Here is a 57,671-nt window from a genome sequence, read left to right as displayed (position 1 = left end):
ACATGTGCAACGACAGTTGCACGGTAGAGGTAGGCATTTTTGGACATGGTGACATTTACATCAATGGCATCACCAAAATACTTATCCAAAGTAGCGGAAAGATTGTCTTCTATATGAGTGCGCAGCGCGTCGCCAACGTCGAGCTGCTTGCCTTTAACGGAAAGCTGCATGTGAACAAATTCTCTGAATTGTTAAGGGGGTTAGCGTAATGGCCATATGTGCCAGTCAAGCCCCGCTATCTGGGGCGGCACCATAGTGACGTCGTTTATCGGAGTCAAGGATAGTAGGTTGAACCATGTTTTCCTCCCGTAGTGATACACGACATAGGTAGTATACATAGTCTTTTGGAATAAGTCGATTTTGTTACGTGAAAAAATTTAAAAAGAGAGCTTTTTTTCGCGTCTTCTTTGTACCGATGAAGGGATTCCCAAGGCTTCGCGATATTTTGCGACAGTACGTCGCGCAATGTCGATTCCTTCTGCCTTAAGTTTGGTCACCAGGGCATCATCGGACAGAATTTTCTTTGGATCTTCTTGATCTATAAGGTTCTTGATGCGGTCTCGAACGGCTTCTGATGAATGGGCGTCACCGTCCCCTCCGCTAATAGAAGAGGTGAAAAAATACTTCATTTCAAAGGTGCCGCGCGGTGTGACCATATATTTGTTAGAGGTCACACGACTGACCGTTGATTCATGCATTTCAATGACTTCGGCAATATCCTTCAGAGTAAGAGGCTTTAGGGCCTGTACTCCTTTTTGGAAAAAACCATCCTGTTGACGTACAATTTCTGTTGCGACTTTGAGGACGGTTGTTGCACGTTGATGTAAAGCTTTGATGAGCCAGTTTGCCGATTGCAACTGTTCAGAGATGTACGACTTATCTTCCTTAGTTCGTGCCAGATCTGAAACAGTTCCGTGGTATTTATTATTGATTAGAACTTTCGGCAATGCATCGTTATTGAGCTCTATACGCCACCCGCCAGCATTATCAGATTTAATAATAACCTCTGGGATTACAGTCTCTACATCACTGGTATCAAAGGTCGCGGCTGGTCGTGGATTAAGAGCGCGAATTTCCGCGATCATGTCCGTTATGTCTTCTTCGTCGACTCCACAGACTTCTTTTAAAGCTTTTAGATCGCGTTTCGCGAGTAGCTCTAAATTATCGAGCAATGCTTGTATTGCAGGGTCTAGACGGTTTTTTTCGGCTAATTGAATGGCGAGACATTCACCGAGATCACGTGCGCAGATGCCTGCGGGGTCAAATGACTGCAGGGTTTTGAGTACAGATGCAACCAGGTCCAAGGGGCACCCTAATTGATCTGCAATTTCATCGAGCGGGGCTTTCATATAGCCAGCTTCATCAACATGATCGATGAGGTGAACACCAATCAAGCGTTCTGTTGGTTCGTCGACTTCCATTTGTAACTGTTCGCGAAGATGGTCACGAAGAGTAATCGTGTCGCGTAATCGATTTTCCAGCGAATATTCTGCGTCATCAAAGCGGGTGTTTCCCCCTGCACCCCAGCTGGAAAATGCTGTATCCTGGTCATTCCACTGATTGTCCGGACTGCTGTCGTAATAATTATCGTAATCGTTATCGAGGGGTGTCTGGTTATTGTCAGGCAAAGTATCTGCGTTTGATAATTCTAACGAGTCCGGTTGCTGGTTTTCATTCTCTGACGGGGCTGCGGCTGCAGAGTGCAGGTCATTAGTATCAGTATCGACAAGAGTGGAATTTTGGGTGCCGTCATCCCGGTCCAAAAGAGGGTTTTGTTCGATCTCTTGTTGGACGTAGTCAGCGAGCTCTATGTTGGACAGTTGCAGTAGCTTGATTGCTTGCTGTAACTGCGGGGTCATGACGAGGCTTTGACTTTGCCTCAGCTCTAATCTTTGCGAAATTGCCATAGGTATAACCCTTAAAGGCTAAACCTTTCTCCTAGGTAAACGCGACGCACATCATCATTATTTACAATTTCACTCGGCGTGCCTTCCATCAGCACCATGCCATCGTGAATAATGTAAGCTCTATCAACAATATCAAGGGTTTCTCGAACATTGTGGTCTGTGATCAAAACCCCGATACCACGATCTTTGAGGTGCATAACCAGATCGCGGATGTCACCGACAGCAATCGGATCAATACCAGCGAGTGGTTCATCCAGCAAAATAAAACTCGGATCAGAAGCAAGGGCACGGGCGATCTCGACACGTCTTCTCTCACCACCAGACAAGGCGATTGCAGGTGTATTCCGCAGATGGGTGATTGAAAATTCAGCAAGCAGACTGTCCAGTTTTGCTTCTCTCTTGCTGCGGACCGATTCAACAACTTCAAGCACGCCGCGAATATTTTGCTCAACGGTCAGGCCCCTGAAAATAGAAGCTTCTTGTGGAAGATAGCCAATGCCCATGCGCGATCTACGGTACATAGGAAGGTCGGTAATGTCTTGATTGTCCAGGGTAACCCAGCCTGAATCAGGGGAAAGCAAGCCTGTGATAATATAGAAGCTTGTGGTTTTACCAGCACCGTTTGGGCCAAGAAGACCAACAACTTCACCCCGTTGAACGCGCATGGTCACAGCACGAAGAACCGGGCGTTTTTTGAAGCTTTTGCCAATATTGGTTGCCATCAGGCCCTGATTGTCAGCGACAAGTGATGGTTTGGTGCCGCTTTCTGTCTGGGCAGGGGGGTGCTTTTCGGTCATGGTTTTTTCTTTTTACTGGATGGCAGAATGAGGCCTTGAACAGGTTTACCGCTTTTGCTGACAAGCTTACTGACACCGGTTGCCAGATTGAACTGTGCTTCATCCCCATTCATTTGGTTTTCACCCTGTGTGATTTTTACATTTCCGATGAGATTGGCAAGTTCTCGTTTAACAAAATATATGCCTTTATCACCAGTAGCATACTCTGTTTTAGTTGCAACCCGAACATCGCCATGTGCGTCAATACGCTCTATCTCTAGCTGGTTATCGGCATCGCGAACGAAGTGAGCTGTTAGGACGTTGCCATGGACGCGTTTATCTTCGCGAACGGCAATTGCATTGCCACGGGCTACGGCAAGCTGTTTTGCTTCCCAGTATTCAAGGCTGTCACGGGCTGTAATAGTGTCTGCGCCACTGACCATGCGCAGGTTTTGTCCGGTAAGAACCATTACCTGTTTGTCTATGTCATAAACACCGTTGTCGCCATAAGCTGTTTCGCCTGGAGAAACAATTTTAACGTTTCCAACAGCATCGACGCGGTAGATTTCGGTTCCACCTTCAGCGCCTTCGCGGTAATGTGCAATGAGTTGATCGCCAAAAACTTCAAGCTCACCCTGCGCAGCACGGGCATTTCCGCTTGCGACGTATTGATTCAGATCTCTGCGCCATTCAATACCTTCGTCGGCATTAATTTCAAGGGGAACGTTGCTTTCGCCCAAGCCTTCTGTCAGGCCTTGACTTAATGCGAGCTTGCTTTGTGTTGTTGCTATGCTGAAAACCAAAGCCAGAATTGCGAATAAACGGGTCATTGTTTCAGGGCCTCCTGAGCCCCAGGAAGGATGATCAGCTTGCTTTTGCCTGTAAAGGTTATGCGTTTGCCACGATCCGTGATGATAAAGCCCTCGGCATTTATTGTGCCAGCTGGCCCGTGGCCTTGCACTGGTAGCTGCCCATAAGCAGATCCTGCTTTTGCGTCAAACATTGCTTCTTCAGTTACGATCTCAAAGCCTTGGTCCTGAAAAATGTTTACCTGTCCGTTCAGATTCAGATATTTTGCATCCCTGTCATACAAGCCTGTTTGTGCCGAAAGGGCAAGCCATGTGCCGTCTTCAAGTGTGATATCTGCCTTGGGGAGAGTTAGGAAAATTTCGTTTTCACGTTCACTGGATTGTTCCGCAAGGTCGGCAATAATTGTGTAGGGCTGATTCTTCTCATCAAGTCCCAGATACTTGGGATTCAGGGCACTTAATGTGTCTGGAGTACTTGATTCCAGAATGCTGTTACCAATAGCGGTTCCTTCGGTAATGACTTGTTCTTCCAATTGAGGCCAGACAACAACCAGAAGAATCAGGACAACAGCAAAGAAGGGGAGCGTTACTTTCGCGATACTGACAAAAACACTGTACGCGTTGCCACCGGAAAAACGAGGCGGCTTTACAGGTGTCGCAAGTTCCGTTTCGTTTGTGGAAGCAGAGTTATTATCTTTGTTGGATCTGGCAGGTGAGCTCATCCGGTTCAAGACCTCAGGCGATTCCTGCGCGGAGGCAGTCGTGAATATGGATTATGCCAACGGGCATTTCGTCCTCGGTGACAAAGAGACTTGTGATTGAGCTTTCGTTCATTTGCCCCAGTGCTTCTGCGGCAAGAGCCGAAGGGCGAATGGTTCTTGGGGCTGGCGTCATAACGCTTTCTGCCGTCATTGATAATATATCCGTATCCATATGCCGCCTTAAATCGCCATCAGTAATAATACCTGTAAGCTGGCCATCAATATTTGTAACGCCGATACATCCAAAAGAGCGTTGCGTCATGATCAGAATGGTTTCTGTCATAGAGGTGCTTCCTGCGCAGAGGGGAAGCTCACTACTATGCATAATGTCCGATACTCTCAGAAGCTGATTCCCAAGTGCTCCACCGGGGTGAAATACTTTGAAGTCCTGTGGCTGAAAATTCTTTTGTTCCATAAGGGCAACGGCGAGTGCGTCGCCCAATGCAAGGGACATGGTTGTTGACGTTGTCGGTGCGAGACCATGGGGGCATGCTTCAGGCAGTGATGGTAATATAAGGGCAACGTCTGCGGCTTCGGCCAAAGTAGAAGTCTTTCGGCTGGTCATTGCAATAAGCGGAATGCCAAAGCGCCTTGTATAGGTGATCAGGTCACTTAGTTCTGATGTGTTCCCTGAATTCGACATGGCGAGCACAGCGTCATTGCGGGTGATCATGCCGAGGTCGCCGTGACTGGCTTCGCCTGGATGAACGCAGTAAGCGGGGGTTCCCGTTGAGGCCAGTGTTGCAGCAATTTTTTTGGCGATGTGGCCGCTTTTCCCCATGCCGGATATAATGACACGTCCTGTCACATTGGCCAGAATGTTCAAGGCTTCGGTAAAGCTGCCGTTAAGTTCAGTGCTTAATTGTTGAAGGCCCTTGGCCTCTAAATCAAGAACCCGACGCGCCGTTTCAATTGCTTGTGTCGCGTTGGTTGGTGTTGTTGTCATGTCCGGCTCGGAATTATGAACTACATTGGCCATTTATTTAGACTTAATATCCCATTTCCTGGATTTATATCCCGGATAAAATGCAAACTGGCACCAATGGTGCATGCCATGCACAATTGGTACACCTTATTTGCTGTGAAGTAAAACCGGCACTTTAAAAAAGTGCCGGGATTTAAGCTCGGATACTTGGTCAGAAAACCTAGTCACCTATGTAGATCGTAAAATGGGCATTAATAATGGCGTCAAGATGGCGCGTGTTCATGAATGCGCGAAAATGTCTGTTTCATCCCACCCGGCAATATCCAATTTTGCTCTCCAAGGCAGAAAGTCAAAGCATGCCTTTGCCATTTCGCTGCGACCTTCTCTGGCAAGTCGTTCATCCAGAATTTTTACCATACGGTGAAGATACAGGACGTCAGAAGCTGCATAGCGAAGCTGATCTTCGCTTAAATCAGGGGAGCCCCAGTCAGAGGACTGTTGCTGTTTTGAAATATCGACACTTAAGAGCTCTTTGCACAGTTCTTTCAGTCCATGGCGATCAGTGTAGGTTCTGATCAGCTTGGAAGCAATCTTTGTACAGTAGACAGGGTTACAGGTGACGCCGAGGTATCGTTCGATTGCAGCCAGATCAAATCGAGCAAAGTGGAAGATCTTTGTAACATCTTGATTCGTGAAAAGGGCTCTCAGGTTTGGGGCGTCAAAGTTTCCATCTTTGAACTGGACCAGGTGGCAGACACCATCACCTGCCGAGAGTTGGATAAGGCAAAGACGATCTCGGGAGAGATTGAGGCCCATGGTTTCTGAATCAACGGCCACGGACGTGCCGAAATCTATGTCGTCTGGCAGGTCTGTTTGGTGTAGGTGAATTTTTACATCGCTCACAATGTGGCTCCTGATCTATATTGTGCCTAATGGTTAGGCTGTAACAAGGTGGTTGGTCTGACAATAAGACGTATAGTCTAGTAATAAAACGTCGACTTTGTGTTAATCTCGGCATTCTCGCTGCAAAGTTTCTTCTGTCAAGCGTGATTGCTGGTTTCTGTTGCTGTCGCGAAATGCGTCGTCCTAATACCAAATCTCTGTTCAGATAAGGGTGGAAAATGAATTCTTCAAAGATTGTAACTGTTTTCGGTGGCACAGGTTTTGTCGGTCGGTATGTCGTGGCGCGGTTGGCAAAAGCTGGTTGGCACGTACGTATCGCCGTTCGTGATCGTACGCAGTCATCTTTTTTGTCTTGTTGCGGTGATGTCGGAAGTGTGACTTCTGTTTATGTTGATGTGACCAATAAGGACGCCTTGGCACAGGTAATATCGGGTTCTGCCGCTGTTGTTAACCTGATCGGTATTTTGTTTGAAGGTGGAAGGCAGCGTTTCGACAATTTGCATTCTGTCTTGCCGGGCATGCTAGCCGAGATTTCGCAAAAAAATGAAGTTTCGGCTTTTGTGCAAATTTCAGCAATTGGCGCAGATGTTTCGTCCCCCTCTGCCTATGGGCGCAGTAAAGGTGAGGGAGAAGCTGCTGTTTTGAAGTCTTTCCCGTCTGCGAGTGTTTTGCGGCCAAGTATTGTTTTTGGGCCGGAGGATGATTTTTTTAATCGTTTTGCCCGCATGGCTGCTGTGAGTCCCTTTTTGCCGCTGGTGGGTGGGGGTGTCGCCAAGTTCCAGCCTGTCTATGTTGGTGATGTGGCGGAAGCCGTTTTCAGGAGTGTTGAGCGGCCTGAAGAATACGGGGGGAAGATATACGAACTTGGCGGTCCCAGGGTTCTCTCTTTCCGAGATTGTCTGGATCTTTTGCAAAAGTATACCGGGTGTTCTCGATCTTATCTTGCTTTGCCGTTTCCTGTTGCATATGTGCAGGCTCTTTTTATGGAGCTCCTGCCTCAACCACCTTTGACACGGGATCAATTAAAGATGCTCAAGAAGGATAATGTAGTTGCAAGTACAGCTCTTGGATTTGATGAGTTTAATATTTCCCCTGTCGATGTTGAGGTTGTCTTGCCGACATATTTAAAAATGTATTCGAGAGAGTGATAGTTATTTAGTCTCAAATCGGAACTATATTTTTATAGTTAAGGCGTAGGTTTTGTTTTTTGGCCTGCGTTCTGTCGTGTGATTTGACAAATAGGTCAAATATAGTTACCTATATTGACTATTGATCATTGCGATGAATTACGGGTGCGGCCCAGACTCCAATGAAGTAGCCAGCAAGCTTCTGTAAATAAAAATAAAATAGTTGCCCGATTAGGAGAGAGACAATGTCTGAAAAGATGCTGAAGTTTGTTCAGCAAGGCAGGGAGATGCCTGAAAAGAGACCTGCGGATCAGCGGAACGAAGATTTTCGTGAAATTTACGATTCTTTCTCGGAAGCTGCAGCGCAAATTCAGGCGAGCCGTTGTTCACAATGTGGTGTGCCCTTTTGTCAAATTCATTGTCCCGTCTCTAACAACATCCCGGACTGGTTGATGCTGACGGCCAATGGTCGTTTGGAAGAAGCCTATGAAGTCTCTCAGGCGACAAATAATTTTCCAGAAATCTGTGGACGTATTTGCCCGCAAGACAGATTGTGCGAAGGGTCGTGTGTTATCCAGCAATCCGGGCATGAAACCGTTACGATTGGTGCGGTAGAGAAGTATATAACCGATACCGCATGGGAAAAGGGTTGGGTTCAACCTGTAAAGCCTGTGCGCGAACGCGCTGCAAGTGTTGGTATAATTGGTGCTGGTCCGGGTGGCCTTGCGGCTGCTGAGCAGCTTCGACGCAAGGGGTATCAAGTTCATGTTTATGATCGTTATGATCGGGCCGGTGGTTTGCTGTCCTATGGTATTCCCGGGTTTAAGCTGGAAAAATATGTTGTTGATCGCCGGATCAAGCTGTTGGAAGACGCTGGAATAGTTTTCCATCTTGGCATTGATATTGGTGGTTCAACCTCTTTTGCAGAAATTCGTGACAAGTATGATGCTCTTTTGATTGCAACGGGTGTGTATCAGGCGCGGGATCTTCGTCTGCCGGGAAGCGAGCTTGGTAATATTCTGCCTGCGCTTTACTATCTGACAGAAGCAAACCGGAACGATCTTGGCATGAAATCCGATCACATGAGTGACGGTTTGAACGCGAAGGATAAGGATGTTGTTGTTATTGGCGGTGGTGATACGGCCATGGACTGCGTCCGAACAGCTGTTCGTCAGGGGGCAAAATCAGTCAAATGTCTTTATCGACGCGATAAAGAAAATATGCCGGGCTCAGAGCGTGAAGTGAGGAATGCTGAAGAAGAGGGTGTCGAGTTTGTGTGGCTGTCATCACCGGATGCCTTCGTTGGTGACGAAAACGTTCGCGAAGTTCTTGTGTCAAAAGTGCACCTAGGGATGCCGGATTCATCGGGCCGACAGGTGCCTCAGATCGTGCCTGATTCTCGCGAAGCTATTCCTGCTGATCTGGTGATCAAGGCGCTTGGGTTTTCGCCGGAGAATCTGCCCCAGCTATTTAATGAGCAAGGGTTGGAAGTTAGCAGCTATGGTACGTTAAGGGTCGATAATACGACCATGATGACGGCACTGGATGGTGTTTTTGCCGCGGGTGATATTGTGCGTGGTGCGTCATTGGTGGTCTGGGCGATCAAGGATGCCCGTGATGCCGCTGAACAAATACATAGTTATATCGAGCGCAGAAAAACTGCCGCCGCCTGAGGAGAGAGCAAATGGAACATAACGAAAAAACTCTGAACCCGATTGCTCAATGGGAGCAAAAGGCGGCGCATTTCCAGAAACATGGTTTGTACAATCCGGAAGATGAGCATTCGTCCTGTGGGGTTGGTTTGGTCGCGGCCATCGATGGAAAACCACGGCGTTCTGTTGTCGAGGCGGGTGTTGAGGCGTTGAAGGCTGTGTGGCACCGTGGTGCTGTGGATGCTGATGGGAAGACGGGTGATGGTTGCGGCATTCACGTCGAAATTCCAAAAAGCTTCTTTCAGGAACAGATCGAGCATCTTGGACATCATCTCAAAAATGACGATCTTGCCATTGGTATGGTTTTTTTGCCACGGACAGATTTTGGATCACAAGAGCGTTGTCGCGTCATTGTTGAGCGTGAAATCCTGAACTTTGGCTATTCGATTTATGGCTGGCGACAGGTTCCGGTTAATACGGCGATTTGTGGAGAAAAAGCGAGCCTGAGTCGTCCTGAAATTGAACAGATCATGATCGCCAACAGCAAGGGTGTTGATGCCGAGCGGTTTGAAACAGATCTTTATATTATTCGGCGCCGGATCGAAGCCGCGGTAGAGCGGGATTCGATCAAGGATTTCTATATCTGTTCTCTCAGTTGCCGTTCAATCATCTATAAGGGCATGGTTCTGGCCGAAAATCTGGCTGATTTTTACCCGGATTTGCTGGATGAGCGTTTTGTTTCAAGCTTTGCGATCTTCCATCAGCGTTTTTCTACCAATACCTTTCCGACATGGCATTTGGCCCAGCCTTTCCGTGTTATTGCCCATAACGGTGAAATCAATACGCTGCGGGGGAATGTCAATTGGATGAAATCTCATGAATGCCGCATTGATCACCCGAAATTTGGGTCACATGTTGAAGACCTGAAGCCAGTGATTCAGCCGGGCAGTTCTGATTCTGCCGCTTTGGATGCGGTGTTTGAGCTGATGATTAGGTCGGATCGTACTCTTCCTATGGCCAAGACACTTCTTGTGCCTGAATCATGGAGTAAAAACGACGCTGTGCCTCAGCATCACAAAGAGCTTTATGCCTATTGTAACGCGGTGATGGAACCTTGGGACGGTCCTGCCGCGGTGTGCGGATTTTCCGGGCCATGGGCATTGGCCGGAACTGACCGGAATGGCTTACGTCCGATGCGGTATGCCATCACCCGTGATGGTCTGCTTTTTGCCGGATCAGAAACCGGTATGGTGCATATTGATGTTGAACGGGTCATCGAGAAGGGGCGGCTTGGTCCCGGGCAAATGATTGCGGTCAACTTTGAAGAAGGTAAAATTTACAAAGATAAAGAAATCAAGGATCGTTTGGCCGCCCAACAGCCCTATGGGGATTGGCTGAAAAACATTCTTGTGATCGATGATCTGGTTAAGAGGCACAAGTACAGCCGAGAGCCTCTTTCAAAAGACGAACTGCGTCGACGCCAGTTGGATTTTGGGCTGACCATCGAAGATATGGAGCTTATTCTGCATCCAATGGTCGAAACGGCGAAAGAGGCTATGGGGTCAATGGGGGATGATACTCCCTTGGCAGTCTTGTCCGATAATGTGCGACCAATGCACCACTTCTTTCGCCAGAACTTTAGCCAGGTAACAAATCCGCCGATTGATAGTTTGCGTGAAAAGCAGGTCATGTCCCTGATCACCCGTATTGGCAATCTGGGCAATGTTCTGGACGAAGAAGAAGGTCAGGTGACAATCCTTCAGCTTGATTCACCTGTTCTGACAAACTCGGAATTTGTCGCGTTATCCAAGCACATGGGGCGTACAGTTGGGGTGGTTGACTGTACCTTTGAGGCGAACGGCAAGCCTGGTGCGCTTCGACATGCTCTGCGTCGAATTCGCAGGGAAGCAGAAGAGTTGGTGCGCGAAGGCTTTGAGCATGTTGTGCTGACAGATGAAGCGCAGTCCGCTGAGCGGGTTTCCATTCCAATGATCCTGGCAACCGGTGCTGTTCATACGCATTTGGTTGAACATAAACTTCGGTCATTCTGTTCTATCAACGTGCGCAGTGCTGAATGTCTGGATGTTCATTATTTCGCAGTTTTGATCGGTGTTGGTGCGACAACGGTCAATGCTTATCTAACTGAAGAAGCTATCGCAGATCGTCACCGCCGTGGTTTGTTCGGCGATCTATCGTTTGATGATTGTATGGAACGATATACGAAAGCTGTTGATGATGGCTTGCTCAAGATCATGGGTAAGATGGGAATCTCTGTCATTTCCTCTTATCGTGGTGGCTATAATTTTGAAGCTCTTGGCTTGTCCCGTACGCTGGTCGATGAATTTTTCCCTGGTATGCCAAGCCGGATTTCCGGGATCGGAATGACCGGTCTGGAAGAAAAAGCCCTCGAACTCCACGAAAAAGCGTGGGAATCTGATTCCACGGCTCTGCCGATTGGTGGCTTTTATCGCTATCGTGCTGGCGGTGAAGAGCATGCATGGGAAGGGCAGTTAATCCATACGATGCAGACAGCTGTCACCAAGGGGTCTTATTCGCTCTTTAAAAAATATACCAAGGGGCTGGAAAGTCGCCGACCAATTAACCTGAGAGATCTTCTGGATTTCAAGCGGGCGACAGATGGCGGCCTTGATGTTGAAGATACGGAATCTATCACATCCCTGCGAAAGCGCTTTATCACGCCTGCGATGTCTTTGGGGGCGTTAAGCCCGGAAGCGCACGGAACGCTTAATATTGCGATGAACCGGATTGGCGCGAAGTCTGATTCAGGTGAAGGTGGTGAAGTGCCTGAGCGCTATGTGCCGCATCCAAACGGTGATAATGAAAACTCGGCTATTAAACAGGTGGCATCGGGCCGTTTTGGCGTAACAGCAGAATATTTGAACAAATGTCGTGAAATCGAGATCAAAGTTGCCCAGGGTGCGAAACCGGGTGAAGGTGGCCAGCTTCCGGGCTTTAAGGTCACAAAGCTGATCGCGCGTTTGCGTCATTCGACGCCTGGGGTCACGTTGATTTCGCCACCGCCGCATCACGATATCTATTCTATCGAGGATTTGGCGCAGCTTATCTATGACCTCAAGCAGATCAATCCCAAAGCCAAGGTATGTGTGAAGCTTGTTGCCCGGTCCGGTATCGGAACGATTGCCGCGGGTGTGGCCAAGGCCAAGGCCGATATTATTCTCATTTCCGGTAACGTTGGCGGGACTGGTGCGTCGCCGCAAACATCGGTCAAGTTTGCAGGCGTGCCATGGGAAATCGGTTTGAGTGAGGTTCAGCAGGTTCTCACCCTTAACGGGTTGCGGAACAATGTGACGCTTCGCACAGATGGTGGTTTGAAAACCGGACGCGATATCGTGATTGCCGCTCTGCTGGGGGCGGAAGAATACGGCGTGGGAACGGCGTCGCTGGTTGCGATGGGCTGCATTATGGTGCGCCAATGTCATTCCAACACCTGCCCTGTCGGGGTTTGTACGCAAGATGATGATCTGCGGGCGAAGTTTGATGGTACACCTGAAAAGGTCGTGAACCTCTTTAGCTTTATTGCCGAAGAAGTGCGCGAGATCCTTGCGTCACTTGGCTATAAAACACTGAATGAAATTATTGGTCGAACTGATTTGCTGAAACAGGTCAGTCGTGGTGCGCCACATCTTGATGATCTGGATCTCAATCCCTTACTTGCTTTGGCTGATAGCGGAACGTCAGAGCGTTATTGCACACTTGAAGGTCGTAATGCAGTACCTGATACGCTTGATGCCCAGATTATCAAAGATGCAAACCCCTTCTTTGAGGTGGGTGAAAAGATGCAGCTACAATACAACGTGCGCAACACGCACCGTGCTGTTGGAACACGTTTGGCTTCAAAAATTACAACTCGTTTTGGGATGAAAGAATTACAGCCGGGGCATATAACTGTTCGGTTGCGTGGTTCTGCCGGACAGTCGTTGGGTGCCTTTGCTGTTCAGGGTATGAAGCTGGAGGTCTTTGGTGATGCCAATGATTATGTTGGCAAGGGGCTTTCCGGTGGCGAGATCGTGGTGCGGCCTTTGGCGTCGAGCAAGCTTGCCACCCAACACAATACGATTATCGGGAATACGGTTCTCTATGGCGCGACGGCAGGTAAGCTGTTTGCCGCAGGGCAGGCAGGTGAACGGTTTGCCGTGCGCAATTCGGGTGCTCAGGTTGTGGTAGAGGGCTGTGGCTCAAACGGCTGTGAATATATGACGGGCGGAACGGCTGTCATTCTTGGGAATGTGGGCATGAACTTTGCTGCCGGAATGTCCGGCGGAATGGCCTTTGTGTATGACCCGAGCGGTATCCTGCCAAGTCGTATCAATGACGAGAGCGTTATCTATCAACGAATTGAGACAGATCACTGGGAACAGGTGCTGCTGGGCTTGGTGAAGGAGCACCATGCAGAGACACAATCAGTTTATACCGAGCGCCTGTTGAATGACTGGGCGCAAATCAAAGGTGATTTCTGGCAGGTGGTTCCAAAGGAAATGCTGGCGTTGCTTGAGCACCCTGTAACTGATTCTGCCGAACTTAAATCGGCTTAAGATCTTAAATGTAGTAGATAAATCAAGGGGCTGTGTTTATCGCAGCTCCTTGTTTTTTATCTGCTATAAGGTGTAGAGAGTTTTAGGTTAGATAGTTTTCCAGCAATGATGCTAAAGCATCTGGTAAGTCGTTTGGCGAGAGGCATTTTAGCGAGTGAGAAGTGTCAGTGTTATAAAAGCCCTGCTCTTTATTAAAGCGGAGCTTCCCTTCTTTAAATTCCCTTGTTTGAAAGCCATTTTCTTCGCCCATGGAGACAAAGGTAAGCTTTTGAACCGACTGGTCTCTGTCGATCAAAATCCAGTGAAAGATCTCTGATTTTGTCGCCGTAGCGGACAAACCCAAGCGTTTGATTTCAATGATATTTATATCTTTACTGGAGAAATAAAAAAGAGTCTGAAAAAGTGGCGTATCCAAATTGGTCCGTCCTGAATTATTAGGCCTGAATTATAAGCTGGCGTGTTTTTGGTCGGCGAGTAATGGAAAATGCTCGTGAAAAGCGGCTTCGCCACGGCGCGAGAATTGAACAACTCGCACATCTTCGAGGCGTTTTGCCCAACCTTTTTCATAGATATGATCGAGTAAAGCTGTACCAAGCGATCCTGCGAGGTGGCTTCTGCGTGCGCTCCAGTCCAAACAGGATTTGCATAGGGGACGCTTGGCTTTTTGCAAGGGATCGAGATCAATGCCGAGAGCTTTTATAAAATCACGTCCAGAATCAGTTATGACAACCTCATTCCTGTCTTCGAGAAGAAACCCTCTGCCCACCAAACTGTCAAACATCTGAACACCGAATTCACCGGCAAGATGATTGTAGCAGACACGTGCTTTCCGCATTTCCGGGGCTTTCGGGCCAGTGCGGGTTCGGATGTGTCCCTTTTTCGCAGCTAAACCCATCATGGTTTCGAGTAGTGTTGCCACGTCTTCATCAGCGAGATTGAAGTAGCGATGGCGGCCCTGCTTGCGTTGACGGATCAGGCCACCAGCCTCAAGTTTTTTGAGATGGGCACTGGTCGTCTGTAGGGTTATGCCTGCTTCATTGGCAAGTTCACTGGCCGTAAGGGCTTTTCCACTAATTAAAGCAGAGAGCATGTTTGCACGGGTGGGGTCCCCGATAAGGGAGCCGATAAGGGTGATGTCTGGACCTTCTTTCATGCTTCGATATTAGGCGAACTATGTATTGGTGTAAAGAATACGCTTTAAAATGACAATTTTAGTAGGTGCGTCATTTTTTCGACAAAATTAAAGTAGATTTATAATTTTTTATTTAAAAACAATGTGTTTTATTCTTTACTATTCTGTGTCAGATCTTTTGCCTAAACTTGTTTTACGTGGTTTTCTCATTCGCTCAGTAGGGTTATAGTCCAGAAAATGAGAAAGCTTCACCATCTTCCACTCGATTCTGGTTGCCGCAAAATTCGTATGTTGCTGCGAGAGAAAAAGCTCGAGTTTGAATTGCATGCAGAGAAAGTCTGGGAACGCCGGGAAGCGTTTTTGGCGCTTAATCCGGCTGGTGAAGTGCCTGTGCTTGTTGAAGATGACGGAACAAGCATAACAGGCGGTGCACAGGTAATTTCGGAATATCTGGAAGAAGCTTATCCCGATCAGAGTCTGTTGGGTGATAACCCTTTGTGTCGTGCTGAGGTCAGGCGTTTGATTTCATGGTTTGATGATAAATTCAGGCGTGAAGTCACCGCTAATCTGGTTGAAGAGAAGATGCTAAAGCGTTTTCTGGGGCTGGGAGAACCAAACTCTCAGGCCATACGGGCCGGGCATGCGAATATTCACTATCATCTGGAATACATTAGTTGGCTGACAGACCGAAGAACATGGTTGGCCGGGGATGACTTCTCACTGGCAGATATCACAGCTGCATCACATATCTCGTCCCTTGATTATATCGGGGATGTTCCCTGGAAAGAGCATCAGGGGGCCAAAGACTGGTATGCGCGTGTGAAATCGCGCCCTTGTATGCGCGGGGTTTTGACCGATTTGATACCGGGGGTGCCACCGCCCAAACACTATGCAGATCTGGATTTCTAGGTAGCTACAGAAATCCAGATTTCAAAAATTACTCGACAGTTACATCAAGCTTCTCGAGGTTTAGTTGTGCCGCGTCTGCAGCAGGGGTCCCCAAAGCAATATTGACGATTCTGAGCCAATCTTCTCGTGCGCCGTTATTATCCCCCGCGAGGCGTTTTAATATCCCACGTTCAAGCAAGGCTTCCAGATTATCGGGCTCCAGATCCAGAGCAAGGGTGATATCTTGCAGGGCTTCTACATCGTTGCCCAGAAAACGTTTTGCTGTTCCGCGCAAGGCGAGAATATCCGCGCGTTCCGGCTCCAGACTGTGGGCAACTTCAAGATCAATCAAGGCTTCGTCAAACCGACCGAGTTCAGCCAGAATTTCGGCGCGATCGATGTAGTATTCCGTGCCATCTGGGAAGAGGGTAATTGCCGTACTTTGCACAGCAAAGGCACGTTCCAGATCGCCATGGTCATACCAGGCGCGCCCGGCTTGGTGAAGCAGCTGTGAACGGAGTTCAACATTGTCTGTTTTCATAACATTCGCCAGCTTTTCCAGGCGTGTCGCCGCTGCGTCGTATATCTTTAGGGCGTAGAGCGCCTGTGTTGCACAGTGTTCGGCCGGGAAGCCTCCACCTTGCGATGCCCAGGACAGGGCGGATTCAAACGCGGCATCAGGGCGGCGTTCAACCAGCTTTATACAGGCGATATACTGTTCTTCGTGATTGATCGGCTCTTTGCGTCCGGCTGCTTCACTCGATATAGAGAAGCCAGCAGCTATCGGCAGCATAAGAAGAGATGCGAAGAGTTTGTTTTTTTGTGTCATAGGCGCATTTGGACCATAAATGAATTACTTTGCAAGCTTTGCTTTTCAGTTTGTTACGGGACCCTATATAAGAAATTAGGCAATTTCGAGATTGAGGAAGCTATGTCACATCATTCTAAGCATTTGTTCTGTTTTGGCCTGGGGTTTTCCGCCCTGGTTTTTGCCAGAAGGATGATGGCTCTTGGCTGGAAGGTATCGGGCACAATCCGGCCAGATTCGGATAAAGATCAGGGCAAGAAAGAGCGGCTGGAGAGCGAAGGTATTGTTGTGCACAACTTTGATCGCTCTGTGCCTCTGGCCGAAGCCTCGACTGTGCTGTGTGATGTAACCCATATTCTTTCGTCCGTTCCGCCGGGCAAGGAAGGGGACTGTGTTCTGCAGTTACATGCCACAGAAATTACCGCGTGTGAAAAACTCGAATGGGTTGGGTATCTCTCTACGACGGGGGTTTATGGAAATCGTGATGGCGGTGTTGTCTTTGAAGATGACCCGTTAAGCCCGTCAAGCCCGCGAAGCAAGCAACGTGCGCAGGCTGAAAAAGAGTGGCTGGCACTTGTCGATGCACACGATATCCCTGTGCATATTTTCAGGTTGGCAGGCATATACGGCCCGGGGCGCAACCCGTTGGATTCCCTTAAATCCGGCAGGGTAAAGCAACGCATAGATAAGCCGGGGCATATTTTCAGTCGAATTCATGTCGAAGACATTGCAAACGTTCTAGAGGCATCTGTTAATCATCCCCGAGCTGGACGCATTTACAATGTATGTGACAACGCGCCGGAAGAACCGTCTAAAGTCACTACCTATGCCAGTCAGTTACTGGGCATTGATCCGCCTCCGCTTGTTTCATTTGATGATGCGGAAATGAGTCCTATGGCAAAGACCTTTTGGCTGGATAACAAGCGGGTAGATAATAGCCGGATAATAAACGAGCTAGGTGTTAAACTTGATTACCCCGACTATCAATCTGGATTAAAAAGCCTGCTTTAGAGGCAGCGTGATCAGGTTTGCATCTGGTCTTCAAGACTGCGTGTTCTGTCGGTAATGACGTCTCCTGTATGTGCTGTCGTGACGGGTTCAACCAACATGATCCAGCACTCTTCTTTGGCGACAGGATTATGCATAACGCCTTTGGGGACAACGTGCATGTCGCCTTCGTTAAGCTCTATGGTTTTGTCCTCATACTGCATGAGGAGTTGCCCCTTGATAATGTAAAACAATTCGTCTTCGTTATCATGCTTGTGCCAGACAAGTTCATTTTTGATCTTGGCAATTTTCACAAACTGATCATTAACTCGAGCGAGCACTTTGGGTGACCAGTGGGCCGTAACCTGGTCAAGAGCGCCGGGCAAGTTTACAACATTTCTATCTGACATATTAGGTGAGTTTCCTTGATTGCTTAATCAGGGGAGATTAAGAAAATGATTTCCAATAAGACGTGGTCAGAGAAGCCATTTGAAAAGGCCAAAGGCTATCATGCCGATGACAATGGTCGTCAGCAGATCCTTGCGAATCAAACCGACGACCACAGCAACGCAGGCTGCGAGCAGGGACGCATTCTGCAGATTGAATTCGATGTTATCGCCATTGGGCATTAAAACGGCAGGGACAATGATGGCTGTGAGAACGGCAGGTGGAACAAAATCCAGGGCGATTTTTGCCCAGCCCGGAAAGGTAAAGTGACCTGCTGAAGCAAGAAGCACATATCGTATCCCGAAAGTCACAATGGCCATGCCAGCGATCATAAGGGCTTCGGTCATTGTTTTTTACTCCGGCTTAAGAGGTGATAGGACAGGCCAACAGCCAAGGCGCTGAGGGCAGAGATCATCAAACCGAGTTTATGCGGCATATCGGCTGTTCCCAATGACATGGCGCCTGCAACAAGAACACAGGCCAGCATTGGACGGGTTGTGAGGTAGGGAAGAACCATCCCGATAAAGGTTGCGGACATGGCAAAGTCCAGACCCCAGTTTCCGATGTCGGGAAAAAGTTCGCCGAGGGTAATGCCGATGACAGTACAGAGTATCCAGTTGCCATACATCGCCGAGAAAGATCCAAGGTAGAACCATTGGACATACCTTTTGCGCCAGATGTTGTCAGATTTACGGATTTTGTCTGCAATTGTTGCAAAACTTTCGTCAGTCAGGCCAAAGGCAATCAAGGCTCGCCAAGGCCCGGACAGATGTTTTACATCGTCCACCAATGCCGCTGAATAGAGTAGGTGACGCAGATTCACGATGAAGGTTGTTGCTATGATCATGAGCGGTCCGGTTCCGGCCGCAAGCAACCCCAGCGCAATAAACTGGGATGAACCGGCAAACACAAAAATTGACATCGCGACTGCCCCAAGAGGGGAAAGCCCGCTTTGTTCTGCAAGTGTACCAAAGATTATGCCGAAGGGAATGGCGCCGACAATCATGGGAATGGTTGCGCGAGATCCGGCAAAGACTTCTCTGAGAATCTCTTTCCGCGAGAGTTTTTGATCGTCGACTGTTGCTATGTCACTGGTATTTATCGGCTGTGTGCCCATAGATATTGTCGCACAGTTGTCAGTATTGGGTGCGTTACTCATTATTCATACTCATAGTGTTACAGTCATATAGATATCAGAGCGTCTGTATTTTGATTTTCCATTTGGGTGCGGAACTTCACAGAAACCCAGTTTTCTATAAAGTTTTTGGGCATTAACCAGCTTGCGATTACTTTCCAGAAATACCTGTTTTGCACCAAGGCGTCGTGCTTCATTCAATGCGGCAACCACTAGGCGACGTCCTATGCCTCTGGATTGGGCCGCAGGGGTGACCCCTACCTTCGAAACTTCGTAGAGATCGTCTGTTACCCGGGCGAGAGCACAAGTCCCGACCGGAGCACCACCGCAAAGGCCGAAGAATATTGTGCCGCCACGGGAAAGATAATAGCCGCCGGGATTGTCCAGAGACTCTTTATCCCATTCCTCTTGAAGGTTGAGGAAGTAGTAATCCAGCCATTCTTTGTTCAGTTCTTTGAATGAGCCTGCATATTGTGGATCCCAATTGATGATCTCGATGTCTCCGGACAGATAGGGGTCTGCCAAATTATTGAGAACTCTTTGGTTGAGCGGTGTTTCACCATTAAGTTTTTCGAGGTTTAGAAGCTGATTAAGCAGATTATTCGGTTCTGTATCGGCTAACATACTGTCCAGTGAGCGTTTAATCTCGTCCCAAACGGGAATAAGTTTTGGTAAAGCGTGTTTTGCCTGATCTGACAGGGTCAGTAACTGTGTGCGTTCATCTTTGGGGGAGGGTTTTTTCTCTATCCAGCCTTCTTCAATCATTTTCCGTGCCATTTTACTGATTGCGGGGTGGCTGACGCCTGTGGCGATAGCGCAGTCAGACACAGAAACCGCACCCTCTTTGTACAGAAGGTAAAAGAGCGGAAAATAACCAGCCTGAATGGTTAGGCCGGTTTTCTCGTAGATTATGTTGACCTCATTAAAAAGCGTATCGCTCAGGCGTTTGAGGCGACTTGCTAGTGTAAGGCTTCCGAGTGAGGCGAGAAAATTCATAATAAACCTATTACGTAACTGGTTACATATTATTTTATCAAATAGACCCGTTTTGGAAAAGAAGAAAAAGCAGCCGGGATTAAATCGGCTGCTTTCGATTGAGAGCAAAAAAGGTTAGGTGTCTGGCTTAACGACTGATCTCTTTAACAATTTTCTTAAGTCGTTGTATATCTTGTGGTTCAGAAAGGCGATGATCACCAGTTTTTACCAGAACGACTTCCATGTCATCAGTTTCAAGCGACTCGACAATTCTGGGGACAATATTCCAGGGTACATCGACGTCCTTCATGCCTTGAATCAGACGGACGGGGCAAGTGATGGGCTGCGTCCTGTCCAGCAAGAGGTGTTGTCGGCCTTCTTCGATGAGTTTCAGGGTAATGGCATAGGGCTCGTCACCATATTCACTTGGTTCGTAATAAACCCCTTCGCTTAACAGCGTATCTTTGATTTCTTGTGAAAAGGTGTCCCACATTAGGTCCTGGGTGAAGTCAGGGGCGGCAGCGATACCGACAAGACCTTTGATTCTTTCTGGTCTTTTCAGGGCGGTATTAAGCATGATCCAGCCCCCCATGGATGACCCGACCAATATCTGGGGGCCACTTGTCAGTTCGTCGATAACGGCAATGGCATCTTCGGTCCATTGCCCGATTGTGCCATCTGTGAACTTGCCAGACGATTGCCCATGCCCCATATAATCGAAACGGACAAAATTTTGCTTACTGGATTTCGCAAACTCTTCCAGCGCAGTAGCTTTCGAACCCGTCATGTCGGACATATAGCCACCCAGAAAGACGATTCCCGGTAAATCCTTATCGCCTTCTGTCTTTATATAGGCTATATGCTGCCCATTAGGGCGTTCGAGAAATTCTGGAATTTGTGAAGTGAACTCTGTATCACTATTGGGCGCTGTATCATTATTGGACATGAACTAAATAGGACTCCTTGTAGTACCGACACATGACGGATGCTTCTCACCTTAACACTTTGATATCTGAAGCCGCTACCCCAGAGCTTCCTTCTCTTGTGAAATCTGATGGTACACCGATGACGGTGCTTCAGGTCGTACCTGCTATGGATTCAGGTGGTGTCGAGCGCGGCACGCTGGATATGGCAAAGGCCATTATCGAAGCGGGCGGCAAGGCTATCGTCGCGTCCCGTGGCGGACAGCTGGTCGCGCGCCTGAAGATTGCCGGGGCAGAGCATGTCGAACTTCCGGTACATTCCAAGAATCCGTGGACGATGTGGCGAAACACTGGGCGTCTTGTTCGCCTGATAAAAGACAGAGGTGTTGATTTGGTGCACGCCAGATCTCGTGCGCCCGCGCGTCCGGCGCACAGGGCTGCCCGCAAGGTCGGGGTGCCTTTCGTGACAACGGTCCACGCGCCATACAATATCAACAATGGTCTTAAGCGATATTACAATTCGATTATGACCAAGGGTGATGTTGTCATCTCTATATCAGAGTTTGTCGCAGACTATATCCGTAAGAACTATCAGGTAGATGAAAGCAAAATTCGCATTGTTCACAGAGGCATGGATACCGATAGCTTTTCGCCGCATGCTGTCAGTGCCGAGCGCGTTATTCAGCTATCGACGCAATGGCGTTTGCCTGATGGGGTTCCGCTTATCATGCTGCCCGGCCGTTTGACGCGCTGGAAAGGTCAGAAAGTTCTTCTCGAAGCGCTCACGCACCTTCGCGATATTGATCTATGTTGCGCACTGGTCGGGTCTGATCAGGGGCGGACAGCTTATCGTGATGAGTTGGAAAAGATGATTATGGATAATGATCTTTTGAGTCGCGCTTTCATCATGGACGACTGCAATGACATGCCTTCTGCCTATATGCTGTCTGATGTTGTCGTTTCTGCCTCTACTGATCCCGAAGGTTTTGGCCGGGTTGTGTCGGAAGGGCAGGCCATGGGGCGCCCCGTTGTGGCAAGTGATCACGGTGGTGCAAAGGAGCAGCTGGTTCCAAACGAGACTGGTTTCCTGTTTGAAAACGGTGATGCTGAAAGCTGTGCGCGTGCAATTCGCCGGGCATTGAGCCTGAATGCGAGAGAGCGAGAAATCCTCTCACTCAAGGGGCAGGAACGGGTTCAGAAATTTTTCACGAAAAAACTGATGTGTGCCAAGACAGTCGGTATTTATCGTGAACTTATTTCTGAGAAGGCAATCACCGGGTAAGGTTAAACAGGGTAAAACTAAGCGGAGCAAAGCTAAATTATCCCCGGCTTCAGTTGTCTCTGGAAAAGTTTTCTATTGCATTCTGATAGGCGAATAGTGCCGGGTTTCCACCTGTGTGTATAAACAGAACCTTTGACCCCAGGGGGATGGCATTTGTACGAACCTGATCAATCAGGCCTGCCATGGTTCTGGCCGTATAGACCGGGTCGAGAAGGATCGCTTCCAGCTGCGCCGCCTTTTCAATAGCTTCTTTTACTTGATGGTTCATTTTGCCGTAACCCGGCGCCAGCACTTTGTCTGATAGGATAATGTCCTGATCACTTATCAGGTCGGGACGGGATATCATTTGTGCCAGTTCGCTTGATCTTTGTTTGATACGATCAATTTGGCTTTTTTTACCCCGCCTGACACAGATACCGATGATCGGAATATCCCAACCGATAGCGCGGGCACCAACAAGGAAGCCAGCGTGTGTCAGGCCGCTGCCGGATGGAATGACAATATAGTCAGGTTTATCGCCGGATGTGATGGTTTGGGCGTAAGTCTCTGCCGCGGCCCTGATATAGCCAAGACCACCATAAGGCAGTGAGCCTAATCCGAGATGAATAACATAGGGACGTCGACCATGGTTTTTGAGTTCTTTTGCACGCTCATCCAGTGCCTTATCTGCGCCAGCTTCGTCCTCTCCCTCGGGGAAATAGCTGATTTCTGCACCGAGCAGGTTGTTTAAAAAGATGTTGCCGGATTTTCGATAGAGCTGATCATGGCTCGGAACCCGTTCTTCAAGCTGAACGTGGGCTTGCCAGCCGAGTTTGGCCGCTGCTGCGGCGGTGAGGCGGACAAAGTTTGACTGTAGAGCGCCGGTGATCAGGACTGTATCAGCATTCGCTTCGACACCTGGCCCAAGGTAGTATTCCAGCTGTCGAACCTTGTTGCCGCCAAAGGCCAAACCATTGCAATCATCCCGCTTGGTCCAGAGTGTAATGCCAAGGTCTTGGCCAAGTTTTGGCAAGGGATCAATGGGCGTTGGTTCATGGCCGAGAATGATACGTCGATGCTGTTTAAGTTCGGGGATAAGGTCTTCAGGTGTCGTCTTCATGGGCATGATCATTGTACTCGGTAAGATGGGGCGGATGTGCAATGAATTCTGTTCGAAAGTCTGTCAGTTATTTGAGCATTAATTTCTATGACGGGAAAGTCTCTCTTGTTTATCCTGCGATCCCCTGATTTTTGATGCCTGAATTCTTCTTAAGGCTCTTGGTAGAGTGGTTTAAAAAATGAATAGAGAGATTCTTTTGATTAAAAGCGCGGAATCCTTGGTGGTGTGCTTGACAGGCGATGGAATCCTTTTACATTGCTGGAACTCTGTAAGAGTCAATTTTCCTAGATGATAGAACAGTAACTGAGAACGATTTCCGATGGTCACAATTACATTGCCTGATGAAAGTCAGCGCAAATTTGATGGTCCTGTAACAGGGCACGAGGTAGCAGAATCTATTGGTCCGCGTTTGGCCAAAGATGCTTTAGCTGTGGTGGTAGATGGCGAGTTGAGAGATACGACCTATCCAATCACGACGGATGCGACCTTGGAAATTGTGACCCGCAAGCACCCGCTGGCACTTGATCTGTTGCGCCACGACTGTGCGCACGTGATGGCCGAAGCTGTGCAAGAGCTCTTCCCCGGAACTCAGGTTACCTTTGGTCCATCAACAGACGTTGGCTTTTATTACGACTTTGCGCGTGATGAGCCGTTTTCGACAAATGATCTTGAGAAGATTGAAGCGAAAATGCACGAGATCATTGCGCGTGATGAAGCTTTTGTTCGTGAAGTTTGGGATCGTGAAAAGGCCAAAGAGCATTTCGCATCCAAGGGTGAAAAGTACAAAGCCGAACACGTTGATAACATTCCCGGCGATGAAGATCTGACAATCTATCGTCAGGGTGACTGGCTTGATCTGTGCCGTGGGCCGCATGCGCCGTCTACCGGAAAGATTGGCAAAGGCTTCAAGTTGATGAAGGTTTCCGGTGCCTATTGGCGCGGAGATAAAGACAATGATCAGCTACAGCGTATTTACGGCACTTGCTGGTCTGACGAGAAGCAACTGAAAAAATATCTTCAGATGCTCGAAGAAGCTGAAAAACGCGATCACCGTCGTCTTGGAAAAGAGCTGGGCTTGTTCCACTTGCAAGAAGAAGCAACAGGTTCCGTTTTCTGGCACCCAAAAGGTTGGGCCCTGTATCGCTCACTCGAAGATTATATGCGCAAGCGCCTTGAAGCTGGTGGTTATCAGGAAGTGAAAACGCCGCAGTTGATTGACCGCGCGCTCTGGGAAGCTTCCGGTCACTGGGAGAAATTCCGCGAAGACATGTTCGTGGCGACATCCGAAGATGACCGTACCCTTGCAGTGAAACCTATGAACTGTCCCGGACACGTTCAAATTTTCAAACAGGGACAGACCAGCTATCGAGACCTTCCCTTGCGTATGGCTGAATTTGGTGCCTGTCACCGCAATGAACCATCTGGTGCGTTACATGGCCTGATGCGTGTGCGGGCCTTCACACAGGATGATGCCCATATTTTCTGTACCGAAGATCAGATCAACAGTGAAACTGTTATCTTCTGTGATCTGCTGAAAACAGTTTACAAGGATCTTGGCTTTGATGAGATCGTTGTAAAGTTCTCGGATCGTCCTGAAAGGCGTGCGGGAACCGACGAATCTTGGGATAAAGCCGAAGGCGCGTTAAGAGAAGCCGTTGAAGAAGCCGGGCTTGAATACACAATGAACCCGGGCGAAGGTGCATTCTATGGTCCCAAGCTGGAATTCGTGCTCAAAGATGCGATCGGGCGCGATTGGCAATGCGGAACCCTTCAGGTGGATGTGGTTCTGCCAGAACGTCTGGATGCATCCTATATCGGCGAGGATGACAAGCGGCATCGTCCTGTGATGTTGCATCGTGCCATCCTGGGATCATTTGAACGTTTTCTTGCTATTCTTATTGAGCAACACGCCGGTAAGTTCCCCTTGTGGATGTCCCCACAGCAAGTGGTTGTGGCCTCAATCACTTCCGATGCTAATGACTATGCAGAAGAAGTTCGTGACAAGTTGAAAGCGGCGGGACTCCGGGTGAAAGCTGATTTGCGTAATGAGAAAATTAACTATAAAATCCGCGAACACAGCCTGAGCAAAACACCGGTAATTGCCGTGGTTGGTCGTCGGGAAGCAGAGGAAGGGAAAGTTGCTCTGCGTCGTCTTGGCGGTAAGAATCAGGAAATTATGTCTTTGGAAGAAGCACTTAGTTCTTTAGCCGAAGAAGCAAAATCGCCTGCTGAAAAGTAGGCGATAAAAATTAACTTTCGGGTTGCCGACTGGTACTGGTTATTGGCATTATGCGCCACAATGTGCTTACCCACATTGATTATTGGCGTAAACGCAATATAAACGGTTGGTATTTTAGAGTAACAGCCTATTGCAGATCAAAAGGTCTGTAATTTTGGGATAACAGAAAAAACGGGAGCACGACAATAGCACGCGCACCAATGACGACACCCCCGCGCATCGACGGTCCGCGGGTAAACGAACGGATCACTATTAACTCTGTACGTCTTGTCGACGCAGACGGCGAACAGGTTGGCGTAGTACCAACGCGTGATGCACTGAAACGTGCATATGACGCAGGTCTTGACCTTGTGGAGGTTTCTCCGAATGCGGAGCCACCTGTCTGTAAGATTATGGACTATGGCCGTTATCGTTTTGAAATGCAGAAAAAGAAAAATGAAGCTCGTAAAAAGCAAAAGATCGTTGATCTGAAAGAGCTTAAAGTGCGTCCAAATATCGACACACATGATTACGACGTGAAGATGCGGGCTGCACAAAAGTTTATTTCTGCTGGTGACAAGGTGAAAGTGACTATGCGCTTTCGCGGACGTGAAATCACCCACCAGGAAGTTGGTCTGGAAGTTCTCAAACGCATTGAGACCGATCTCGAAGAGATCGCAAAGACAGAGTTAAGGCCGAAAATGGAAGGCCGCCAGATGATTATGATTTTGGCGCCAAAGTAAGCCTGCTGAACGTGAAGCTGAAAAGCTGTAATGAAAAGCCGCTCTTGAACAGGGCGGCTTTTTTGTTGCCTGTTTATTATTGTTTTTGCCTATGAAAGGTATAGTTATGGATCACGCGTCGACTGTTATTATTGGTGGTGGTGTTCTGGGCTGTTCAGTCGCCTATCATCTTGCGAAACGGGGCGTAGAGGATGTTTTGCTGTTAGAGAGGCAGGATCTTGCTACCGCTGCGTCGTGCCAGGCGGCGGGGTTGATGTTTCAGATTTCATCAAAGCCAGCCGTCGATGTTTTGAACCGTCGCACTTTCAAGGTACTTCCCGAACTGGAAAAGATCACAGGCGAGCAGCTTGATTTTAAAGCAGTGGGCACGTTGAGGGTTGCAGAAAACCTTGAAAGTAAGGCCAGTTTAGAGCGGCTATATAATCGCGCTGTAAGCGAAGGTATTGCGGCACAGAAAGTAAACGCCGGATGGAGATCCAAGCATCTGCCCTGGCTCAGGGTTAAAGAGGATGCACTTACAGTCCATTTCAGTGACGAGGGATATATTGATCCTTATCGTTTGACCTATGCCTATGCAAAATCTGCCAAATCTTTTGGTGCACAAATCAAACTTGGGGTTAATGTATCTGCTATTAAGGCAATTAACGGCGTTGTCGTTGGTGTTGAAACTGATCAGGGTTTTATCTCTTGTGAGAAGGTGATTGTTGCAGCGGGGAGCTGGTCCAATTTTTTAACTCTGCCACTGGGCTGTGCGCTCCCCATGATCCCGACCCGAAGCCATTTCTGGATCGCTGCGCCTGAAAGTTACTTCAGTGATCAACAGCCGATGATGGTTCATGCCGATGCGGGGGCCTACACCCGACCTGAAGTGGGTGGTCTAGTACTGGGTGTTCAGGAACAATCTTCTCGCACCTTTGACTATAGCGACTTGCCCAATGACATTACCTCTTTCGCTGTGACGGAAGAAGGGGGCGAATGGGATGCTTTGATAGAGGCGGAACAGCGGGTGTCCAGTTTCTTCCCAAAACTAGAAGGGGCGCGCTTCGAAAGCTATATGGCCGGGCTTTCGGCCTATACCCCGGACGGGCATTTTCTTCTGGGTGAAACCAAAGCTGTTAAGGGGATGTTTGTGGCCGCCGGATGTTGTGGTTCAGGGGTGATGGCTTCGGGGGGCATCGGGGATTCACTGGCAGAATTGATGACAGAAGATAAATCGTCTTATGATTTAAACGCTTTTGATCCTAATCGATTTGGGCAGGTTGACCCTAGTTCGAAGGAATTTCAGCTTCTTTGTGCGCAGGCGCGTGCGAGAAAAGCGAAATAGAATAAAGAAGAGCCGACGGTAATATACCCCCGGCTCTTCTTTATTAGAGTGTTTTTCTTTGGCGGGCTGTTGCTAGCTTTCTTTAGTTTTCCATAATTTTTTGTTGGTTGCTTCGCGCATGGATTGGAAAGCAACATACAGTGGTGGAATAAAAAGAAGTCCGATGGAGGTCGCGGCGACCATGCCACCAAAGACAACAAAACCCACCGCGACACGGCTGGCTGCCCCGGCACCTGATGCGAAGATCAGGGGCAATACGCCAAGTATGAACGAAAGTGCTGTCATCATCACGGCTCTGAAGCGCAAGCTTGCAGCATCCAGGGCGGCTTCCTTGATGGAAAGTCCTTCTTCGCGTCTGACCTTGGCAAACTCGACAATGAGGATCGCACTTTTACTGGCGAGTCCGATGAGCATCACCATCCCGATCTGGGCGTAGAGATTATTGTCGAGAAAGGGGAGTAGTGCCATGGGCACCAAGGCACCAAAAGCAGCAAGGATGACCGATACGATAACAGATAGAGGGACGCTCCAGCTTTCATACTGGGCGACAAGGAAAAGGTAAGCGAAGATTAGAGCCAGAGAGAAGATAATAACAATATAGCCACCAGCTTCCTGTTCCTGTTTCGAGGTTCCCGTCCATTCAATACCATAGCCATCGGGTAGGGCACTTGCTGCAGCACGTTCCAGCGCGGCAATGGCATCACCACTACTGTACCCTGTTGCTGGGGAGCCTGTTATGGACGCTGATTTAAACTGATTATAACGCTCGACAGATAAGGGACCTAAGATGGGTTCAATCTCGATCAAGGTCCGCAAAGGGATCATATCCCCGTTATCATTCCGCACATGCAGGTTATCGATATCTTCCAACCCGTCACGGAATTGGGCCTCGGCCTGGATCTGGACCCGATAAACTTTTCCGTAAAGGTTAAAGTCATTGATATAGGACGACCCAAGATTTGCCTGTAGAGTTGAGAAGATATCCGAGATCTTTACGCCGAGTACAAGGGCCTTTTCCCGATCCACTTCCAGAAAAAGCTGGGGAATGTTGGCGGAATAGGTGCTGAACACCGACGTTAACTCGGGCTGTTGATTTGCGGCAAAGGCCAAGCTGCGTACTGCGGCGGCAAGCTCTTGGGGAGTGCGTCCAAGATAGTCCTGAACCTGGGCTTCAACCCCGCCACCTGTGCCTAACCCCATAATGGGGGGGAGGGGGAAGGCAAACGATTCTGCCGAAGCTAATCCGGCGAGTTTACCGTTTATGCGTCCGAGAATATTGTACCATTGAAGGTCAAATTCGGTTCTTTCCGACCAGTCGCTCAAAACGGGAATAAGCAGTGAGGAATTTGATGCTGCACCGGAAAGTAAACTGAAACCGGAAACAGAGATCACGTCTGTGACGCCCTCTTCTTCCAACAGCATATCCGTTACATCGGCGGTGACCTCATTTGTTCGTTCCAGTGATGCGCCGTCGGGAAGCTGAACGTTCACAAAGAACACACCTTTATCTTCCATGGGGATAAAGCCAGTCGGAACTGTCTGGAACATATAGACGGTGACACCAGCGAAAATACCAAGCACGGCCATTGAAATAGCAAGGCGTCTGATCATAAGGGCAACGACTTTGCCATAGCCATTACGGGTACGATCAACAAGGTTTGCAAACAGTTTCAATGGGCCTTTGGGCTCACCGCTGTCAGGTTTTAACAATAGTGCGCAAAGTGCAGGCGACAGTGTTAAGGCATTTATCGAAGAAAGAGAAACCGCTACGCAGATGGTTAGCGAGAATTGTTTATAGAGTTCCCCTGTAATGCCGGGCATGAAGGATACAGGTACAAAAACAGCCAAGAGGACTAAAGTTGTTGCAACCACAGGGCCGGTAACTTCTTTCATGGCCAACTTGGTTGCATCTGCGGCCGATTTTCCTGTTTCTTTCATAATTCGCTGCACATTTTCGACCACGACGATACTGTCGTCTACGACAATGCCGATGGCGAGGATAATGGCAAAAAGCGTGATCATGTTGGCACTAAAGCCAACGGCATAGAGAACAGCGAAGGTGCCGACAAGTGACACAGGGATTGCAAGGCTTGGGATCAGGGTTGAGCGCCAGTCACTTAAAAAGAGAAAGGTCACACTGACCACAAGGGCAAAGGTAATAAGCAGTGTTTCAATCACTTCTTTAACAGATGCCCGTACAGCGTTTGTCGTGTCATAGAGAATTTTATATTCCATGCCTTGCGGAAAGTTCTCTGACAGGCGGTCAAGCTCTGCATAGATAGCATCGGCAACTTCCAGAGCATTGGCACCCGGTGATTGATAGACGGCTATGGCTGCTGAGGGGGCGTTGTTAAGTTTAGAGGCCGAAGAATAACTTTGGGAACCAAGCTCAATTCTTGCGATGTCTTTTAGCCTTACAAAGGATCCGTCTTGATTTGCCCGAATGACGATATTTTCAAACTCTTCAACTGTTGTCAGACGGCCTTTGGCCTGAAGTGTATATTGAAATTGAGGGGTGCCTTCGAAAGGTGGTGCACCCAATTGACCCGCTGTGGCCTGAATGTTCTGATTTTCTATTGCTTCTGTCACATCCTTGGTCGTAAGGCCCACGGCGGTGAGGCGGTCAGGATTAAGCCAGACCCGCATTCCGTAATCCAGGGCTCCAAACTGTGATACACTACCGACACCATTAATACGCGAGAGTGAATCCTGAATATAAATAGAGGCGTAGTTACTCAGAAACAGTGAATCCAGTGAATTATCTGGCGAGACCATATTGATCACAAGAAGCATAGATGTGGATTGCTTCTGCGTGATGACACCCTGTCGTGTAACTTCTTGTGGCAAAGACGAATTTGCTGTTGCGACACGGTTCTGAACGTTAACCGCTGCGATGTCCGGATCTGTTCCGACGGCAAAAGTGACCGTTAAATCATAACTACCATCGTTACTGCTTGTTGATGACATATATAGCATGCCATCAACACCGTTGACCTTTGCTTCGATCGGGGCGGCGACAGACTGTTCAACAACTGTTGCATTTGCACCGGGATAGCTGGTGGTAACCTTGACCTGTGGTGGTGTGATATCGGGGTATTCGGCGACGGGAATTGAATTGAGGGCGATGATACCCGCTAGTGAAATAACAATTGATATAACCAGAGCAAATTTGGGGCGGTTAATAAAAAGAGCTGAAAACACGACTATGCTCCTTCTTCAACCGGGTTAACTACCATATCCGGTTTTACCTTCTGGATACCCTGCACGATAATGCGTTCTCCTTTTAGAAGTCCGTCTTTTATAACCCAGTTTGTATCGACTTGTTCGCCGACTTGAAGCCGGCGAATTTCTACCTTGTTGCTCCGGTCGACGACCAAGGTAAAGTAACCTTGTTGGTCTTTTTGAACGGATGCTTGGGGAATTACCAATTCTCTCTGGGTTTGCTTGTCACGTACGATTACACTGACGAACTGCCCGGGAACCAGAATGTGTTTAGGGTTTGGGAAAACAGCGCGGGTAATGATGGAATTCGTGCTTTGATTTACCTGGGTATTAATAAAATCAAATTCGCCGTCGCTTTCATAGGGCTTTCCGTCAGAGAGAATCAGTGATGGAATTACAGGGGCTTCTTCGCTCGAGAGCCCTTTACGGCGTTCTTCCAGGATAAGTTTATCGCTGACAGGGACGGTAACATAAATTGGATCAAGGCTTGTTATGGTGGCAAGTGGCTCGCTGCTGGAATTGACCAGATTGCCGACGCTGTAACGCGACCGACTGATTTGACCGTCAAGCGGGCTTCGGATTTCGGTGTAACTTAAGTCAAGCTCGGCTCTACGCAGAGCAGCCTTGGCCTGTAAAACGGCGGCGAGAGCCGAAGATTCGCTGGCTTCAGAAGTATCCAGGGAAGCTTCAGATACCACTTTCTTTTTTCGGAGATCCTTTTTTCGCTTAAGGTCAGACCGCGCATTTTTAAGTGTAGCTTGGGCACCTGAAAGATCAGCCTGGGCTTGTTCAACAGCAATTTGATAGGGGGCTTTCTCTAAAACAAAGAGCAAATCGCCTTTTTTAATGTTTGCGCCTTCCTTGAAAAGCCGTTCTTGAACAAATCCTTCGACACGTGCGCGTAAATCGACTGTATCAACAGCTTCGACCCGACCTACAAAGGTGAGTTCGGGGGTTACATCCTGTTCCTGTACGGTGGTGACCGTTACGCTTGGCGCAGGAGGAGAAGTGTCTTGCGCCAAAGCCAGCTGAGCGCCAAACAGAATTGTTGATGCAAATATCAAAGCAGGTGTTTTTCTATAGGGAAACTTCATAGCTTGGTTCTCTTTTTAGTATCCAGCTGAACGTTTTGATCGGGGTCGAAGGTCGTGGTGCAAGAAGTGTGGTTTCTTGATTGAGATTCAATACCCCAGAGTATGTTTTGTTTTGTAATTTGGATAAATTATTTTGTTCGATAATAATCTAGCATTAATGGTGAAAAGATGTGAGAAAAATATATGGTTGTTTTGGCGATAGAGAGTGTGGCGGGGACTCCATATTTTCCTTATGTTTGAGCTTGCCAAAGAGAGCAAAGGGTACTATAACCCCCGCCATTGTCGGGTGGCATGTGCCAAAGGGTATGCCTAGTCACTCTGAAAAAGAACTTTATTTATAAGGAAAGAAAATGCCCAAACTTAAGACGAAATCTGGCGCGAAGAAACGCTTCCGCCTGACCGGAACCGGTAAAGTCGTTGCTGCTCAGGCAGGTAAACGTCACGGTATGCGTAAACGCTCACAAACAATGATTCGTAACGCTCGCGGTACGACGACACTTTGTGAATCTGATGCACGCATCATCAAACGTAATTTCCTCGTTAACGGTTAAGGTTAAGGTAGTAGCAAATGGCTCGTGTTAAACGGGGCGTGACAGCGCGTGCACGCCACAAAAAAATTGTTAAACTTGCTAAAGGCTTCCGCAGCCGTGGCAAAAACGTCTTCCGCGTTGCCGTACAGCGCCTTGAAAAAGGCTGGCAGTACGCATATCGCGATCGTCGTGTTAAGAAACGTACATTCCGTGGTCTATGGATTCAGCGTATTAATGCTGGTGCCCGCATGCACGGTATCACGTACTCTCAGTTCATGAACGGTGTGAAGAAAGCTGAAATCGGTCTTGACCGTAAAGTGCTTGCTGATCTGGCTGTTCGTGAGCCAGCTGCATTTGCTGCTGTTGTTGAAAAGGCAAAAGCAGCTCTGGCTTAACGCGCACTCGTTTTAGGCTTTATGACAGGGCAGCATCCGGTTTCGGGTGCTGCCTGTTTGTCTTTTAGGGTCTGAATGAAGCTGTGCAAGATGATTTTATCCTGACATGTTTTATCATTTAGCTGTTCTGGCGTTTTGTTTTGGCAGAAGCTATTGATGAAACAAATAAACTTTTGTCTGTAACCGGAGCGACGTCCCGTGGTCTCCCTTTTGAAAATCTTCTTTCCTGTTGTTTTGTGTTTATCGCTACTGTCGGGCTGTTTTGATGCCGGGGGGGCGACAGGTGAAAATTATTCCAAAGACATTGATAAGGTGCGCAACCATGTTGTGAACGGGCAAAGTAATGCCGATTTGGTCGGTGAATTGGCTGGGCGTCATGGTAAAGTCACTTGGCTCGCAGGACCGTGGGATGATAAACAATCTGATCAACAGATATTGGTAAGTGCAAGTATTCGGAAAAAACTGGATAATGCAGACCGCGAATTAACACTTTTGTACCGCTATGACCGAACATCTCAGGATGTGGTTCTGGACAAGGTCCTGCTTGATGGACAGGTCCAGAGTGTTGTGGGTGGTGCTGTTGCAATGCTGGCAATGAAGTTGGAATAAACAGGATTACTGATTGAGGATTTCCTCATGAACGGGAAGTATAATGGATAATCTGGAAGAACTTCGCAGTGATTTACTGCAAAGAGTAGAAGCCGCCACAGATCTGGATGCCCTGGATACTGTGCGTGTTCAGGCACTGGGAAAAAAAGGTGAGATTACACAGCGGATGAAAACGCTGGGTAATCTGGCGCCTGAAGAGCGCAAGGAAGCCGGACAGGCATTTAACCTGATCAAGCAAGCTGTTGCAGACGCAATTGAAACACGCAAGGCAAGCCTGCATGAAGCAGCTTTGGAAGCGCGTCTTGCTGAAGAAAAAGTTGATGTGTCTTTACCGCCTCGTCCCACGACAATTGGTAAAATGCATCCCATAAGCCAGACTTTGGAAGAGCTGGTTGCCATTTTTGGCGAGATGGGTTTTTCCGTAGCCGAAGGTCATCATATCGAAGATGATTTCCATAACTTTACGGCCTTGAATATTCCGCCAGAACACCCCGCGCGTCAGGAGCTGGATACTTTCTATATGCCAGAGAGAGAAGACGGGACCCGATCCGTTCTGCGGACCCACACTTCACCTGTGCAGATCCGTGCGATGCAAAATACGACACCGCCTATTCGTATTATTGCGCCGGGCCGGACGTTCCGTGCCGATCATGATGCCACACACTCCCCGATGTTCCATCAGGTTGAGGGACTGGTTATTGATGAGAAAACCAACATGGGACATCTGAAGGGTGTTCTTATTGAATTCTGTCGTGCTTTCTTTGGCGTGAAAGACCTGCCTTTGCGCTTCCGCCCAAGTTACTTTCCCTTTACCGAGCCTTCTGCCGAGGTTGACATCGGGTGCTCCCGTTCTGGTGGGCAGCTGAAAATCGGTGCTGGTGAAGACTGGCTGGAAATTCTTGGTAGCGGTATGGTTCACCCAAAAGTTCTTGAAAACTGCGGAATTGATTCGTCCAAATATCAGGGCTTTGCTTTTGGTATCGGGATTGAACGTCTTGCCATGCTCAAATACGGTATTCCTGATTTGAGAACCTTCTATGAAACCGATCTACGCTGGATGAAACACTATGGCTTCCTGCCAATGGAAATGCCCAGCATGGTCCGTGGTCTGTAGAGAGGTTTGGAAAGATGAAATTTACACTTAACTGGTTGAAAGATCACCTCGACACAGATGCTTCGCTGGAAGCTATTGTTGAAAAGCTTTCTCTTATTGGTCTGGAAGTCGAAGGTGTTGAAAATAAAGCCGACGAACTCAAGGCTTTTAAAACGGCTAAAGTGATTGAAGCTGTTCAACACCCAAATGCTGACCGCCTGAGAGTATGTCAGGTACAGTCTGATGAAGGCATCAGTCAGGTTGTTTGCGGCGCGCCAAATGCCCGAACAGGAATGATTGGTGTGTTTGCGCCTGTTGGTTCCTATGTACCGGGTATCGATCTGACACTAAAGGCTGGAAATCTCCGTGGTGAAGATTCCAACGGTATGTTGGTATCTGAGCGCGAAATGGGCCTTTCTGATGAACATGATGGCATCATCGACCTTCCTGAAGACACCGAAATTGGTGTGCCACTTGCGGAAGTACTTGGTCTTGACGATCCGATCATCGAGATTGCCATTACACCGAACCGGGGCGACTGTCTCGGGGTACGTGGTGTTGCGCGCGACCTTGCGGCCGCAGGTATGGGAACTCTTAAACCTCTGAAGCTTGAAACAATCGAAGGATCGTTTGACAGCCCGATCAAATGGAAAGCTGATGCCCCCGTTGCGGATGATGTTCCCTATGTGGCTGGGCGTTATTTCAAAAACCTGAAAAATGGCCCAAGTCCCAAATGGTTACAGGAAAGACTGCTGGCCATCGGGTTGCGCCCGATTTCTGCGTTGGTAGATATTACAAACTATGTGTCCTTTGATCTCGGTCGCCCTCTGCATGTTTTTGATGCGGACAAAATCAATGGCGATTTGACCATGCGCTATGCCCGGGATGGTGAAGAGTTTCTGGCGCTTGACGAAGAAACATACAAGCTGTCTGAGACCATGGTCGTGATCGGTGATGATAACGGTGTGCAGGGGCTTGGTGGCGTTATGGGTGGCCTTAATTCCGGCTGTAGCGATGAAACCACAAACATGTTCCTCGAAGTCGCGCTGTTTGACCCCACATCAGTTGCGATTACTGGTCGTAAATCCGGCATTCTTTCCGATGCACGTTATCGTTTTGAGCGGACCGTTGACAGTCAGTCTGCCGACTGGGGCGTAGATGTTGCAACACGGATGGTACTTGATCTGTGCGGCGGCGAAGTCAGTAAGGTTACATCTGCGGGATCAATTCCGGCAGAAAAACGTGTTATTGAACTGCGCCCAAATCGCATCAAAGACTTGTGCGGTGTTGCTGTTGAAAAAGACAAGCAGATCGAAATTCTGTCTATTCTGGGCTTTGAGGTTGCTGAAAAAGACGGTTTGATTTTGGCAACTGTTCCAAGTTGGCGTCCGGATGTGGAACTTGAAGCATGTTTGGTAGAAGAAATTCTGCGTATCCATGGCTATGAAAATATCCCTGAAACGCAAATGGAGATGCCAAGTTATCTGCCACAGGGTGTGCTGACTTTGGCACAACGCCGTGTGTCAAATACACGGACGGCACTTTGCTGGCGTGGTCTTGACGAAGCAGTGACCTTCTCTTTCGTTTCCTATGCTCAGGCTGAACTGTTTGGTGGTGTGCCTGATAGCTTGCGTGTTGCCAATCCGATCTCAACTGATCTGGATACGATGCGCCCGTCTATTCTGCCGACCTTGCTTTCTGCGGCGGTACGTAACACTGATCGCGGTTTTGCTGATAATGCTCTTTTTGAGGTTGGCCCGCAGTATCAGGACGATACTGCCAAGGGGCAGAAGCAGATGGCAACCGGTTTGCGTTCCGGTAATATAGCCGAACGCCATTGGGAAAGCCCGAGCCGCCCTGTTGATCTGTTCGATGCCAAGGGTGATGCAATGGCAGCTTTGTCTGCTGCGGGGGCTCCGGTAGAGAATTTGCAAGTCTTCACATCAGCGCCATCCTATTACCATCCCGGGCGTTCCGGTGTTCTTGGGTTGGGGCCAAAGAATGTATTGGCTGCGTTTGGTGAACTTCATCCGCGGGTTTTGGAAGCCATGGATATCAAAGGCCCTGTTGTGGCTTTTGAAGTATTCCTGGACAATATCCCGCAGCCGAAAGTGAAAAAAGGCGAGTCAGGCAAGATCAAACCAGCGCTGGAACTTTCTCCGCTTCAATCTGTTGATCGCGATTTTGCCTTCCTGGTTGATGACAGTGTCGAGGCTGGCAAGCTTATCCGCGCCGTTAAAGGTGCCGAGAAGAACCTGATCACAGACGTTGTTCTTTTTGACATCTACAAGGGTAAAGGTGTTGAAGACGGTAAAAAATCACTCGCCATTACTGTGACTTTGCAGCCGCGTGACAAAACCTTGACCGATGAAGAGATCGAAGCGGTTTCCCAGAAAGTTATTGCTCAGGCCATGAAGGCAACAGGCGGAACACTCCGCGGGTAAATCTGATAAAAGATATCTATAAGAAAGCCCGGTAAAATTTGTTGAAAATTTTGCCGGGCTTTTCTTTTGAGGAAATACTTCTTGTTCCCACGATCGGGATCAGGAGGTGTGATTTTTGCTCGGTATGGAGCAGATACCGGATGCAAGTTCTCCTGCGTTTCTTTTTAGGGGGCTTCCAAAGAAAACGATATCTAGCTGTCCCTTTTTTCCGCCTTATAAAATTATCAGGGAAAATTTTTCTAAGCTATATCGTTATTAATCTCCTTAAGCTTTGAAAAGTAACAATAAATTTAATGGCCTGATATTTGCTTCATAAAAACAAAGAGTTTTATGAGGTGGGAAAACGTGAGCGTTAATCTGGATGTTGTTTCTTTGAGTACAGGTGTTGGGCATGGATTGCCAAATGCTGTTGCCCCGGTACCAAGTGACGAACGCTTATCATCAGACAATAAGGCAAAAAGAGAAGAAAATGCCAGCTCGGCAGCCTATGAAATTACCTTGTCTGACGAAGCAAAAGAGCTTCTGGCGCGTATGGAAGGTTCTGTGCGTCAGGTGGGTGATGTCCGTTTTGAAGACCTTTTACCTGCAGAACAAAGCCGTATCCGGGATTTGGAAAGGCAGCTTACTGAAATATTCGGTGAGCCTGTTTCCAAAAAGTTAAATGCAGAAGAGAAGGAACAAATTTCCGTTCTGCGTCAAAGAATGAGCGATGTGCTGGGTTTCTCGCCCTCAGCTGTTGATCCAATGCATCACAACCTTGTTCAACGTCTAGAGGAAGAGGCAGACCGTATGCTTGCTGATCCTCAAAAAATCATGACAGAGAATGAAGAGCGGCAATTGGCGGTGATTTTCTCTCACCTTGAAAGCCTTCAGGGCGTTTCTGCAGTGAGTTATCAGGTTCCACCAGAACTCGTTGATCACATTGATGCCTTGCAAGGGCAAGTTGATCAAATCACGGGTGTTACTGATATAAAATTACCTGGTGCAAGTGATATGAAACAGGCAACTCAGATTTTTCAGGACTTGGCAGGTATTTATGATGGTGCCTTCAAGCGAATGATGAAGGTGAATTAAATTCTGATCTTTAAATCTGGCCAGCGATCGTGCCACCGTTTTTTGTCTTGCCGAACTTTGAACTCAAATAGCTTGTGCTGCTCAAAATAAGGGCATGGGCGAACTTTCTTCTGATAAAGATCATCCAGTCCAAAGGGGTGTAAAAGTTCAATGCCATTTTCATTTGCTAGTCTTGCTGCAATTGCTGTTACTGTTTCTGGCCAGTGTTGAAGGGCATCGTTGCAGTTTTGATAGGGACGATCCCTGTTAACCTGATGCATTCTTGCCTGATTTTTGACGGACCAGTTTCCGAAAATTTCTTCTACTTCCGGTGCCACTGATCTCAGCTTTTCTTCGTACGCCTGTTCCGTTTTTTGCCGGGTATCTTTGGGATCAAAATAGATGACATCAACATCGCTTTTGATCGGGGGCAATTGGATGTCATGCAGATGATCCCAATAGGAATTGCGTATGATCCCCGCCGCGACCCAGCAATCAGGTAGGTCAAGCTCTCTGACAACTTTCAGGCAAGACATTATCGTTGCAGATGAGTGTAAAAAATCAATCAGACGAGCATTGTCAGACACAAAAAATTTCCCTGTAGTTATGTGACTTTTATCTCAACAGCGCATGATCGTAAGATCTCTGAAAGTGGGATAACAGTCTGAATTCCGGTCTTCGTCAAGGATGATTAACTAACAGGGTGGTTAACTTTCGCGAGATTGGGTCCGCCAGCGTTTGAGGGCATAGTTGATGTGGTTGGCATCAAAGCGGTCTTCGGCCCAGTTGTTGGCAAAGCTTGCAGTGTTACTTTCGGGCAGCTCATTGGCCGAGAGCTCGTGGAACCTGATCCGGGTTGGGAAGTTCACGCCTTCGCCGACCACGATTGCTTCCTGATTTCGAAGAGAGGGAAGTGATTTTAAAAGACTGGATGAGGATTGCGGCAGGGTACGTTGCACAAACATCTGGTCGCGCTCGTTACTCATCCGCAGGGAAAACATCGTGTTGCATTGTGACAGGATCGTCTCGGAAAGCTCTGATGGTCTTTGGGTGATCAGGCCCAGTGAAACACCATATTTACGGCCTTCTTTTGCGATCTGTTCAAGAGCTTTTCGTGTCGGTGCGAAGCCAGAGTTTTTATCATAGGGAACATAGCGGTGGGCCTCTTCGCAAACCACGAGGATGGGGATAGGGTCGTGCCTGTGGCCCCAAACAGCCAGATCAAACATGGTTCGACACAGGAGAGACACCATCACATCAACAACTTCTGATGGCACGCCGGACAGATCGAAAATGGAAACGGGTTTTCCGTCGTTGGGAATGCGCATGAGCTGGGACAGGATATAGCTCATGTTATCGCGCAGGGCGACGTTTCCGAACATAAATGCGTAGCGGCGATCACCGCGCAGGTTTTCCAGACGGTTTTTCAGGCGCTGGAATGGCGCGAGCTGTTCTGGCTTGCCCAACTGTCCCATCATTTCGTCGATGCGGTGGACAAGATCTGATAGTTTGTAAGGAACCGGGGTATCTACAGTTAGAGTATTGGCATCTTCACCCTGATCGCCCCAATTTAGTTTGGCAGTGAGAATAGCGTCTTTCAGGATGCCTGCTTCGATATTGCGGGCTGCGGGTTCTTTACTACAGAAAATTTCGACCGACTCTTCGAAATTTAACAGCCAGTAGGGAAGGCGCAGGGATTCAGGGCTGAGAGATTCTGCCTTGTCTTTGAAGGCGGCAGAATATTCGTTGTGGGGGTCAATCAGAATGATATGCCCACAAGGGTGGCTGTCGAGGATGGATTTCAGGATCACCGTCAAAGAACAGGATTTTCCGCTGCCCGTTGTGCCAAGGATGGCAAAGTGTTTGCCCAAAAGCGCATCGGTCATGATATAGGCGGGGAGCTTCTGTTCCTGAGACAAGGCCCCAACTGTGAAACAAGGCTTGTCTGGTCGGGCGTAGATTTCTGCAAGTTCCTCTGTTTGAACCGGTTCGACCTCTGCCCCCAACACGGGAAAGCGTGACACACCGCGTTGAAAACCGGGAAGTTCGCCTTTGCCCGGATTGATCAGTTTCTCCCCCAATAGATCAATAGACATGACCTTGACGTCATCGGGGCTTGGCGGGTGAGAGGGCTTGGGGATTTCCATGTCACTGATCAGACCAAAGGCTATGGCTGTTTCCGACTGGATTCTAATCATTTCGCCAATTGTTGGCAGATCGACGTCAGGCGCGACGGATGCCGACAGGCTGTCGCCACTGATAGATGTGACATAACCGATAGTGTTTGTGGACACGGACAAGATTCCCTCAAGAAAAACATAACTGTTTCAATACTAGCGGGGAAAAGTTTACAGGGGATTTAAGAGAGAAAATGAGAGCGGGTAGAAAACTTTCTGACCTGTTGGGGACAGATATCTTGTCTGTGATCTTGTATGCAGGAAAGCGTCGAGCAATTATTTTAACGTTGCAACCCCGCTATGATGCAGAGAGAGATTGCGCATTGCCGCTTTAGGGCTTATCTTCCGCACGATTATTGATAGGCATAAAGTAATGGCTGACTTGAAACATATTCGAAACTTTTCAATTGTTGCGCATATCGACCACGGAAAGTCGACTCTGGCGGATCGTCTGATTCAACATTGTGGCGCGTTGAGTGATCGTGAAATGCAGGACCAGGTTCTGGATAACATGGAACTTGAACGCGAGCGTGGTATTACCATCAAGGCCCAGACAGTACGTTTGAACTACAAGGCCAAAGATGGCGAGATCTATCAGCTCAACCTGATCGATACCCCTGGACACGTTGACTTCACCTATGAGGTCAGTCGGTCACTGGCGGCTTGTGAAGGGTCTTTGTTGCTGGTTGATGCGTCACAGGGGGTCGAGGCCCAGACGCTGGCGAATGTGTATCTGGCCATTGATAACGATCATGAGATCGTGCCTGTGCTGAACAAGATTGATTTGCCCGCGGCAGAACCAGACCGTGTGCGTGAACAGATCGAAGAAGTGATCGGCATTGATGCAACCGATGCGCTGACTGTCTCTGGAAAGACAGGCGAAGGTATCGAAGCTGTTCTGGATGCCATTGTTGAAAAGCTGCCCGCACCAAGTGGTGATGTGGATGGCAAGCTTAAGGCATTGTTGGTGGATAGCTGGTACGATAGCTATCTCGGCGTGATAACGCTGGTACGTGTGGTTGACGGTGTGATCAAACCGGGCATGAAGATCCGCATGATGGGCTCTGGCACGACGCATCTTGTGGATGCTGTGGGGGCATTCTCACCCAAACTGACCAAGTTGAAAGAACTTCGCGCGGGTGAAATCGGCTATATCACAGCTGGTATCAAGCAGATTACCGATACCAAGGTCGGGGATACCATCACAGACGAAAAGAACCTTGCCGAAGAGCCTTTGGCAGGTTTTAAGCCTTCTGTGCCCGTGGTGTTCTGTGGCCTCTTCCCGATTGATGCCAATGATTACGAGATGCTGCGCGATAGCCTTGGCAAACTGGCGCTGAACGATGCGTCGTTCCATTTCGAGCCTGAATCCTCTGCCGCCCTTGGCTTTGGTTTCCGCTGTGGCTTCCTGGGGCTTTTGCATCTTGAGATTATTCAGGAACGTCTGGAGCGCGAATTTAACCTCGACCTGATCACGACGGCGCCGAGTGTGGTTTACAAAATCCACATGACCGACGGATCGTTGATGGAGTTGCACAACCCGGCTGACTTCCCGGATGTGGTCAAGATTGACCGCATTGAAGAGCCATGGATCAAAGCAAACATTCTGGTGCCTGATGATTATCTGGGACAGGTGTTGAAGCTCTGCGAAGATCGTCGCGGTATTCAACAGGAACTGACCTATGTGGGCAGTCGCGCCATGATCGTTTACAAACTGCCGTTGAACGAGGTGGTGTTCGATTTTTACGATCGTCTGAAATCCATTTCCCGCGGTTATGCCAGCTTTGATTATTCCATCGAGGGCTATGAAGAGAACGATCTGGTGAAGGTCTCCATTCTGGTGAACTCAGAGCCTGTGGATTCTCTGTCTATTATCGTGCACCGCTCACAGGCGGAACCACGTGGGCGTATCCTCTGTGAGCGTCTGAAAGGTTTGATCCCGCGCCAGTTGTTCAAGATTGCCATTCAGGCGGCAATTGGTGGCAAGATCGTTGCCCGTGAGACCATTTCAGCCATGCGTAAAGATGTGACCGCCAAGTGTTACGGTGGTGACGTGTCTCGTAAGCGCAAACTTCTGGAAAAACAGAAAGCGGGTAAGAAACGCATGCGTCAGGTCGGGAACGTTGAAATTCCACAAACGGCTTTCCTTGCCGCCCTCAAGATGGGTGACGACTAAGGTCTTCGTCTTAACGTGCTGTTAGATATAAAGCTCTGACCGACTTCCCCGTTTTCAGGCGACTGTTGGTCAGAGCTTTTTTTGTGGGATCTTCTATGTAACTGAATTGGCTTTAGCGATGTCTTCCACGACGGCCCTTTAACAGATAGCCGGGGATAAAAAAGATGGCGGCGGCGACCAGCCCGACAACCAGGGTTGGCACAAAGAGCAGCGGCGATAACACATCGTCCCATAGCCAGAGGCCGATATAGCGTTCGGTGACCGCCTGTAGCAGATTGAGCGAGCCGGGATGCACGGCAAACCAGTTTTCCCCCAGCAATGAGAGCTGAAAACTGTCCCCTTCCATCAGCTGGAAGAGATCAAAGGCGAGCGACGCGAGGGCGATTGCCAGAAAGAACCAGCCGAGTATCCGCAGGACGAGAGTCATGGATTTCCATTCCGATAAAATTTATGCTCAATCTATGCTGTCACCAATGTCAGCATAGAAGGCGATAGTATAAGAATGAATAAAGAAATTTTGTCTGTCAAAATCAAGACTTAACCACTTCAACACGACTTCAATAAATGGTGTGCCAATCAGGTGCAAAAAATGGTTGCATCCTCTGCCCATACCCATTAAGTTCCGCCTCGCACCCAAGGGTGCGCTATAATGCTGGAGAGGTGGCCGAGTGGCTGAAGGCGCACGCCTGGAAAGTGTGTATACGTTAATCGCGTATCGAGGGTTCGAATCCCTCTCTCTCCGCCATAATGAAAACCCCAAGGTAACCTGCCTTGGGGTTTTGTCTTATTACTCGTTCTGATGTTTGTATATTATGTTGAAAATGGCCATTCTTGCTATCTAAGAGGCTTCTGTTAAATATCCCCGCCCACACCTTTAAACTTTTCAACAAAGGCGGCGACCTTTTCAAAAACCGTTTGCTTCTTTGTTAAATATTGAGGATTAAGCGGACTCATTTTGGGCAAAATTGCATTGAGTTCCGTACCGTTTTCGCTGGCAAATTCACGTTTGAGAGAGATTTTGATATATCGTCTGGCGTCTTCAATATTCAAATTCTCTGCATCAATCAAATCTTGCGCCTCGCGTTTTTGTTCTGTTTGCGCAAAGGTGAAGAAGGCATCTATGACTCTTGCTTTATCTTCAAGCTTATCAAGGTCATGCTGATTAATGAAATCCACAAGCAGGCTTTCTTTGGCTCTGTTGCCGAGGCTGGCGCGGATCAAGCGGCGTACCTCTTCAACCAATTCTGATTTATTCCTAGTTTTCTTGTTATGCTCAAAAATCAGTTCCAGAATATAATCCAGATTGATTTCCTGGGACTTCAACAAATCAACTTCAAAGACAACATCATCCCAATCAATAGAAGATTGTTCTTTTTCTTCCGCTGCCTTCTCGCGGCGTATCCAGTCACGTATATCGTTATAGGTGGATTTATAGTCTTGAATCTTACGCTCTGCGGGGATTTTGATGCTCTGTAAAGCGTCGAAATCTTCATCATTCAGATAATGCGCTGCTTTGAAGGTTTCGACAGCTTCTGCATCTGTCGTATCTATATCCTGCAAGGCTTGCAGGCTGGCAAATTCATCATAGTTTTGCAGCACATTTTCAACCCGCAGATATTCCCCGAACAGTTTGGCAAAGGCCTTTTTATCGGCTTCCCTTACTATTTCATCAGGATCGGGAAAGCGTTGTTCCAGCTCTGTCACCACATCCATAAAGCCACGCCGGGCTTCGCCTGTCGTGGTATCGGTAAAGCCGTCCATATATTCCCGGTAGCTTTTTTCCAAAACCACATTCCTGGTGCTGCTATTACCAAATGTAGTAATGGCATCGACGGTTGCTTGCTCCAGATCACGGAAAGTAACGATATTGCCAAAGGTCTTGGTGGCATCATAAATGCGATTGGTACGGGAATAGGCCTGCATCAGGCCATGATAGCGCAAGTTCTTGTCAACGAATAAAGTATTCAGGGTTGGTGCATCAAATCCCGTCAGGAACATACCCACCACAATCAGCAAATCAACTTCCCTGGCCTTCACCCGTTTGCCAAGATCGCGGTAATAATTTTGGAAGCTTTTGCTGTTTACACTATAATTGGTTTTGAAATAGCTGTTATAATCGTCAATCGCCGCAGATAAAAATTCCTTGGCACTGCTATTCATTGCAGAAACATCAAAGCTTTCATCCGCAATATCGCCAACGGCATCCTGTTCTTCATTGGCAGCAAAGGAGAAGATCGTGGCGATTTTTAGCGGCCTGTCGCTGTCTTCTTGCAAGCTGTTTAATGTCTCATAATAAAGCTTGGCGGCATCCACGCTGCTGACGGCAAACATGGCATTAAAACCTTTGTTGCCACCCTGTAAACGATGGGTCTTTTGCCGGAAATTTTTCAGGATATACTGGGAAATTTCAGAAATGCGTTGTGGGTGCAACAGGGCCTGTTTGTTTTCTGCCGCACTGAGTTTTTTTTCATCCTGTTCCTGTTCAATCGCCTTAAACTGCGAGCGCACATCATTGTAGTCCACCTTGAACTTCAGGACTTTTTCATCCCGAATGGCATCGGTAATCACATAGGAATGAAGTTCACGCCCAAAGACGCTGGCGGTGGTTTCCGACCCCAGCGCATTTTCCGGGAAGATCGGCGTACCGGTAAAGCCAAACTGATAGAATTTCCTGAACTTCTTTTTCAGATTTTTCTGGGCTTCGCCAAACTGGCTGCGGTGACATTCATCAAAGATAAACACCACCTGCCTGTCATAGATGGAAAGGTCTCCTTCCGACTTCATCAAATTATTGAGCTTTTGAATGGTGGTGACGATGATTTTATTATCATCTTTGTCAATATTGTGTTTAAGCCCCGCTGTACTGTCAGAGCCATTCACACTATCAGGGGAAAAACGCTGGTATTCCTTCATGGTTTGATAATCGAGATCTTTACGATCCACTACAAAGAAAACCTTGTCGATAAAATCCAGCTCTTTCGCCATGCGGGCGGCCTTGAAGCTGGTCAATGTTTTGCCTGATCCCGTTGTATGCCAGATAAAACCACCACTGTCGGGCTTGCTCCAGTTCTTTGTCTGATAGGAGTTTTTGATTTTCCACAAAATCCGTTCCGTCGCGGCAATCTGGTAGGGGCGCATCACCAGCAAAGTGTTGCTGACATCAAAAACCGCATAATGCAAAAGCACATTCAACAACGTATTTCTCTGGAAAAAGGTGACGGTGAAATCTTTCAGATCCCTGATTAGACTGTTATCCGCCTTGGCCCAGTTCATGGTAAAATCAAAGCTGTTTTTATTGCGCTGCGTGGTATTGGCAAAATAACGGCTGTCGGTGCCGTTGGAGATCACAAAAAGCTGCAAATATTTGAACAGGGAATTTTCGCTGTTAAAGCTTTCCTTGCTGTAGCGATGGATTTGGTTAAAGGCTTCGCGGATCGCTACGCCACGCTTTTTCAATTCAACCTGTACCAGCGGCAGTCCATTGACCAAAATCGTCACGTCGTAGCGATTGGCATGGGTTCCCGTTTGTTCAAACTGCTTGATCACCTGCATTTTGTTGCGGGAAACCGTCTTTTTATCCAGCAGATAAATATTTTGGATATGCCCATCATCAAAGACAAAATCATGGATATAATCATCATGGATTTTGCGGGTTTTATCGACAACAGTATCACTGGGGCGATCCAGATAGCTTTCCACAAACCGCTGCCATTCCGCATCATTGAACTTCATCTTGTTCAGTGTTTGAAGCTGATCACGCACATTGGCCAACATGGCTTCGGGTGTCTTCAGATCGGGCAGAAAGTCATAACCCTGAGCAACCAGATCTTTGACAAGTTCCCGCTCCAGATCGGCTTCACTTTGATAGCTGTCCACCGCCTCCCACTGCCGTGAATATTTATCCAGAATGATAAAGTTTTTTGTCTCAGCAATCGGCTTTGTTTGTTCAATCATTTTGTTCCCCCTGCTGCCAATAGCCATAGTTATTTAGATTATCGAGAAGCAAGCGAACCATTGCTTTTTCTGGAGCTGTTGGTTCGGCGATTTCTTCGTTGGACAAAGTGTTGTGTGGATAAAAATTCATGATACGACTTGCATATGCTTTCTGATCGCCGGGTAATAAGTCGGACCATTTGTTATAGCCTAAGAAATTAGCCGTTTTTTCATACAGGTTACGTAATAGTGCAAAATGATATCTTTGAACACTATCTTGATTTACGGCTTGTTGGATTAAATCTTTAACATGCAAGTGATAGGAAAAACTTTTATTAGAATCCCCTCTTTTTTCTTCCAGTTCAAATGTTCCATCGTCCATGCGACTCAAGATAAAGCCAGTTTTTAGACTTAACTCATTGTATAGAATATTATAAAAAAGGGGGTTATGCGTTGAGATAATAAATTTTAACTGAGATTGGCTAGATTTGATAAGCCTGCCGAGGTTTACAGCTAGTTGGATCAAATGATTTTCATCCAATGAACTTACAGGATCATCAATGAATACGTATTCCAACTGGTTAAACTGATCTGTTTCCCTGTCATCCTCTTCAGGCTTGTTGAGGCTTTCAACAACCAAGTCTAGCAATGTATAAAAGATACTCCAAACAAAGTTGCTTTCTTCGCCTTTGGAAATTTTTATATTTCCTGAAGATTCGTCTGTTCCGCGCTCAAAGGAGAATATGACTTCAGGATAGGTCTTTTGACCTGTTTTTCTGCCGTCCTGCTCAATATCTTTCTCAATAAAAATGGGGGTTAATTTATCATTGGTATAACGCTGAAAAGTCTCAACAATATTCACTTCTTGACCTTGTTCTCCCAAAATCCAGTCGGTAAAGCTATTGGGCTGGATTTTTAACTTTGGGTCGCCATCCTTTTCCAGATCATTATCCCAGTAGAACAGGTCTTCGGTGAAAGCATTGTAATAAAGGATTTTTTGGCGAGACAAGATTTCTTCATCCTTTTCCTCACCGTCTTCAGCCTTAGGTGCAATCAGTTCCTTAAATGCTTTCGACAAGCGTGTTTTGCCCGTGCCATTAAAGGCATAGATCAATTGCACTTTTTTATCAGCATTTTTTAACTGCTGAGCAATTCCCTCAAGGTTCTGTGTCATCTATGCTGCATCTTCCCTCGGTTTTGGGAAGCTCAACAGCAAATCGCGATAATATTCATATTGCTTTTGGCGGAGGTCGATTTCACGCGGTAAACCTTCGCTGATGGAATTGGTGAGCGCGTAGAATTTATCGAGGGTAGCCACAATTTTCTTTTTTACCTCTAAAGCTGGATTAGGAATGCTTATATTGTTTAAATTTTGCTTGTTGAGTTTTGGTTGTGCTGCCCCAGAGATATACGGAGTTAAGTCAATACTGTTTAAGTAATACTCAACATACTTTCGTTCGAAGTATGTATTAAATTTTAGAACATGTGCGTGATTGTTAACCCAGCTTTTGCCGCTAATGCTAAAAGCAATAGGGGTATTCCGCGCTAATAAATTTGCACCATCTTCGGAAACGAGTAAAAAATCTCCGTCAAAAATGAAGTCTCTAACATAGTCAACAATTCCCGATGCTCCATAATACGGAATATCTCCCGCTTCTCGTAATCCGCTGGTAATGGGTTTGCGTTTTGAGTCAAGATTTTTTGCTATTTCACCAAGCGGCTTCCACTCAACATCACCTTCCTCAAAAGTGAGGAGTTTGTCGCGGTAATAGTTGTATTGTTTTTTGCGGGCGGTAAGCTCGGCGGTAAGCTCGGCGGTAAGCTCGGTGAAAGCGTCAAGAATACGCACAATTTCTGCCTGTATCGCCAGTGACTTTTCTGGATCATCAGGGCAGGGGATCGGGATTGTTAATTTCTCGAGGGCCGCTTTAGATAGGCGTGGAATACTTGCTCGACGAACCTGTCCCAAAATTTTGTTCTTTTGATTTAACAAACAGTGATAGAGAAATTTACTTAGGACGTTATCATTATCAATACAGATATAAACATCATCAGCAGCCCAGAACTTTTCATTACTGTAGCCAACCTCACCAGCAGCACCCGCGCAAATAATGAAAGTTGTATCCGCATTGACGTTACTTTTATGATAATACCCTAACGGTGTCATACTGTTTTGAAAAACCGCATAATTACCAGTTAACTCTAGCTGGCTTTTCACCAGCCTTTTTCCTCGTTTTAAATTGACCACTTCCCCTAAAGGCTTCCACTCAACGTTAGCACCATCCAACAGCATTTCCAAAAAAGTCAGCTTGCTCATGCTTCAATCTCCGCAACGATTGCGTCAATATCTGCGCGGAGTTGATCTATTTTTGTAACCGTGGTTTTGATCTCTGCATTGAGGGTGGTGATGTCAATGACTTCGCGGGTGTCTTTGGCTTCCACATAGCTGCTGACAGACAGGTTGTAATCATTGGCAACGACTGCCTCGAAGGGGACGGATTTGGCAAAATGATCTTTATCCTGCTTGCTGCCAAAGACGTCCAGTATTTCCGCCAGATGATCATCGGTCAGAATATTGTTATTGGTTTCTTTTTTGAACAGGCCGCTGGCGTCAATGAATTGGGTATTGGTGTCGGTTTTATGTTTGGACAGAACCAGAATATTGACGGCAATGGTGGTGCCGAAAAACAGATTGGGGGCCAGAGAAATCACCGTTTCAACATAGTTGTTATCTACCAGATACTGGCGGATTTTCTGTTCTGTGCCGCCGCGGTAGAAAATACCGGGGAAACAGACAATAGCCGCGCGGCCTCTTGCACTAAGATAGCTCAGCGCATGCAGTACAAAGGCAAAGTCAGCCTTGGATTTTGGGGCGAGCACACCCGCCGGGGCAAAGCGGTCATCATTGATCAGGGTGGGATCATCGGGCCCCAACCATTTAACGGAATAGGGCGGGTTGGAAACAATGGCATCAAAGGGCTTGTCGTCTCCAAAATGCGGTTCTGTTAATGTATTGCCCAGTTGAATGTTGAATTTGTCATAGTTGATGTTATGCAAAAACATATTCATTCGCGCGAGGTTGTAGGTGGTGTGATTGATCTCCTGGCCGAAATAGCCTTCCTCGACAAAATGATCGTCACAGAATTTCCGGGCTTGCAACAGCAAGGAGCCAGAGCCACAGGCGGGATCAAAGATTTTATTCACACTGTCCTGACCATGAATGGCAAGTTTCGCAATCAATTTTGAAACATGCTGAGGCGTAAAGAACTCACCGCCGGACTTGCCCGCATTGGCGGCGTAGTTGGAGATCAGGAATTCATAGGCATCGCCAAACAGATCGTTTTTGTTGTCATGGAAGCTGCCAAGGTTAAGTTCTGCAACGCCTTTTAATACAGCGGCTAAACGGGAGTTCTTTGCCGTGACCGTATTGCCCAAACGGTTGCTGGTGGTATCAAAGTCGGCAAACAGGCCTTTGATATCCTCTTCGGACGGGAAGCCATTGGCAGAAGCCTCGATTTCGGCAAAGATTTTTGCCAAATCCGTGTTCAGGCTTTCATTGTTATTTGCGGCTTTGGCAATATTGACAAAAAGCTGGCTTGGGTAAATGAAATAGCCTTTGGTTTTGATCGCATCTTCTTTGATCGCCGTGGTGATAACAGTATCAGGCAATTCCGCATAGTTGATGCTTTCATCATCCGCTTCGATATAGCTGGCAAAATTTTCACTGATAAAGCGATAAAACAACGCGCCCAATACATACTGCTTAAAGTCCCACCCATCGACGGCCCCCCGTACATCATTTGCGATTTGCCAGATTCGACGGTGAAGCTCTGCCCGTTGTTGATTGCCTGTCATTTTATTTCCGATTTTCCTGTATAGATCTACAGCAACAAATTCATGGTGAATATTGTTTATTACTTTATCTGGTTGTGGTTTATTTTTTTGTTTACTTCAAATGAGACAAATTAAAGACCCTGTTTCCCCGATGTAAAAATCAGATGTAAAAATCAATCCCAGCACAACTATTAAACAATCACCGATAGATTTTCCAGAGGAAAGCAGAACCCGATAAAACTTGTATTTTTCAGGTTTTGAATCCATTAGGTATAGGAATTTCCCTGAATCTTGATTGATGTTCACTTCTGTTTGTAATTGCTTTATGGCGACCTTTTCTTGGTAATTGAATAGAGGACGATCTCTGATCAGAATTTTCTTAAAACAATGTCGAAACTAAAAACCATTACACCCCCCGCCCCATGGAATAGAACTCGTCATTCGGGCGCATGGAGGTGAAATTGGCCATGCGGTTGCTGAGGCCGAAGAGGGCGGTTATGGCGGCGATGTCCCAGATGTCTTCTTCTGTGAAGCCGTGGGCTTGAAGCTTTTCAAAATCCTCGTCGTTGGTTGACTGGGCATCGTTGGAGACCTTGAGGGCAAAGTCCAGCATGGCCATTTCCCTGGGCGAGATATCGGCCTTGCGATAGTTGGTGGCGATCTGGTCGGCAATCAGGGCGTTTTTCGCCCGAATACGCAGAACTGCGCCATGGGCGACAACACAGTAGTGACAGGCATTGTCGCTGGAGGTCGCAACGATGATCATTTCCCGGTCGGCCTGGCTCAGGTTGCTTTCTTTATTCATCAGGGCGTCATGATAGGCAAAGAAGGCGCGAAATTCTTCTGGTCGATGGGCCAGCACCAGAAACACGTTGGGAATAAAGCCTGCTTTTTCCTGAACGGCTAAAATCTTCTCTTTGATATCATCTGGCAGTGCATCTAGTTCTGGTAGGGGATAGCGGCTAATCGGGGGAGAGGACATGTGTCTCGTTTCCTTGTTTGAAGTGTATCTGGATTTAAAGTGTGCCTGAATTTAAAATGTGTTTTGCAGTTATATGTCTGTTCTCTTTAAGCAAGATTAGGCCGAGATCATAAAAACGGAAATAAATCTTTGGTATTTTATTCTTGAAGAGACAGTTGCCTAGTGTAAGAAATATACAATAAGTAGAGCACAAAAAATATTACACGCTTTAGTGTCGCATTCAAAAGGAAACAGATTTTAATGAAGCCAAAATTATCATGCCTGTTTATGTTGCCCTTTGTGTCATTGTTTGCTTCTTATTCTGCCTATGCCAGCGAAGATAATACGGTTGCTATTATTCAGGATATTGAACTTGAAAACCTTTCTTTAAAGAGCACAGCATCAGAAATTGAAGCCTTTCTCGCATCCTATCCTTCGTTACAATGTCAGCGTGTTGATGTGCCCGAAAGAAAAAGCGTGGTGAAGTCTCGTCCACCGAAACCACGGCAGCAAAACTGGAACTGTATGTATTCTGAACAGATAAAATCCCAAATTTTGAATGTTCGCATGTCTGGTGGTGTTGTTACGTTCTTGAGGTATGAAAAGAGAGATCAGGAATCTGATTTTTTTGAAGAAGCGAAAGCTTATATTGGCGATGTGAACAAGAAGCTGGAAGCATCGGGACTGGTCGAAACCCAAACGAATTCCCCGGATTTCATGACTTATGATGCAAAAGATATCGAAGGGGGATCAGCACCTGTTTTTATGCAGCAACTAAATGCGCGAAAAAAAGCGATGTGTAATGATTTGCCGGTTACCTTCAGCGTGTCTTTGAACACAAATAGCATGCCGTCCCAGAATGTGTATTCAGTCGGGATGAAACTGGAACGTAGTCCTACCCCGCTAGATTGCAAAAACTAAAGTAAGACGCAAAACAAGATTTACTGTTCGTACACGAAATTGCTCTTTCCACAGCAGGGTACAATAAACGCGAATACACACCGTCCCTGATCGGTAATGGGCGGCGTGTAAATGTGGACTGAAAAATGTTTCATTCTATATACCGGTATATTGTCAGGTTTTTTGTTCAGTTATCCTGATATCAGGATGAATGCGTCATTATGTGTCTGGAACGGTATTGCTGTGTTTGTGCCCTGCACTGGCTATCGATGTATAAAAAATAATACTTGTCCTTGGGGGGCAATAGGGTGTAGTTGATGATATTAATAATCATTATCAATTGCGCTTTGCGTATCGCATTAAGATGAGCTGAAATTTAATGCAATCCGGTTCCGATAGTCTTGATATATACCTCATCCACAGGGGGGAACTGGTTGGATATGCCAAGAAAATTCTTGGGGACGATTTCCATGCGGAAGATGTTGTTCAGGATGCTTATTTTCAGTTTGTAAAAGCCACCCAGGAAAAGAACGTTGTTGAGCCGCTGGCCTATCTATACGGCATTGTGCGTAACAGATGTTTTGATTTACAGCGAAAACTTGCCCGTGATCAGAGCCGGGATGATCTGGATGCCAACGCTGCGCTTAGCCTTTTATTAGAGGATAAACCATCCGTAGAGAGGGATGTCGCTGCAAGACAGGAACTTGAAGTGGTGAGGAAGGCGCTGGATGAGCTTCCAGAACGCTGTCGCATTGCATTTGAAATGCATCGATTTGGCAATTTTACCTATAAAGAAATTTCAGAAAAGTTAGGCGTTTCAATGGGAACCGCGCATTCACTGGTTCTGCAGGCGCTGGAATATTGCAGTGAAAAGCTGGTGCTGGATTAAAAATTTGAAAATTCTTACCTTGAGAACAGTCTATATAGAGTATTTAAATTATTACGTGTGTTTGGCTTCTTGTCGTCTTGTGATGGAATAATGAAGATTTCTGTTCAATACCTGTTCTCTGATGAGGGTGGTAATGCGTAACGTTACTCTCCCCCAAAAAGCCAGCGAGTGGTTGCTGGTCCTGAAAGAGAATCCTGACGATAAGAGGCTTAGATCTGCATTTTCGCAATGGTATGAGAAAAAGCCCGAGCATGCAGAGGCCTGGAAGAAAGCGGTCAAGGCTTATAGCTTGATGGGGGCTGTTGCTCCCCGGCATGCGGATCAATGGGCGGAACCTCAAATCGCAGAGGAGTATGCGCCCAAAAAGGTTATTGCTTTCCGTCGCCCTAAATTCAAAGTGGCGTCTTTTGTGGCCGTGGCGGCGTCAATTTTGCTTGCGCTTATTCTACGGTTTGAACCTCTTTCCGATTACGACTATGCGACGGCGACTGGCGAAATTCGGCAGGTTACACTGGCGGACGGAAGCAAGGTGTATATGGGGCCTGAAAGTAAGCTGAAATTGAACTATTCTGAACGTTCACGGGATGTCCAGTTGCTGGAAGGGCAGGCTTTTTTTGACGTCAGTCATAACCCGGAAAAATCCTTTCGGGTTTTTTCGCTTGGGACCGAAATCTCGGTTTTGGGGACGGCGTTTGATGTGAACATGGTCGATGAAAATGTTGGTGTGATGGTACAGGAAGGAACGGTTGCCGTTAAACCGGATCCGAAGAAACCTGATACAGAAATCCTCAAAATTGGGGATCGTATTGATGTCGCAAAATCCGGCGACTTTGTCCGGGGTCATATATCGCCAAAACATATTTCGGCATGGCGCGACGGGCGTTTTATCGCAAATGACCACTCTGCTTTGGACGTGGTGAAGGCGCTGGATCGACATTATAGCGGCATTGTTGTCATCGCCGATGAAGACCTGAAAAATCAACCTGTAACAGGTATGTATTTACTTTCAAAGCCAGTTCCTGCCTTGAAGGCGCTGGCGAAATCCATTGGGGCCGAAGCCTATCAAGTAACTCCTTGGTTTATTGTAATTTCAAATAGTTAGAATTTTTTTTCTAAAAAAAGATTCTTTTTTTGAAAATCTCCTTTCCCCAATCCGTCTTTATACAGTTTTAAATGAGACGCATTCTTAATTGAGTGCGTTTCTTTGGGGTATAAGGGAAAAGTTTATGAGTAGGTTTCGGGGGTATCCGCGCAATAAAAGTATATTGCAGGGAATAGCATTTGCATTGTTGATGGGGGGCACATTTGCCTATGCGCCAACCGTTGCTGCGCAAAGTACAATTAGTGAAGAATATGATTTCGATATCCCGTCACAGGATCTGGCAAATAGTTTAAGTACCTTTGGTATTCAATCCGGCCTACAGGTTTCTGCCCATGGTGACCTTGTTCGCGGCGTAAAGGCAAATGCCGTCAAGGGTCGAATGACAGCCCAGAATGCTTTGAATAAAATGATTGCCGGGCTGAATTTAAAGTACGAAGTCACTGCTGATGGCTCGGTTCTGGTGTCATCCAGCAATACAAAAGTGGATGAAGCAACACTGTCACCGATCCTGATTACAGGCGCATCGAATAATGATCGCCATGCAGGTAGTGCTGACCGTGTTGATTCCAAATATATATCAAGCGTAGATCTCGCACGTCGAAATCCGACGACGGTTAAAGAAGTTTTTGCTGGGGAAGCAGCTGTTTCCGTCGGTGGTGGAATCCCCGTTACGCAGAAGGTATATGTCCGTGGTGTCGAAGAACATAACCTTGCCGTGACCATTGATGGTGCCCGACAAAACAACAAGGTGTTCCATCACTCGGGAAATAATCTGATTGATCCCAGCCTTTTGAAAGCTATTCGGGTTGATCCAACAATAGCACCTGCAGATATTGGCCCCGGCGCTTTGGCTGGCGGGATCGTCTATGAAACGGTGGATGTTGATGACGTCCTGGAAGAGGGCAAAAGCTATGGTGGTTTTGTCACGGCAAGCTATGACACCAACAGTGAAACCTATACCAATGGGAATGCGTTGTATGGGCGTGTCGGTGATTTTGAAGCACTGGGCTTTTTCAAATGGGGCAAGGGTGATGACTATGATGATGGCGATGGCAATCAAACGGTTGGAACGGGAACAAACTTAAGATCTTTTCTTGGAAAAGCAGGGTACGAGCATGATGTTCATCGTTTTGAGATCTCGGGTGAACTTGTTGATGATGAAGCAGATCGTCCTTTCCGTGCCAACCTTCAGAATTTAACAAATAAAAATGAAGATCCTGAGCGTGTATATGCTGTAAAACGTTCAAACCTTGTCTTTAATTATAATATGACCGAGGCATCCGGCTGGATCGATCCACGAGTTACACTTGGGTATGGCGTGTCATCGGTTGAGGTGCCGTCCCCCTATGGCAGTGATGCCGCGACCACGAGTTTGTCTGGAAAGTTTGAAAACGACTTTAACTTTGATGAAAATAACAAGATTACTGCCGGTGTTGATTTTTATCACGATGTGAACGAATACAAAGACAATACAACTCCGTCTACCGATGAAAAGGCAACAAACGTAGGGATATTCGGCCAAGCCAGAATAGAACCATTGGAAAACCTGCGCCTTTCTTTTGGGGCCCGTGGTGATACACAGTATTTCACAGGGTTGGATGGAACCAACTTTGATAATCAGGGCCTGAGCGGGAATGTATCCGTTGCGTATGAAGTCATCGAGGGCGTGACCTTGAAGGGCGGCTACTCCAATGTTTTTGGCGGTATAAGTCTGGCCGAGGCATATATCTATAACCCCGGGGCCTGGGACTATAACAGTAATGAAGTAAAGCCAACCCGGTCACAAAACTATTCGTTTGGTTTTGAGACTGAGTTCAGGGGATTCAGCTTTGATGCGAGCGTTTTTAGCAGTGATATTGAAAATGCAAGACGGGCGTCATGGGGCGGAGGCCCTCACTTGAACCATGACTTTGTTACACGTGGTTTCGAAGTTGGTGCCGGTTATGACTGGACCGATGGTTTTGCCCGTATTTCCTATTCTGATACAGGTATTAAAGTTGACGGAGATCCCTCTTTATCTGACTCAGATACCACGCAGTATCTTGGTGCGCCTTTGGGACGTGTTATTGCTTTTGAGACAGCACATGGCTTTAAGGGCACGGGGCTTTCAATTGGGGGGACCATTGATGCTGCATTAAAAAATAAAGATACGACCAAAGGAGGGGGGAATCCTCAGGACAGTTATGCAACCTTTGGCCTTTATGCGGAATATAAGCCAGAGGATTTTGACTTCCTGACACTGCGATTGGAAGGCAATAATCTCAACGATGCGTCCTATGCAGATCGGGCATCCTATGGCCAGGAATTTACCAATGTTGAACCTGCATTAGAAGCAGGCCGGTCCTTCCTGTTCTCTGTTCGTGCAGATTTTTAATCTAATTTTTTAACCAGGTAGCCCGAAGTCTCAGGATTTCGGGCTAAAACCATATGGGGGCCAAAGTGTTAAAAGTACTCATTGGAACAATCTTGGCACTTAGTTTCATCAATGTTCGTGCCGCGAGTGCATTGGAAATTGTCGATTTGGCAGGGCGAAAAATCGAAATCAATGCTCCTGTAAAGTCGTTTGGAATGAGTGAAGGGCGCTACCTTACTGCTCTTTCCATGTTGCGTCCTGATGGGCCTGCAAAAGGGCTCGTTGGTATGATGTCACCGCTTCGTTGGACCCATCCAGAGCTGGAAAAACAACTGTTTGATAAGTTTCCTGAAGCCATGGACATCCCTGTTTTTGGCTTGAATGGGGCAGAGAGTGTCTCGGCCGAAAAGATTATCGATCTTCAGCCAGAAGTTATTATGCTGGGCCTAAGTGATCACGGACCCAATACAAAAAGTGCGGAACTTCTGAAACAACTGGAAGCTGCCGGTATTAAAGTTGTATTTATCGATTTTCGCCTCGACCCATTAAACAATACCGTTCCGTCGATTGAGTTGATGGGGAAAATTTTTGGTGTTGAAGCACGAGCCCAAGAATACATCGACTTTTACCAGAAACGTTTTGATTTAATCCGTGATCGACTTTCAAGTGTCGATAAGAAACCGAGTGTATTTTTGCAGGTGCATGCAGGAAGACGAGAGTGCTGTTGGGGCATGGCTGATGGAATGCTTGGCCCCTTCGTCGAAGTTGCTGGTGGCAAAAATATTGCGGATGCTGTCGCGCCCGGCCCCACCGCTCTGCATACAAGCGAGTTTTTGCTAAATGAAAATCCTGACGTCTGGATTGGGACTGCCTCTGGAACCTTAGGGGAGTTTAAATCAGGTGCTTTGCCCGTTGCCATGGGGGCGGGAATGACGGCGGAGATGGCTGTGCAAAGTTTATCTGGCTACTTGGCCGCGAATGAATTTCAGGCAATGGATGCTGTCCGTAACAGCCGTGCGCACAGCTTTTGGCATAACTTCTATAACTCTCCGTTCAATATTGTCGTTCTGGAAGCTTTTGCAAAGTGGATACATCCTGATCGCTTTCAAGATCTTGATCCACAACAAAGCCTGATTGATCTCTACGATAAGTTTATGCCGTTCGGCGTTGATGGTGAATATTTTGCGACCTATCGACATGATGCAAACTAGTACTCTTGATGTCGAATTTTCACGCCTAACCCGACGGCGTATTCTCATTTTGTCTGGACTGTCGGCAGCACTTGTTCTCAGCCTTTGGCTGGATATTCTCGCCGGGCCGTCTGGTTTGAGCGCCGGACAGATTATTGATGGTTTGATAAATCCTCAAAACCTTGAGTTGCGATACAAAATCATTTTGTGGGACGTGCGGTTACCCGATGCATTGATTGCGATTGTCGTTGGGGCTGCACTGGGGCTATCGGGGATCGAGACACAAACTGTGTTGGATAATCCCCTGGCAAGCCCCTTCAC

Annotated in this window: 48 protein-coding genes and 1 tRNA gene (2 of these 49 cut by a window edge); 23 read left to right on the top strand and 26 right to left on the bottom strand. The window is 47.5% G+C overall.

What is annotated here, in order from left to right; translation table 11 throughout:
* The 7 genes from hpf to WH95_RS05945 all read right to left on the bottom strand — a co-directional run.
* Nucleotides 1-170, bottom strand: the start of a protein-coding gene (hpf, locus tag WH95_RS05975) for a ribosome hibernation-promoting factor, HPF/YfiA family (RefSeq protein ID WP_046504276.1). It extends 400 nt beyond the left edge of the window; 170 of the gene's 570 nt are visible here — the first part of the coding sequence; its start codon is at nt 168-170; its stop codon lies beyond the left edge, outside the window.
* A 207-nt stretch (nt 171-377) separates the two neighbouring features.
* Nucleotides 378-1,907 carry an RNA polymerase factor sigma-54 gene (rpoN, locus tag WH95_RS05970; RefSeq protein ID WP_046504274.1) on the bottom strand — a complete coding sequence of 510 codons (1,530 nt, stop codon included), beginning with the start codon at nt 1,905-1,907 and terminating at the stop codon, nt 378-380.
* 11 nt (nt 1,908-1,918) lie between these two features.
* Nucleotides 1,919-2,704, bottom strand: a complete 786-nt coding sequence (lptB, locus tag WH95_RS05965; RefSeq protein WP_046504272.1) for an LPS export ABC transporter ATP-binding protein — start codon at nt 2,702-2,704, stop codon at nt 1,919-1,921.
* Nucleotides 2,701-3,513: an LptA/OstA family protein gene (locus WH95_RS05960; protein WP_046504269.1), complete on the bottom strand. Its 813-nt coding sequence runs from the start codon at nt 3,511-3,513 to the stop codon at nt 2,701-2,703. Before WH95_RS05960 ends, lptB begins: the two co-directional genes overlap by 4 nt.
* Complete coding sequence (lptC, locus tag WH95_RS05955) at nt 3,510-4,214, bottom strand: LPS export ABC transporter periplasmic protein LptC (RefSeq protein WP_052741829.1); 705 nt, start codon at nt 4,212-4,214, stop codon at nt 3,510-3,512. Before lptC ends, WH95_RS05960 begins: the two co-directional genes overlap by 4 nt.
* 13 nt (nt 4,215-4,227) lie before the next feature.
* On the bottom strand, nt 4,228-5,232 hold the full coding sequence (locus tag WH95_RS05950; RefSeq protein ID WP_082114005.1) for a KpsF/GutQ family sugar-phosphate isomerase: 1,005 nt from the start codon (nt 5,230-5,232) through the stop codon (nt 4,228-4,230).
* A 225-nt stretch (nt 5,233-5,457) separates the two neighbouring features.
* Nucleotides 5,458-6,081 (bottom strand): ribonuclease D, encoded by a 624-nt coding sequence (locus tag WH95_RS05945; RefSeq protein WP_082114004.1) that lies wholly within the window; start codon nt 6,079-6,081, stop codon nt 5,458-5,460.
* 218 nt (nt 6,082-6,299) lie between these two features.
* Between WH95_RS05945 and WH95_RS05940 the strand changes: the two genes are divergently transcribed.
* The 3 genes from WH95_RS05940 (at nt 6,300) to gltB (ending at nt 13,434) form a co-directional block, all read left to right on the top strand.
* Entirely contained in the window at nt 6,300-7,229 is a 930-nt protein-coding gene (locus WH95_RS05940; RefSeq protein WP_046504267.1) for a complex I NDUFA9 subunit family protein, read from the top strand.
* A gap of 224 nt (nt 7,230-7,453) precedes the next feature.
* Nucleotides 7,454-8,881 carry an NAD(P)-dependent oxidoreductase gene (locus WH95_RS05935; protein ID WP_046504264.1) on the top strand — a complete coding sequence of 476 codons (1,428 nt, stop codon included), beginning with the start codon at nt 7,454-7,456 and terminating at the stop codon, nt 8,879-8,881.
* A gap of 11 nt (nt 8,882-8,892) precedes the next feature.
* A complete protein-coding gene (gltB, locus tag WH95_RS05930; protein WP_046504261.1) occupies nt 8,893-13,434 on the top strand; it encodes a glutamate synthase large subunit in 4,542 nt (1,513 codons plus the stop codon).
* Between the two features lie 82 nt (nt 13,435-13,516).
* Here gltB and WH95_RS05925 read toward each other — a convergent pair whose 3' ends face one another.
* Both WH95_RS05925 and WH95_RS05920 read right to left on the bottom strand, forming a co-directional pair.
* Nucleotides 13,517-13,849, bottom strand: a complete 333-nt coding sequence (locus WH95_RS05925) for a hypothetical protein (RefSeq protein ID WP_046504258.1) — start codon at nt 13,847-13,849, stop codon at nt 13,517-13,519.
* A gap of 30 nt (nt 13,850-13,879) precedes the next feature.
* Entirely contained in the window at nt 13,880-14,587 is a 708-nt protein-coding gene (locus tag WH95_RS05920; protein ID WP_046504255.1) for an ArsR/SmtB family transcription factor, read from the bottom strand.
* A 216-nt stretch (nt 14,588-14,803) separates the two neighbouring features.
* Between WH95_RS05920 and WH95_RS05915 the strand changes: the two genes are divergently transcribed.
* Nucleotides 14,804-15,475 (top strand): glutathione S-transferase family protein, encoded by a 672-nt coding sequence (locus WH95_RS05915; RefSeq protein WP_046504252.1) that lies wholly within the window; start codon nt 14,804-14,806, stop codon nt 15,473-15,475.
* A 28-nt stretch (nt 15,476-15,503) separates the two neighbouring features.
* Here the strand turns inward: WH95_RS05915 and WH95_RS05910 are convergent, their stop codons facing one another.
* Nucleotides 15,504-16,283 (bottom strand): tetratricopeptide repeat protein, encoded by a 780-nt coding sequence (locus WH95_RS05910; protein ID WP_046504250.1) that lies wholly within the window; start codon nt 16,281-16,283, stop codon nt 15,504-15,506.
* Nucleotides 16,284-16,385: 102 nt separating this feature from the next.
* Here WH95_RS05910 and WH95_RS05905 point away from each other — a divergent pair, with 102 nt between their 5' ends.
* Entirely contained in the window at nt 16,386-17,273 is an 888-nt protein-coding gene (locus WH95_RS05905) for an SDR family oxidoreductase (RefSeq protein WP_046504248.1), read from the top strand.
* Nucleotides 17,274-17,284: 11 nt separating this feature from the next.
* Here WH95_RS05905 and WH95_RS05900 read toward each other — a convergent pair whose 3' ends face one another.
* The 5 genes from WH95_RS05900 to WH95_RS05880 all read right to left on the bottom strand — a co-directional run bounded on the left by WH95_RS05900 (nt 17,285) and on the right by WH95_RS05880 (nt 20,752).
* The gene (locus WH95_RS05900; RefSeq protein WP_046504247.1) at nt 17,285-17,659 is read right to left on the bottom strand and encodes a cupin domain-containing protein; all 375 of its coding nucleotides are present in this window, start codon (nt 17,657-17,659) and stop codon (nt 17,285-17,287) included.
* Nucleotides 17,660-17,725: 66 nt separating this feature from the next.
* Complete coding sequence (locus WH95_RS05895; protein ID WP_046504244.1) at nt 17,726-18,043, bottom strand: AzlD domain-containing protein; 318 nt, start codon at nt 18,041-18,043, stop codon at nt 17,726-17,728.
* Nucleotides 18,040-18,855 carry an AzlC family ABC transporter permease gene (locus WH95_RS05890; RefSeq protein ID WP_218044446.1) on the bottom strand — a complete coding sequence of 272 codons (816 nt, stop codon included), beginning with the start codon at nt 18,853-18,855 and terminating at the stop codon, nt 18,040-18,042. Before WH95_RS05890 ends, WH95_RS05895 begins: the two co-directional genes overlap by 4 nt.
* Before the next feature lie 9 nt (nt 18,856-18,864).
* A complete protein-coding gene (locus tag WH95_RS05885; RefSeq protein ID WP_046504240.1) occupies nt 18,865-19,827 on the bottom strand; it encodes a bifunctional helix-turn-helix transcriptional regulator/GNAT family N-acetyltransferase in 963 nt (320 codons plus the stop codon).
* A gap of 127 nt (nt 19,828-19,954) precedes the next feature.
* On the bottom strand, nt 19,955-20,752 hold the full coding sequence (locus WH95_RS05880) for an alpha/beta fold hydrolase (protein WP_046504237.1): 798 nt from the start codon (nt 20,750-20,752) through the stop codon (nt 19,955-19,957).
* A 32-nt stretch (nt 20,753-20,784) separates the two neighbouring features.
* On the opposite strand from WH95_RS05880, the gene WH95_RS05875 reads away from it, so the two are divergent.
* Nucleotides 20,785-22,011 (top strand): glycosyltransferase family 4 protein, encoded by a 1,227-nt coding sequence (locus WH95_RS05875; protein WP_046504235.1) that lies wholly within the window; start codon nt 20,785-20,787, stop codon nt 22,009-22,011.
* 49 nt (nt 22,012-22,060) lie between these two features.
* Here the strand turns inward: WH95_RS05875 and WH95_RS05870 are convergent, their stop codons facing one another.
* A complete protein-coding gene (locus WH95_RS05870) occupies nt 22,061-23,110 on the bottom strand; it encodes a D-cysteine desulfhydrase family protein (protein WP_046504620.1) in 1,050 nt (349 codons plus the stop codon).
* A 319-nt stretch (nt 23,111-23,429) separates the two neighbouring features.
* Between WH95_RS05870 and thrS the strand changes: the two genes are divergently transcribed.
* The 3 genes from thrS to WH95_RS05855 all read left to right on the top strand — a co-directional run bounded on the left by thrS (nt 23,430) and on the right by WH95_RS05855 (nt 27,395).
* Nucleotides 23,430-25,349: a threonine--tRNA ligase gene (thrS, locus tag WH95_RS05865; protein ID WP_046504232.1), complete on the top strand. Its 1,920-nt coding sequence runs from the start codon at nt 23,430-23,432 to the stop codon at nt 25,347-25,349.
* A 200-nt stretch (nt 25,350-25,549) separates the two neighbouring features.
* Nucleotides 25,550-26,071, top strand: a complete 522-nt coding sequence (gene infC, locus WH95_RS05860; protein WP_046504229.1) for a translation initiation factor IF-3 — start codon at nt 25,550-25,552, stop codon at nt 26,069-26,071.
* A 106-nt stretch (nt 26,072-26,177) separates the two neighbouring features.
* A complete protein-coding gene (locus WH95_RS05855; RefSeq protein ID WP_046504226.1) occupies nt 26,178-27,395 on the top strand; it encodes an NAD(P)/FAD-dependent oxidoreductase in 1,218 nt (405 codons plus the stop codon).
* Nucleotides 27,396-27,467: 72 nt separating this feature from the next.
* Here WH95_RS05855 and WH95_RS05850 read toward each other — a convergent pair whose 3' ends face one another.
* Together WH95_RS05850 and WH95_RS05845 are read right to left on the bottom strand one after the other, a co-directional pair.
* Nucleotides 27,468-30,596 (bottom strand): efflux RND transporter permease subunit, encoded by a 3,129-nt coding sequence (locus tag WH95_RS05850; protein ID WP_046504224.1) that lies wholly within the window; start codon nt 30,594-30,596, stop codon nt 27,468-27,470.
* A gap of 2 nt (nt 30,597-30,598) precedes the next feature.
* Nucleotides 30,599-31,711: an efflux RND transporter periplasmic adaptor subunit gene (locus WH95_RS05845; RefSeq protein ID WP_046504221.1), complete on the bottom strand. Its 1,113-nt coding sequence runs from the start codon at nt 31,709-31,711 to the stop codon at nt 30,599-30,601.
* Between the two features lie 350 nt (nt 31,712-32,061).
* On the opposite strand from WH95_RS05845, the gene rpmI reads away from it, so the two are divergent.
* The 6 genes from rpmI to WH95_RS05815 all read left to right on the top strand — a co-directional run bounded on the left by rpmI (nt 32,062) and on the right by WH95_RS05815 (nt 37,856).
* Nucleotides 32,062-32,262 (top strand): 50S ribosomal protein L35, encoded by a 201-nt coding sequence (gene rpmI / locus WH95_RS05840; protein WP_046504218.1) that lies wholly within the window; start codon nt 32,062-32,064, stop codon nt 32,260-32,262.
* Nucleotides 32,263-32,279: 17 nt separating this feature from the next.
* Nucleotides 32,280-32,636, top strand: coding sequence for a 50S ribosomal protein L20 (gene rplT, locus WH95_RS05835; RefSeq protein WP_046504215.1), 357 nt, complete (start codon nt 32,280-32,282; stop codon nt 32,634-32,636).
* 198 nt (nt 32,637-32,834) lie between these two features.
* A complete protein-coding gene (locus tag WH95_RS05830; protein WP_046504212.1) occupies nt 32,835-33,245 on the top strand; it encodes a hypothetical protein in 411 nt (136 codons plus the stop codon).
* Nucleotides 33,246-33,288: 43 nt separating this feature from the next.
* Nucleotides 33,289-34,359: a phenylalanine--tRNA ligase subunit alpha gene (gene pheS / locus WH95_RS05825; protein WP_046504209.1), complete on the top strand. Its 1,071-nt coding sequence runs from the start codon at nt 33,289-33,291 to the stop codon at nt 34,357-34,359.
* Nucleotides 34,360-34,373: 14 nt separating this feature from the next.
* On the top strand, nt 34,374-36,782 hold the full coding sequence (gene pheT, locus WH95_RS05820) for a phenylalanine--tRNA ligase subunit beta (RefSeq protein WP_046504206.1): 2,409 nt from the start codon (nt 34,374-34,376) through the stop codon (nt 36,780-36,782).
* A gap of 345 nt (nt 36,783-37,127) precedes the next feature.
* Nucleotides 37,128-37,856, top strand: coding sequence for a hypothetical protein (locus tag WH95_RS05815; protein WP_157845898.1), 729 nt, complete (start codon nt 37,128-37,130; stop codon nt 37,854-37,856).
* On the opposite strand, the gene WH95_RS05810 is transcribed toward WH95_RS05815, so the two are convergent.
* Nucleotides 37,853-38,422, bottom strand: a complete 570-nt coding sequence (locus WH95_RS05810; RefSeq protein ID WP_052741828.1) for a nucleotidyltransferase family protein — start codon at nt 38,420-38,422, stop codon at nt 37,853-37,855. The genes WH95_RS05815 and WH95_RS05810 overlap by 4 nt on opposite strands.
* 120 nt (nt 38,423-38,542) lie before the next feature.
* Nucleotides 38,543-40,129, bottom strand: coding sequence for an ATP-binding protein (locus WH95_RS05805; protein ID WP_046504200.1), 1,587 nt, complete (start codon nt 40,127-40,129; stop codon nt 38,543-38,545).
* Between the two features lie 256 nt (nt 40,130-40,385).
* Here WH95_RS05805 and lepA point away from each other — a divergent pair, with 256 nt between their 5' ends.
* Nucleotides 40,386-42,188, top strand: a complete 1,803-nt coding sequence (gene lepA, locus WH95_RS05800) for a translation elongation factor 4 (protein WP_046504198.1) — start codon at nt 40,386-40,388, stop codon at nt 42,186-42,188.
* Nucleotides 42,189-42,300: 112 nt separating this feature from the next.
* Here lepA and WH95_RS05795 read toward each other — a convergent pair whose 3' ends face one another.
* Entirely contained in the window at nt 42,301-42,615 is a 315-nt protein-coding gene (locus WH95_RS05795) for a hypothetical protein (protein WP_046504195.1), read from the bottom strand.
* Between the two features lie 227 nt (nt 42,616-42,842).
* On the opposite strand from WH95_RS05795, the gene WH95_RS05790 reads away from it, so the two are divergent.
* Nucleotides 42,843-42,933: transfer RNA gene (locus WH95_RS05790), tRNA-Ser, on the top strand.
* A gap of 107 nt (nt 42,934-43,040) precedes the next feature.
* Here WH95_RS05790 and WH95_RS05785 read toward each other — a convergent pair.
* The 5 genes from WH95_RS05785 to WH95_RS05765 all read right to left on the bottom strand — a co-directional run bounded on the left by WH95_RS05785 (nt 43,041) and on the right by WH95_RS05765 (nt 50,937).
* A complete protein-coding gene (locus WH95_RS05785; protein WP_046504193.1) occupies nt 43,041-46,142 on the bottom strand; it encodes a type I restriction endonuclease subunit R in 3,102 nt (1,033 codons plus the stop codon).
* On the bottom strand, nt 46,135-47,295 hold the full coding sequence (locus WH95_RS05780) for an ATP-binding protein (protein ID WP_046504190.1): 1,161 nt from the start codon (nt 47,293-47,295) through the stop codon (nt 46,135-46,137). The genes WH95_RS05785 and WH95_RS05780 overlap by 8 nt, the downstream gene beginning before the upstream one ends.
* Nucleotides 47,296-48,438 carry a restriction endonuclease subunit S gene (locus WH95_RS05775; RefSeq protein WP_046504188.1) on the bottom strand — a complete coding sequence of 381 codons (1,143 nt, stop codon included), beginning with the start codon at nt 48,436-48,438 and terminating at the stop codon, nt 47,296-47,298. It lies immediately after the preceding gene.
* Nucleotides 48,435-49,976, bottom strand: coding sequence for a type I restriction-modification system subunit M (locus WH95_RS05770; RefSeq protein WP_046504186.1), 1,542 nt, complete (start codon nt 49,974-49,976; stop codon nt 48,435-48,437). Before WH95_RS05770 ends, WH95_RS05775 begins: the two co-directional genes overlap by 4 nt.
* 385 nt (nt 49,977-50,361) lie before the next feature.
* Nucleotides 50,362-50,937, bottom strand: a complete 576-nt coding sequence (locus WH95_RS05765; protein ID WP_046504183.1) for a peroxidase-related enzyme — start codon at nt 50,935-50,937, stop codon at nt 50,362-50,364.
* Between the two features lie 240 nt (nt 50,938-51,177).
* Between WH95_RS05765 and WH95_RS05760 the strand changes: the two genes are divergently transcribed.
* From WH95_RS05760 to WH95_RS05735, 6 genes are all read left to right on the top strand, one after another.
* The gene (locus WH95_RS05760) at nt 51,178-51,837 is read left to right on the top strand and encodes a hypothetical protein (RefSeq protein ID WP_046504181.1); all 660 of its coding nucleotides are present in this window, start codon (nt 51,178-51,180) and stop codon (nt 51,835-51,837) included.
* 358 nt (nt 51,838-52,195) lie between these two features.
* Nucleotides 52,196-52,705 carry an RNA polymerase sigma factor gene (locus WH95_RS05755; RefSeq protein ID WP_046504178.1) on the top strand — a complete coding sequence of 170 codons (510 nt, stop codon included), beginning with the start codon at nt 52,196-52,198 and terminating at the stop codon, nt 52,703-52,705.
* 133 nt (nt 52,706-52,838) lie between these two features.
* Complete coding sequence (locus WH95_RS05750; RefSeq protein WP_046504176.1) at nt 52,839-53,807, top strand: FecR family protein; 969 nt, start codon at nt 52,839-52,841, stop codon at nt 53,805-53,807.
* A gap of 124 nt (nt 53,808-53,931) precedes the next feature.
* Nucleotides 53,932-56,181 (top strand): TonB-dependent receptor, encoded by a 2,250-nt coding sequence (locus WH95_RS05745; RefSeq protein WP_046504174.1) that lies wholly within the window; start codon nt 53,932-53,934, stop codon nt 56,179-56,181.
* Between the two features lie 65 nt (nt 56,182-56,246).
* The gene (locus WH95_RS05740) at nt 56,247-57,371 is read left to right on the top strand and encodes an ABC transporter substrate-binding protein (RefSeq protein ID WP_052741841.1); all 1,125 of its coding nucleotides are present in this window, start codon (nt 56,247-56,249) and stop codon (nt 57,369-57,371) included.
* Nucleotides 57,358-57,671, top strand: partial view of a FecCD family ABC transporter permease gene (locus WH95_RS05735; RefSeq protein WP_046504168.1) — the beginning only. The gene runs 736 nt beyond the window's last position; 314 of the gene's 1,050 nt are visible here — the first part of the coding sequence; it begins with the start codon at nt 57,358-57,360; the stop codon falls past the right edge of the window. The genes WH95_RS05740 and WH95_RS05735 overlap by 14 nt, the downstream gene beginning before the upstream one ends.

It is taken from the genome of Kiloniella litopenaei (genome assembly GCF_000982415.1).
GTDB classification, from domain to species: Bacteria; Pseudomonadota; Alphaproteobacteria; order Kiloniellales; family Kiloniellaceae; genus Kiloniella; species Kiloniella litopenaei.
The sequence above is the reverse complement of the archived record's forward strand: the minus strand, read 5'-3'. Positions and strand labels throughout refer to the sequence as shown.

Excerpts from the sequence above, each read along its gene's own strand:
- rpoN (WP_046504274.1), bottom strand. The coding sequence starts at position 1,907 with ATGGCAATTTCGCAAAGATTAGAGCTGAGGCAAAGTCAAAGCCTCGTC.
- lptB (WP_046504272.1), bottom strand. The coding sequence starts at position 2,704 with ATGACCGAAAAGCACCCCCCTGCCCAGACAGAAAGCGGCACCAAACCA.
- WH95_RS05960 (WP_046504269.1), bottom strand. The coding sequence starts at position 3,513 with ATGACCCGTTTATTCGCAATTCTGGCTTTGGTTTTCAGCATAGCAACA.
- lptC (WP_052741829.1), bottom strand. The coding sequence starts at position 4,214 with ATGAGCTCACCTGCCAGATCCAACAAAGATAATAACTCTGCTTCCACA.
- WH95_RS05950 (WP_082114005.1), bottom strand. The coding sequence starts at position 5,232 with ATGGCCAATGTAGTTCATAATTCCGAGCCGGACATGACAACAACACCA.
- WH95_RS05940 (WP_046504267.1), top strand. The coding sequence starts at position 6,300 with ATGAATTCTTCAAAGATTGTAACTGTTTTCGGTGGCACAGGTTTTGTC.
- WH95_RS05935 (WP_046504264.1), top strand. The coding sequence starts at position 7,454 with ATGTCTGAAAAGATGCTGAAGTTTGTTCAGCAAGGCAGGGAGATGCCT.
- gltB (WP_046504261.1), top strand. The coding sequence starts at position 8,893 with ATGGAACATAACGAAAAAACTCTGAACCCGATTGCTCAATGGGAGCAA.
- WH95_RS05920 (WP_046504255.1), bottom strand. The coding sequence starts at position 14,587 with ATGAAAGAAGGTCCAGACATCACCCTTATCGGCTCCCTTATCGGGGAC.
- WH95_RS05915 (WP_046504252.1), top strand. The coding sequence starts at position 14,804 with ATGAGAAAGCTTCACCATCTTCCACTCGATTCTGGTTGCCGCAAAATT.
- WH95_RS05910 (WP_046504250.1), bottom strand. The coding sequence starts at position 16,283 with ATGACACAAAAAAACAAACTCTTCGCATCTCTTCTTATGCTGCCGATA.
- WH95_RS05905 (WP_046504248.1), top strand. The coding sequence starts at position 16,386 with ATGTCACATCATTCTAAGCATTTGTTCTGTTTTGGCCTGGGGTTTTCC.
- WH95_RS05900 (WP_046504247.1), bottom strand. The coding sequence starts at position 17,659 with ATGTCAGATAGAAATGTTGTAAACTTGCCCGGCGCTCTTGACCAGGTT.
- WH95_RS05895 (WP_046504244.1), bottom strand. The coding sequence starts at position 18,043 with ATGACCGAAGCCCTTATGATCGCTGGCATGGCCATTGTGACTTTCGGG.
- WH95_RS05890 (WP_218044446.1), bottom strand. The coding sequence starts at position 18,855 with ATGAGTAACGCACCCAATACTGACAACTGTGCGACAATATCTATGGGC.
- WH95_RS05885 (WP_046504240.1), bottom strand. The coding sequence starts at position 19,827 with ATGAATTTTCTCGCCTCACTCGGAAGCCTTACACTAGCAAGTCGCCTC.
- WH95_RS05880 (WP_046504237.1), bottom strand. The coding sequence starts at position 20,752 with ATGTCCAATAATGATACAGCGCCCAATAGTGATACAGAGTTCACTTCA.
- WH95_RS05875 (WP_046504235.1), top strand. The coding sequence starts at position 20,785 with ATGACGGATGCTTCTCACCTTAACACTTTGATATCTGAAGCCGCTACC.
- WH95_RS05870 (WP_046504620.1), bottom strand. The coding sequence starts at position 23,110 with ATGAAGACGACACCTGAAGACCTTATCCCCGAACTTAAACAGCATCGA.
- thrS (WP_046504232.1), top strand. The coding sequence starts at position 23,430 with ATGGTCACAATTACATTGCCTGATGAAAGTCAGCGCAAATTTGATGGT.
- infC (WP_046504229.1), top strand. The coding sequence starts at position 25,550 with ATGACGACACCCCCGCGCATCGACGGTCCGCGGGTAAACGAACGGATC.
- WH95_RS05855 (WP_046504226.1), top strand. The coding sequence starts at position 26,178 with ATGGATCACGCGTCGACTGTTATTATTGGTGGTGGTGTTCTGGGCTGT.
- WH95_RS05845 (WP_046504221.1), bottom strand. The coding sequence starts at position 31,711 with ATGAAGTTTCCCTATAGAAAAACACCTGCTTTGATATTTGCATCAACA.
- rpmI (WP_046504218.1), top strand. The coding sequence starts at position 32,062 with ATGCCCAAACTTAAGACGAAATCTGGCGCGAAGAAACGCTTCCGCCTG.
- rplT (WP_046504215.1), top strand. The coding sequence starts at position 32,280 with ATGGCTCGTGTTAAACGGGGCGTGACAGCGCGTGCACGCCACAAAAAA.
- pheS (WP_046504209.1), top strand. The coding sequence starts at position 33,289 with ATGGATAATCTGGAAGAACTTCGCAGTGATTTACTGCAAAGAGTAGAA.
- pheT (WP_046504206.1), top strand. The coding sequence starts at position 34,374 with ATGAAATTTACACTTAACTGGTTGAAAGATCACCTCGACACAGATGCT.
- lepA (WP_046504198.1), top strand. The coding sequence starts at position 40,386 with ATGGCTGACTTGAAACATATTCGAAACTTTTCAATTGTTGCGCATATC.
- WH95_RS05795 (WP_046504195.1), bottom strand. The coding sequence starts at position 42,615 with ATGACTCTCGTCCTGCGGATACTCGGCTGGTTCTTTCTGGCAATCGCC.
- WH95_RS05785 (WP_046504193.1), bottom strand. The coding sequence starts at position 46,142 with ATGATTGAACAAACAAAGCCGATTGCTGAGACAAAAAACTTTATCATT.
- WH95_RS05780 (WP_046504190.1), bottom strand. The coding sequence starts at position 47,295 with ATGACACAGAACCTTGAGGGAATTGCTCAGCAGTTAAAAAATGCTGAT.
- WH95_RS05775 (WP_046504188.1), bottom strand. The coding sequence starts at position 48,438 with ATGAGCAAGCTGACTTTTTTGGAAATGCTGTTGGATGGTGCTAACGTT.
- WH95_RS05770 (WP_046504186.1), bottom strand. The coding sequence starts at position 49,976 with ATGACAGGCAATCAACAACGGGCAGAGCTTCACCGTCGAATCTGGCAA.
- WH95_RS05765 (WP_046504183.1), bottom strand. The coding sequence starts at position 50,937 with ATGTCCTCTCCCCCGATTAGCCGCTATCCCCTACCAGAACTAGATGCA.
- WH95_RS05760 (WP_046504181.1), top strand. The coding sequence starts at position 51,178 with ATGAAGCCAAAATTATCATGCCTGTTTATGTTGCCCTTTGTGTCATTG.
- WH95_RS05755 (WP_046504178.1), top strand. The coding sequence starts at position 52,196 with ATGCAATCCGGTTCCGATAGTCTTGATATATACCTCATCCACAGGGGG.
- WH95_RS05750 (WP_046504176.1), top strand. The coding sequence starts at position 52,839 with ATGCGTAACGTTACTCTCCCCCAAAAAGCCAGCGAGTGGTTGCTGGTC.
- WH95_RS05745 (WP_046504174.1), top strand. The coding sequence starts at position 53,932 with ATGAGTAGGTTTCGGGGGTATCCGCGCAATAAAAGTATATTGCAGGGA.